A 57671-nucleotide genomic window follows, 5' to 3' on the forward strand; every position below is an offset into this window, starting at 1 on the left:
CGGCGTTCGCGGCCGTGTACGGGCGGCTCAACCGCAGGGCGGTCACAGTGCCTTGAGCCCGCTGATGACCTCCAGCAGCACCTTCGCGTCGGGTGCGGGTGGCGGGTGCTCGACCTGCACGAGCTGCACGAGCTGCTGCGCGTGCAGGTCTCCGACCAGGACCCTGACCACGCCGATGGGCAGGCCCAGCTCGGCCGCCACGTCCACGAGCCTGGTGGGCCTGGTGCACTTCTGCAGGATGATCAGATGTTCCGGGCCAAGCCCCATCGGCGGCGTCAGGCCACCGGCGGTGATGATGACGGCGATGAGGTCGATGGCCTCGCTCGCCGGCACCGTACGGCCCCTGGTCAGCAGGTAGGCGGGGACGATGGGGCCGGCGTCCTCGTCCAGCCAGCGCTCGGTCCTGTCCGGCAGGCGGTCGTCAGTCACTTCGCACCACCCGCATGGGTCGAGCGGGCTCCTGCACGCGGGTCTCCGGCTCTGGCTCGGTCACGTGCTCTTCCGGGATCAACACGATCGCGGTGGTCCCTCCATATGGTGAACCGCGCAGCGTCACGCGGATGTCATGCCTGGCGGCCAGGCGGGAGACGACGAAAAGGCCGAGCCGGTCGCTGTCGGCGAGGTCGAACTCGGGCGGGCTGGCCAGCCGCTCGTTGAGCCCTTCCATGTCCTCCGCGCTCATCCCCATCCCGCGGTCCTCGACCTCGAAGACGAAGCCGCGGGCCGCCGCCTCGCCGCGCACGATGACCGGGGTGTGCGCGGGGGAGTAGACGGTGGCGTTCTCGATGAGTTCGGCGATCAGGTGGATCACGTCGCCCACCACGGGGCCGGCCAGGCGCCGGGCGGGCATCGGCTCGACGGTGACCCGCTGGTAGTCCTCCACCTCGGCGGAGGCGCCGCGGGCCACGTCCAGCAGCGGCACCGGCCTGCTCCAGCCGCGGCCCGGGGTGGCGCCCGACAGGATGATCAGGCCCTCGGCGTGGCGGCGCATGCGGGTGGTCAGGTGGTCGAGCTTGAACAGGTCGTCCAGCGCGTCGGGGTCGGTGGCCCGGTGCTGCATGTCCTCCAGCTGGATGCGCTGGCGGTGCAGCAAGGTCTGGCTGCGCCTGGCCAGGTTGCGGAACACGTGCCCGACGCCCTCGCTGAGCTGCGCCTGGCCGACGGCGGCCTCGACGGCGGTCTGCTGGACGGTGGAGAACGCCTGGCCGACGTCGTCGATCTCGACCGTGGTGCTCGCCACCGACAGCTCCGGCACGTCGACCGGCTCGCCCTTGCGCAGCTTGGCCACGACGTGCGGCAGCCGTTCCTGGGCCACCTCCAGCGCGGCCATGCGCAGCGCGCCGAGCTCCTTCGACAGCCGGTTGCCCATGCGCAGTGAGAACCCGATGGACACGATCACCAGCCCCAGCGCCGTACCGGTCAGCAGCAGCGCCCTGGACAGCACCTCGTCGGCGATGGGCTCGACCCGCGCGCTGAGCACCGAGCCGGCCCGCATCTGCGCCTCCTGGAACGACTTGGCCAGCGCCTCCGTGGTGCCGAGCCAGCCGCGCGGCGCCTGCCCGGCGATGATCTGGTCCTCCATCATCCGCATCCGCTGGTAGGCGGGGGAGGTGATCAGCGCCACCTGGGGGTCGCGCAGGCCCGGGTCCAGCTCGCCGAGCGCCTGGTCGACCAGGAAGCGCCGGTTGCCGGCCAGCTGCGTGAACAGCCTGCGCTCCGCGAGCGTGGTCGCCCCGAACGCGACCGCCTGCTCCCTGGTGAGCAGCTCCTTGGCGTAGCCCATGTCGATGACCACGCGGGACTGCTCGTAGATCGGGATGTCGTCGACCATGGCGACGCGCTTGTGCAGGCCGAACAGGGTGTCGGCGATCGAGCTGTACGCCTCCACGGTGTGCAGGCGGTCGGACAGGCCGAGGTCGATCTCGCCTCTGATCGCGTCGAGCCTGTCGAGCTGCGTGTTCACCGCGTTCACCTGTGTGCGGATCTCTTCCGATTCGTCCTTGGATGTGCTGGAGAGCTGCCTGAACCTGTCCCTGGCGTCGTCGGTACGGGCGCGCTGCGTGGTTACGGCGGACTTTTCCGCCGCGTTACGCAGGAGCTTGGCCGAGACGAGACGTTCACGCTGTATCTCGCTGGTCAGTTTGTACGCGGGAATGCGGAGGTTCGTCCAGAGTGTCTTATATTGGCGTAGCTCCAAGCTCTCACTGGCGGTGACGGCGGTGATGACCCCCCACAGCACCACCATGGAGGTCAGCGGCACCAGCAGTAGCCCGATGATCTTCATGCGGATCGTTCGGCTACGGCCCATGGCACCTCACTCCGGTCGGTCCCCTGCTGGCAACCCCGGACGGGACAAGCCCCGAGGATAGCAATTCGATCACCAGAATGCCCAATTTTTCGGGACTTTTGGACACCTGGGCGCCGAGCTTAGCGATCTTGGAGTAGGTTTCCGGGGTACATCGCTGACAGAGGGAGTTGCGTTGCGCCGTCGTCTCGCAGCGGCCGCCGCGCTGACGCTCCTCGCGGCCTGCTCGACGCCACCGGAGCCGCCGCAGGCCCCGGCGGGGGTGTCCCCGTTCGTCTACGTCAAGAACCTCGACATCATCACCGAATGGGACCCCGGCAAGTCCTACTCCAACGAGATCGTCGCCTTCCAGAACGTCTACGAGACGCTCACCCTCTGGAACCCCGTCACCAAGAAGGCCAGCCCCCGTCTGGCCACCTCCTGGCGCTCCTCGTCCGACGGCCGGACCTGGACCTTCACCCTCCGCCCCGGCGTGACCTTCCACACCGGCAGGCCGGTGGACGCTGCGGCCGTCAAGGCGTCGATCGAGCGCACCATCAGGACCAGGACGGGCGCCTCCTACATCTGGGACGCCGTCTCCTCCATCAGGGCCGCCGACCCGAGCACGGTCACCTTCTCGCTGAAGTACCCCGTCCCGCTGGACCTGGTGGCCTCCGCCGGGTACGCGGCCTACATCTACGACACCAAGGCGGCGCCCGACCTCCCGAAGTTCTTCGCCTCCGGCATGGACGCCGGCTCCGGCCCCTACACGGTGACGAAATGGCAGAAGGGCAAGGAGGATGAGCTCACCCTCAGCGCGTACGACAAGTACTGGGGAGGCTGGGACCGGCCGCACTACAACACGGTGAAGTTCCGCGTCGTGCCCGACCCCGACCGGGCGTGGCGGCTGCTGCGGCGCGGCGAGGTGAGCTTCGTGCCGCGGCTCAACCCGCGGCTGTTCGCCGAGGCCTCGGCCGCGCCCGGCGTCCGCACGGCGGAGCGCCCGTCGTTCCAGACGGCGATGATGCTGTTCAACACGGCGAGCGGCCCGATGCGTGACGTGCGCGTGCGCCGCGCCGTCCAGAAGGCCGTCGACTACCGGGGCCTGATCAAGCTCATGAAGGGCGCCACCGCCCCCGCCAGCGGCGTCATCCCCGAAGGGCTGGTGGGCCACGTGGCGGGGCGCGTCCCGCGCCAGGACCTCGAGGCCGCGACGCAGCTGCTGAACAAGGCGGGATACGGCCCGGGAGGGCGGCCGCTGCGGCTGCGGCTCACCTACGGCGAGGGCGACACGGACTGGCACCTGCTCACCACCAAGCTCGCCAACGACCTCCAACCGCTCAACGTCACGATCGACGCCCAGGCGATGCCCTGGACCGCCCAGTGGGAGCTGGGCAAGAAACGCGGCCAGGACATCTTCGTCATGTACTGGTGGCCCGACTACGCCGACGGCTACTCCTGGTTCGGCAACGTCTTCCACAGCGCCGACCCGCCCCAGTTCAACCTCACCTACCTGCGCGACAACAACCTGGACGCGCTGCTCGACACCGTGCCCGAGCTGTCCGTGACCGACAAGCCGGCGGCGCAGCGGGCGTATGAGCAGGCCACCAGGCGGGTGCTCGACCAGCGGGCGGCCGCCGCGATCCCGTGGGTGGTCAACTCGCAGCGGGCCTACCAGGGCGGCATCCAGGGCTACGACGACAACCCGGCCTACCCGGACGTGGTCTTCGTCTACGACCTGCGACCATCGGGCTGACCCGTCAGCGAACGCCGCCCTTGACGTTGCGGCGTTACGGCGGCCGGCCCCGCACACCTCATGACCGTCTCCCTGGACAGAGCCCGGCCACGTGCGGTGGGTGGGCCGGCCGCCCGAAGCGTAAAAGATGGGGGTGGAGCGGAAAGAGGCGCGCGGACCTCGGCCGTAGGGTGGGAGGGTGCGGCTCGCAACGTGGAACGTCAATTCCGTCAAGGCCCGGCTGCCCCGCCTCCTCGGCTGGCTGGCCGAGGCGAAGCCCGACATCCTCTGCCTCCAGGAGACCAAGTGCCCGGCGGAGGCGTTCCCCACGGCGGAGGTGGCCGAGCTCGGCTACGCCGCCGCGGCGCACGGCGACGGGCGCTGGAACGGCGTCGCGCTGCTGTCCAGGGTCGGCCTCGACGACGTGACGCTCAGCTTCCCCGGCGAGCCCGGGTTCGGGGAGCTCGACGGGGTGGGCGCGGCCACGGCCGAGGCCCGCGCGATCGGGGCGACCTGTGCGGGAATGCGCGTGTGGTCCCTGTACGCGCCCAACGGCCGGGCCGTGGACTCGCCGCACTACGCGTACAAGCTCGACTGGTTCGCCGCCCTGCGTGACGCCCTGGCGGACGAGCTCGCCATGCCCCTGGTGGCGTGCGGCGACTACAACGTGGCCCCGACCGACGCCGACGTGTGGGACCCCGCGCTGTTCGCCGGCGCCACCCACGTCACCCCCGCCGAACGCCAGGCCCTGGCCGAACTGCGGGCCCTGGGCCTGCATGACGTGGTGCCGACGCCGATGAAGGGGTCGCACCCGTTCACGTACTGGGACTACCGGGCCGGGATGTTCCACCAGAACAAGGGCATGCGCATCGACCTGGTCTACGCGAGCGCCGACGTGGCCGGGCGGGTGCGCTCGGCGTACGTCGACCGGGAGGCGCGCAAGGGCAAGGGGCCGTCCGACCACGCGCCGATCGTCGTTGATCTCGAGCCATAAATGAAATCACAAAACGCGGCCGCGCGAGTATCCTGAGTTCTCATATCTCGGGGGTGTTAGTTTTCTTCAAGGCCCACAGGGGGGATCTCCGTGGCACCTGCGGACGGTCGTATCATCCTCTTCATCATCATCGCGCTCGCCGTGTTCGCACTCGGGCGCCGGTTCCAGCACATGATCATTATGCGCCAGGTCTGGAAGCAGAGCGCCAAGCAGGTCATGGCCAGGAAGGAAAGCGCCAACAACGCCGCGAAGTCGATGATCGGGATCACCCTGGTCGCGATATTCGTCATCTGGTTGGTGCTCAACCTCAACCGCGTCATGTAATTGCCGTGCAATTGCGCGGCGGTCCGCAATCTTACCGAATACCTATTTGTGGCGGTTTCACGTGGCTTTGTAGCGATTTCGCAGAGCCCAGGCCGTCACCACGGCCACACCGGCGGCGGCCAGACTCACCGCGCGGGTCAGGCGCACGGCCCGGCGGATGTCCTTGACCGCGGGCGCCGGCCCGTCGCCCATGGACGGGCGGTGCTCGGTCCTGCCCTGGTAGACGTTCGTGCCGCCCAGGGTCACGCCGAGCGCGCCGGCGAAGGCGGCCTCGCACCTGCCGGCGTTCGGGCTGGGGTGGCGGTGTCCGTCCCGCAGGAGCATCGCGAGCGCGCCGCCGGGGCTCGGGCCGGTCAGGACCGTCAGCAGCCCGGTCACCCTGGCCGGAACGTAGTTCGCCACGTCGTCCAGCCGCGCCGCCGCCCAGCCGAAGCGCTCGTAACGGGGCGAACGGTGACCGACCATGGCGTCCAGCGTGTTGATCGCCCGATACGCCAGCAGCCCCGGCACGCCCGCCACCGCGCCCCAGAGGAGCGGGGCGACGACCGCGTCGGAGGTGTTCTCGGCCAGCGACTCGACCGTGGCCCTGGCCAGCTCGTCGGGGCCGAGGCGCGAGGGGTCGCGTCCGCACAGGTGGGGGAGCCGGGCCCTGGCACGCGCCAGGTCGCCGCTTTCGAGGGCGTCGGCCACATACTCGCCCTCGCGGGCGAGCGTGGTGCCACCCAACACGGCCCAGGTGGCGACAGCCGTGACAGCCGTACGCGTGGCGGCCGCAGGAGCGACGGGCAGCCGTCGCAGAAGGAGCCCCACCCCGGCAGCACCCCCGACGCACACGGCGACATGCACCACTCCGCGTGCCTTGCTGTCCGCGTACATGGACTTCTCCACCCTCGCCGCGATCCGCCCGAAAACGGCGACGGGATGGGCGGGGCTCTGCGGGTCGCCGATCAACCGGTCGAGGGCCATCCCGAGGGCGAGCCCCAGCGGGTCACACCAGGTGGGCATGGAGCTCGTCTTCGTACGTGTCCAGCCAGGCAGCCGCCCGGCGGATGCGCTCGCCCGCGCCGCCCGCCCACATCTTCGCCCAGCCGCCGCCCGTGGAGGCGCGGGTGCGCATGACGTCGTAGGAGCGGTGGAAGCGCAGCCGGGCGAGGTCGAGCAGGCGGCGGCGGTCGCGGGGCGGGACGCCGTACGCGTCGCAGAACAGCCGCAGACGTTCGCCGACGTCGAGGTCGCGGAGGAGCGGGTGCCGGTCGACGGGGTCCGCGATGGGGGCCCAGTGGCGGAGCGTGGTGACGATGTCGAAGAGCCGGGTCGTGGGCCGGGCCAGATCGAAGTCGATGAGCGCGCGGGGGACGGCGGCGGGGCCGCCGTCACCGTCGTGCCGAAATATCACGTTATCTGGCGTTAAATCACAATGCCCAATGACTTCCGGCGCTTTGTCATCATTCGACCCGTACGCCCACCCCTCGAGCGTCAACGGGAACCCAGCGGTTGCATCGTGAAACTCCCGCACCAGCACCGCCAGCCCGGCCAACGCCTCATCCGTCACGCTCTCGAGCCGCACCCCGGTCGTGCCCGGCACGTACGTGAGGATCTCCCGCCCCAGCCCGTCCATCCCCACCACCCGCGGCGCCCCCTCGAACCCCACGGCTTCGAGGTGCCTGAGCAGGGCGTGCACGGCGGGCGTCGACGTACTGGCCGGTCTCCGTACGGTGTCACCGACCCGCACCACCCCGTCAGTCACGTCCCCGCCCTGCAGCGGAATTTCATGCAGGAGCGTCGCGACCATGGCACGAGAGCTTAAACCCTCCCGCCCCACGAGGAGGAGCAAGCCGAAGAAAGAGGTCAGACCGCCCCCCACAGACCCGCCGGACCACCCGGCCCGGACCCTGGCCACGACGGTCGTGGGGACGCCTGCCCCGGGGAGTGTGATCGGCCTGACAGACTGACACGAGGAAAACCTGTGCATGACAAGTCGCCGGATCATGCACAATAAGGCGGGAGCGCCCTTAGCTCAGCTGGATAGAGCATCGGACTTCTAATCCGACGGTCGCAGGTTCGAATCCTGCAGGGCGCGCTGTCGAGACCAGGCAATCCATGGGTTGACCTGGTCTTTTGCATGATCGCCCCGGTTGGCCCGTAGGCAGCGGGAGGCGGCCGGAAGCAGCCCTGTGCCACTGTTCACGGAACATACGCGGAATGCTGGCAGTCACGTTTTCCCAGGTCGGCGTGGGAGTTTCGAGGCCCGGAACGGCGAAAGGACCCCGAGGTGTCCCGGGGATCCTGCCGTAGCTCCTGTGTCACGCCGCGAGCGCTTCCAAGATGCGCTGGTTAGTGATCTCCTGTTGGCCGTCGATGCACTTGGCGTAGACGCGGAGCATCACGTCCACGGCGTGCCCCGCTCTCTCGGCCGCTTTCGGGGCGTGCATGCCCGCGTTGAGCCAGAGCGACACGGCCGCGTGTCGGAGGTCGTACGGCCGGCCCGCCAGGGGAGAGGGGACCTGGTCAGGCGTGAATGCGTACGTCCGAGCTTCCTGCCAGACCTTCGCGTACGCCGAGCCCGAGATCACACCACCAGTGCGCGTACGGAAGAGCCGGCCATCCTCGCCGACTCCGAACGCCGCAATGTGATCCCGGAGGATGGCCACCAGTTCGGGCGGGATGGGCACGGCGCGCGTGTGTTTGACGTCCCGATGCTTCAGCCCGCGCTCGTCGTGGGCCTGCCCCGAGTCGGTGAACCGCCTGTTGCTCTGTGGCCTGGTCTTCTCCAGCGTCAGAAAACCCCAGCCCTTCTCTGGGAGCTGGCAGTCCTTCTGCCGCAGTCCCGCCGCCTCTGCCGGGCGAAGACCTCCGAAGTACATGCTGGTCGCCATACATGGTCGGGGGCGATCGAAGGTCCAGGGCTTCGTCCCTCAGCCCCGGCCGACCGGTCAGCGTGGCTGATCACCGCCTGACACGAGCTAGTACGGGATCTGGTCCAGGGCGTCGCCATCCAGTACGACTGGTGGTTCCCCACTGGGGTCGTTCCTCGGGATGGCGGGATGGTCGAACCAGCTGTACCCGTTGACCCATCCGTCGAACCACTCGGCCAAGGACGGGGCGATGGTCACGATCCCGACCTCGGGCGACTGCTCTTCGGGAAAATCCCACGCGTCGCCATCCCAGAGACAGACGGGGTTCCCAGGTTGAGCGAGCGACATGTACCAGTACATTGAGCAACCAGCAGCCACAAGGGGGAATCCCAGTACGCTACTGAGTTCTGGACGTTCCTCATATCTTCCGAGCGCGTCCGGGCCCACCCCGTATGCCTGGTGCCCGCCGGGTGGAAGGCCCAAGAGCTCGTAGGAGGGGCCGAAACCGCCGTTGCTCACCTCGGTATAGACCCGCCGAAGGAGATCGGGTAACGCTTGGCCGATGCGTTGCTCACAGGCGCGCAAGTCCGCCTCTGATATCGGCGGGTACGGGGGTTCGTGTGGGACGTTTCTGAAGTACTTGACGGCTTCGGGAGCCCCGGACACCAAGCCGGCTTCCAGATGATCTGCAGGGTCCGCGCCCCAGTAGAGGCTGGCCACGCTGCCGTCTTCATTGGGTGGTTGCCGGTAATGGCAGATGCGGCTTGTGACGTCTTCGCCGTACTCACGTTTGAGCCACCACACGGGGACATAGACGGCGTCTTCTCGTCGGGCGGGGTCCCAGGCACGCCGACGAATGCGCTCGATCAGATCGTCATGTGACATGGGCGACAGAATGACATCCCCCGATGGCCATGGAAGACGCGAACAGAGAGATCCCAGAGCACGTGTGTGCAGAGTTTCTGCCGTCGTACCTACCAGTGGATTCGCAGGGATAAGGCAACCGACCCTTCGGAGCTACCTACGACGTTGGCGCCACTCGGTCGGCCACTGGCCGTGCTCCTTCAAGAGCCGTTTCGCAGTGTGCTGTGTGGCTTGAACTCTGGACCGCCCGACAGCGATTTCCCTGAGCAGCTCGGCGAAGAGCCCGACTTCATCAGCGATGATCCACGGCAGGGCCAGCGAGATCCAGTACTCGGACGGCCCCGCGAGCGCGCACTGGATAACCACCTGCAACACCTCAGCCAAGTCGGGATCACCAGGACCGAGCGCCTCCCGGGCTCGCCTCTCCACCTCCTCCCGAGGCCGCTCCAGCAGCGGCAAGAGCCATAACCGCGAGAAAGCTATGGGTTTGTCCACTCCGGTGTTTCGGGACTCGACGTTCCAGGTGGCCCCGTCGACGAGCACCAGCCACGGACCATCCGGCTTCACCGCCAGAACCCTGCGCACGGAACCGGTCTCCATGTCCACCAGCTTGGCACGCCACCTCGGCAAGATCCGGAACATGCACGGAATGATCAACAAAGGCGGAGCCGCTACTATACGAGTTTCGCAGCTCAGCGACCGAGCGGCGCACAATGAAGACGATCCACTTCTAATACCGCTGTGCGGCGGCGTAGCGGCCGGCGTCGTGGCTGGTCCGTCCGGCCAGTGCGGCGAGGTCGGCGGCAGCGGCGAAGACCCTGGCGCGGAGACCGGCGGGGACGCCGTCTTGGATACGGTGAGTCACATCACTGAGCTGGCCGATGATCGAGGTGCGGTACAGGGCGCCGCCGTGGGCGGATTCCAGGCGCGCGAAAGCTTCGGTGATCTCTTCGAGGGCAGCGACGGTGACGGTGTCGAACCCGGCTTGGCGGCGGCTCAGTGGGCAGGCTGTGGTGTCGAGCAGGTGCGCGGCGGCGGCGACCAGCGGGGTCCGACGATGAGTTCAAGGACTTCACGGCGATCGAGCAGCAGCAGGTCCATCTGAGTCCACCCGGCCAAAGTCTCAGCGGCCGGTTCCCGCAGGAGCGGTAGTTCGATCGTATCCAGCGGCAAGGGCTGCTCCCCGCTCATCCACCGCCGCACCCCGCGTGGTGTCGGGGTTGACCTGTGAGTGTCACCGTCCGGCCGGCGCGGAGGCGGTGGAAGCGCGATAGACCATGGACACGGGGAGCACGACATCCTCCGGCGTTGTGCTCCTCGACGCGATGCGATCGAGGAGGAGGCGGACGGCGGCCGCTCCGGTGTCGAAGAACGGCATGTGGACGGTCGTCAGCGGAGGGATGGTCCGGGCGGCGACCGGATGGTCGTCACAGCCGACGACCGAGCAGTCGTCGGGGACCTGACGCCCTCGCTCGTGCAGCGCGTTGAGCACGCCGACCGCCATGAGGTCGTTCTGCACGTAGATCGCGGTGATGTCGGAGGCTCGGTCGAGCAGCCGGTGGGTGGCGGCGTACCCGCCCTCGACCTCCCATTCGCCGTCCTCGACGAGGAGGGGATCGTGGGGCAGGCCGTGTTCGGCCAGTACCTGCCGGTAGACGGCGGTGCGCTGCTGCGCGCTGTGACGCTGCTGGAAGCCGGTCACCGTGGCTATCCGGCGATGGCCGAGCGAGAGCAGGTGGCGGACCGGGAGCGCCGCGGTGCCCTCGGACTCGGCGCCGACGATCGGGACGCCGCCGCCGGCGATGTCGTGCAGGCTGACGGAGGGAGGGCCGGTGCGCAGCAATCGCCCGACCTCCTCATCCTCCTCGGTCGCCGGGGCGTTCATGATGATCCCGTCGACCCGGCGCTCCATCAGCACGCGCAGATAGCGCACGCAGTCCGAGCCGTCCGGTTCGAGGCTGCTGAGGATCACGCTGAGGCCGTGCCGCCGTGCTTCGCGCTCGATGCCGACGAGGGACAGGGCCGGCGTCGTGTTGCTGAAGTCGACCGTGATCACTCCGAGGGTCAGCGAACTGCGTGACTGCAGGCTGCGGGCCAGCGCGTTGGGGACGTAGCCGATCTCCTCGGCTGCCTCGATGATGCGCTGCCGGGTGGCGGGGGAGACGGCCCCCTTGCCGTTGAGCACCTTGCTCACCGTCTGGAAGCTGACGTTGGCGCGCGCGGCGACGTCCCTGAGCGAGACACTGGCCACAGCGTAACCTCCGATAAGCGAACGTTCGCATCGGCTGGCGATGCCTCACTACCATACAGCGCTCCCGCCCCATCGCCAGGCGGAAACAGCTTCTCGATGCGCGGGGGTTGACGGAGCCGCGTGGGGTGGCACAGCATAGGCGAACGCTCGCCTTCGAGGCTGGAGCCCTTGCCCCAGGCTCGGAGTCCTGACATTCGCCCCCCATCTCAGGTCCCGCATCAGTCCCGGCGGGAAGGAGAGGACCCCCATGACGACGTTCGGCCGCCGGCGATTTCTCGGACTGTCCGGCGCCGCTCTCGCGGCCGCCCTCGGCGTCGCCGGGTGCACCCGTACCTCGCAGAAGGAGGCCGCCACGGCGGCCGGCGGCGACGTGATTCGCTGGTGGGATCACTTCCAGCCGCTGCAGCCGCTGAACGAGCGGATTTTCGCCGAGTACGGCAGGGCGCACCCCGGCGTCCGGGTGGAGCACGAGGTGTACAACCCGAACGAGATGGGCCAGGCACTGCAGCTGGCGTTCAAGAGCAACCAGATCGCCGATGTGCACTCGATCGCCGGCATGGGAACGTCCGAGGCGGCTCTGGTCGCGGACGGCTGGTTCTCGCCGCTGGCGGGACAGGATGCGATCCGTGCGAATCTCCCCGCCGACAGCCTGCTCGAAGGGCTGCACGTCTTCGACGGCAAGCTCCACACCTTCCCCCTCTTCAGCTCCCGGCAGTACGCCACGCTCAACTGGTTCAACCGCGAGCTGGTCGAGAAGGCCGGTGGCGATCCTGACAAGGGCCCGGCGACCTGGGACGCGTTCCGCTCCCTCGCCGCGCGGATCACCAAGGCGGGCGGCGGGCGGGCGTACGGCTGGATCCAGGGCCTGCAGTTCCACGAGCGGCTGCAGACCCACGTGACCGAGCTGGCGATGTCCGCCGGAGCTCCGCTCGCCATGGCCGGGGCGAGCGGGATGGGACTGGTGGACCCGAAGACCGGCGAGTACGCCTACGCGAGCGATCCGTTCGTCCACGCGTTGGAGTTCCTGCTGTCGCTGGTCCGTGACAAGGTCGTCTTCCCCGCCTCGACCTCGCTGGATGCCAGGACCGCCCGGGCCAGGTGGGCGACCGGGGTGGCGGGCATGTTCTTCGACGGGTCGTGGAACGTCGGCGTCGTCAACGGGCAGTTCAAGCAGTTCATCGACAAGGTCGGGGTCGGCTCCATCCCGTCACCTGAGGGCGAGCCGGTCCTCTACGGTGCTCCAGCCCCTGGGCAGCTGTTCGTGTCGAGCCAGTCCGAGCACGTGGAGGTGGCCTCGGACCTGCTCGCCCGGCTCACCAGCCCTGAATACCACAAGGGGCTCGCCACGTTCATGGATCAGGTGCCGCTCGACCTGGACGCCGTGGCGACGGCGGACGTGCACCCGACGTACAAGCGCGCGGTCGAGCTGTTCGGACAGACCGTACGGCTCGCGCCCAGCCCTGTCGCCCGCAACTCCGCCGTCGCGCAGGTGCTGAGCGAGATGAAGCAGCCGAGGCCCACGCTCGGCGAGATCACTCAGGGCATCCTCAGCGGTGAGGTCACCGATATTCGCAAAGCACTGCGCGAGCACACAGGAAAGCTCACCGCCGAGCGGGAACGGGCCACGCGGGTCGTGTCGGGCAAGGGCGTCAAGGTGAGCCTGGACGACTGGAAGTTCGCGAACTGGCAGCCGGGCGAGGACTACACAGCGAAGATGTACCAGGCGTCATGAACATCGTGACGCGAGAGGGCGCGGTGACGGTGAGCGGCCCGGCGGTCCCGGCCCGCCGCCGACGGCTCGCCACCAGGATCTGGTCGGAGCGGTGGGCCTACGTCTTCCTGCTGCCCACCCTGCTGTTGTTCGGCCTGTACACGGTCTGGCCGATCATCTCCAGCCTGTTCTACTCGATGCTCGACTGGAACGGGCTGGGCGCCGAGCGGTCGTTCGTCGGGCTGGCCAACTACCGTGAGGCGCTCGCCGACCCGCTGTTCTGGAAGTCGCTCGGGATCACCCTGGTGATCATCGCGGTGACCGTGCCCGTGCGGGTCGGGCTGGGCCTGCTGGTCGCGCTCGTCCTGAACAACCCGAGGCTGCCGCTCGCCAAGCTCTTCAGGACCGCGCTGTTCGTTCCCGTGGTGACGACGACGGCGATCATCGGCGTGGTCATGGGGTTCATCTTCGACCCCGCCGGCGGCCCGGTGAACCAGTTGCTGCTCGACCTCGGGATCGTCGACCAGCCGGTCGACTTCCTGGGGGACCCGGGATCCTCCTTGTGGACCGTGATGGGCGTGCACATGTGGAAGTGGCTCGGCATCACGCTCGTCTACTGGCTCGCCGCCCTGCAGACGATCCCGGCCACGGTGTACGAGGCCGCGAGGACGGACGGCGCGGGCGGCTGGGCGTCGCTGCGTTACGTGACGCTCCCGATGCTCAAGCCCTTTCTGCTCATCATCGTTCTCCTCACGGCCATCGAGACCATGCAGATCTTCGACCTGGTCCTGACGATGACCAACGGCGGGCCGTACTTCTCCACTCTCACCTCGGAGGTCTACATCTACCAGCAGGCCTTCGCCAGCTCCACGCCTCGGCTCGGGTACGGCGCGGCGCTCGGCGTGCTGTTCGGGCTCGTCACGCTCGCCTTCACCGCGATCCAGGCCATCGGCATCCGCTACGCCAACCGCGCCAGGAGCACGTCATGAGGGCCGCCGTCAATCGCCGCCGTCTGGGAATCTGGGCACAGGTCATCGTGCTCGCCGTCATCTGCCTGGTGTGGGTCTACCCGTTGTTGTGGATCGTCTCGGCCTCCCTGAAGGATTCGCTGGGCGTCTTCTCCGGAGGGCTCGGCCTCATCCCCGAGTCGACGCACTTCGAGAACTACGCGCGTGCCTGGGAGGACGCCCACTTCGGGCTGTACACCGTGAACAGCGTGGTCGTCACCGTGGGAACGGTGGTGCTGGTCGTCCTGCGCTGCGCCCTGGCCGGTTACGTCATCGCCCGCCGCGACTTCATCGGCAAGCGCGCGGTGGTCGCCGTGCTGGTCGCGACGCTGTTCGCACCGCACGGGCTCACCATCATCCCGGTGGTCGAGCTCAGCGACCTCATGGGACTGCTGAACTCGCGCACGGGCATCATCCTCGCCCTCGCGGGCAGCGGCCACGTCGCCGCCGTCCTGCTCTACGCCGGCTATTTCCGCCGCATCCCGCGTGAGCTCGAAGAAGCGGCGGTCATGGACGGGGCGGGCTTCCTGCGTACGTTCTTCCGGGTCATGTTGCCGCTCGCGGGCCCGGTCACCGCGACGGTGAGCGTCATGACCTTCCTGGCGGCCTGGAACAACTTCTTCCTGCCGCTGGTGTTCACCTTCAGCCGCCCCGACCTGCGCCCGCTCTCGGTGGGCATGCTCGCCTTCCGCGGCACCAATTCCACCGACTGGTCCGGCCTGGCCGCCGCGGGCACCATCTCCTTGATCCCCCTGCTCCTCGTGTTCCTCGTGCTCCAGCGCTACTTCGTCGAAGGTGTCGCAGGGGCCGTGAAGTCCTGACGCGCCCAACCTCGAATGAGAGAAATGAACCAACCGAACATCCTGCTCATCTGCACCGACCAGCAGCGCTTCAACGCGATGGGCGCCTACGGCAACGACGAGATCGACACGCCCAACCTCGACCGGCTGGCGAACCAAGGCGTGCTGTTCGAGAACTGTTACGTACAGAGCCCGGTCTGCGGCCCCTCCCGCGCCAGCCTCATGTCCGGCCGCTACGTCCACGCGCACGGCGCCTGGGCGAACGGCGTCGGGTTGCCCGCGCACGAGCACCTGTTCTCGCGTACCCTGGCCGACCACGGCTACGACTGCGGCCTGGTCGGGAAGTTCCACGCCGGCGGCGCGTGCTTCGGCGGCCGTCTCGAGCCGCGGCTGGACGACGGCTTCCGCGTGTTCCGATGGGCGCACGACCCTTACCCCGGGTCGTCCGAGAACGCCTACCACCGGTGGTTGCGGGCCGTACGGCCGGACCTGTACGAGGCCGCCGCGAAGGCCGGGACCGGGACCATATTCGACAGCCTTCCGACGGAGTTCCACTACAGCCGGTGGATCGGTGACGAGACCATCGACTACCTGCTGCGCTCACGCGACGCGGACAAGCCGTTCTTCTTCGTGGCCAACTTCTTCGACCCGCACCACGGGTTCGGCGCGCCCAAGGAGTACGTCGACCGTTACCGCGGCAAAACTCTGCGGCCACCGATCACCCGGCCCGACGAACTCGCCGGGAAGCCTCCCGTGCTGACCGAGGCCTCGCACCGCTCCTACGCCGGCCACGCCCGCGGCTACACGGAGTACACCGAATCCGAGCTCCACGACGTGAGAGTCAACTACTACGCCATGGTGAGTCTCGTCGACGACGAGGTCGGCCGGATCCTCGCCGCTCTCGACGAGGCGGGCCTGGCCGACGACACACTGGTCGTCTTCACCAGCGACCACGGCGAGATGCTCGGTGATCACCAGCTCATGCTGAAAGGCCCGATGATGTACGAGTGCGCCGTACGCGTGCCACTCGTCATGCGCTGGCCGGCCGGATTGCCCGCCGGGGAGCGCCGGGCCGAGCTGGTCCAGTGGATCGACCTGGCGACAACCTTCGTGGCGGCCGCCGGCGCGCCGCCGCTTCCCCGCGGGCAAGGGCTGAACCTTCTGCCGCTGGCCCGCGGCGATCAGGACGCGCCGATAAGGGACTGGGCGCTCTGCGAGTACCGCAACAGCGGCCACCCGTACAAGGAGCCCGTGCACACCACGATGCTGAGGCACGACCGCTGGAAGGTCGTCGTCTACCATGGCGCGCCGTCCACGACTCGAGCGCGCTCCGGCGAGCTGTACGACCTGGAGGCCGACCCGATCGAGCTGGACAACCTGTGGGACGACCCGGCCTATGCGAGGGTACGGCTCGAGCTGCAGGAACTGCTGCTCGACGTCCTGGTCGCCACCGAGGATCGCAGCCGGCCGCGGGAAGCGTACTGGTGAGGGCGCCCGGCTCGGCCGCGCCCCGCGCCCGCCTCGGCCTGCCCGCGGCCGACAGGGCCAGGGCGCGGGCCCAGCCGATCCGCGCCGCGGGGCCGGGGTTGCGGGCGGCGTACCGCGAGAGGTGGCCGAGCAGTCGTCGGACGACGGGCCGGTCCTGGGCGGTGCCGGCTGCGGCGCCCGCGCCGGCGGTGTCCCGGAGGAGCTCGCGCGGCGATGGCGAGCAGGCGCGGCTCCTGGATCGTGCGGCAGAAGGTCATACAGAAGAGACGGAGTGTCACGAGCCTCGATCATGCCCGACCCAGGCCACGGCTCCGCCCAGGAGGCCAAGACAAACCCGCAGCTCACGACCGTGAACGGGAGTATTGACGCCCTTCACCCTTTACGAGGCCCACTTCGATGAGTATCGCCCGCATCGCTCCCCGGGCCACGCAGCCCCGCTGCGAGCCCTTCCCGACCCGGTCGAGGACGATACCAAGGTCATTCGGCGTGACCGCCTCGGCGGGCTGATCCACGAATACGCGCAGGTCGCATAGGGCGGCCGAGACCTTGGCACCCACAGGATCCCAACGGGCGGGCAGTTGCGCCCGAGCATCGAAAGGCGAGATCATCACGCATGCTCGACCCCTTGCCCGAGGACGACGGAACTTCACCGACGGTCTCTACGCCGCATTTCGTGGGTCGTGATCGGGAGATGGCGGCGCTTCGGGTCGCCTTGGCCCGGCCACCGGCGATCGTGCTGGTGGAGGGCGAGGCGGGGATCGGGAAGAGCCGGCTGCTGCGAGAGTGGTTGGCCGCGCCGGACCAGCGCACTGCCTTGGTCTCGGTGTGCCCACCGCTTCGCGAGTCGCTGACGTTGGGGCCGATCGTCGACGCGTTCCGTGGGATCGACCGCCCGGTGTCGCGATTGCGGCTCACCGAGCTTGCGGGTGCGTTACGGCCCCTGTTCCCTGAATGGTCCTCGGACCTGCCGCCCGCATTGCAGCCTCTGGACGATGCGAAGGCGGCACGGCATCGCCTGTTCCGCGCCCTGGACGAGCTGCTGCGGGCTCTGCGTGTCGACGTTCTCGTGCTCGAGGACGCTCACTGGGCCGACGAGGTGACCTTGGAGTTCCTGCTGTTCGTCGCCTCCCGACAGCAATCGGACGGGCCAAGCCTCGTGATCTCCTATCGGCCGGAGGAGGTGGACGCCGGATCGCTGTTGCTGCGGCTGACGTCCCGGTTGCCTGCCGGCGTGACCCAGCTGAGGATCGCCCTGGCGCCGATGCGGCCCAACGACACGGCAGCGCTGGTGTCCTCGATGCTGGACGGCAAGCCGATGTCGCAGGAGTTCACCACGTTCATGCACGAGCGGACCGGTGGCGTTCCTCTGGTGCTGGAGGAGTCGGTCCGCCTCATGTGCGACCGTGCCGACCTCGTCTTCCGCGACGGACAGTGGGTCCGGCTGAAGCTGCGCAAGCTACAGGTGCCACCAACGGTGCGCGACTCCACCCGGGAGCGGGTGGGCCGTCTGTCGCCGACGGCGCAGCAGGTGTTGCGAGCCGCGGCCACGTTGGCTGAGCGGTCATCGGTGGCCACGATCGCGATGACCGCCGGCCTGTCACCAGCTGTGTGTCGAGGCGCTGTCGCGGAGGCGGCCGACGCCGGCGTCCTGGACGGAGACGACCGCGGCCAGTGGCGATTCCGGCATGTGCTGGCCGCCACGGCTGTCTACGAAGCGATCCCGTTGACCGACCGCAGACACTTCCACCTGCTGGCCGGCCGCGCCTTGGAGGACATCCATCCGCCGCCTGTCGCACGCCTTGCCCACCACTTCCGTGAGGCCGGCGAGACGCGGTCGTGGGCGCGGTACGCCGAGCAAGGTGCCGAGTTGGCCATGGCCTCGGGTGACCACACCAAGGCGGTCGACTTGCTGGTCGATCTGTTTTCGTGGTCCGAGCTGGCGCCGGCGGATCGGGCACGAGTCGCGCGCATCGCCGGAGTAGCCGCACTGGGCCGTCGTGAACCGGTCGACGAGGTCTACCACCGCGTGATCCGTACCTTGCGCTCGGTGCTGGAGACCCCCGGTCTCTCCGCCCGCCAGCAGGCGGAGATCCGCAACCCCCTGGGTCGGCTCCTGATCATCGGGGGTGAGGCGCAGGCCGCACTCAGCGAGCTCGAGCAAGCGGTGGCCAACCTCGACCATGACCCGGTCGAGGCGGCTCGGGCAATGACCTATCTAGGATGGGCCTATGCGGGACCGTGGCCGGCGTCGACCCATCGGCGCTGGCTGGATCGCGCCGCCGAGCTCACCGCCGAAGTCGATTCTCCCGCAGAGCGGCTGAACCTGGCCGGCAACCGAGCCGCTGCGTTGCTCATGCTCGGCGAAGAGGAGGCCTGGGACGTCGTCGCTGACCTGCCCATCGACGGCGCGGCCTCGGCGGAGCGTCTCGACGTGGCCCGCATCCACACAAATGTCGGGACCGGCGCACTGATCTGGGGTCGGTACGCCGACGCGGAAGAACACCTCGCCGTGGCCATGCGCCTTGCCGAGGCCGAGCAGGCGTCCCGGCTGCAACACAACGTCCGGCTCGAACAGGCCAACCTGGCGTGGTTCACCGGCCGCTGGGAGGGTCTCGCGGAGAGAAGCGCGGCACTCGCCGATGCCGACCGGGACCGGCCGGCGTACTACCTCGGCTGCATTCGCCTCGCGGCCCGGCTGGCAGCCGCAGCCGGACGGCGGCGCGCCGCGGGGGAGCAGTTCCGGCTGGTCCTTGAGGAGTCTGCCCGTCTCGGCGCAGCCGACGACACGATGGAGGCCGCCGCTGCGCTGGCCAGGCTGTGGCTGACGGACGGAAACAGCGGCCGGGCGCTGCAGATCACGAACGAGCCGATGGACACAGTCCGGAGAAAAGGCATCTGGGTCTGGGCGGCGGACCTCGTCCCCGCCCGGATCGAGGCGCACCTCGTCGCGGGCGACCTGAAGGCCGCGACACGTCTGGGCGACCAGTTCGCCAGAGGACTGCGTGGCCGCACAGCGCCCGCGCCTCGCGCCGCCCTCACCGTATGCCGTGCTCTGCTGGTCGCCGCAGCCGGAGACCACGCCCGCGCGGCGAAGGCGTACGACCGGGCGGCGCGTGCCTGGGACGCGTTGCCGCGCCCCTACGACGCCATGCTCGCCCGCGAGCGTCAAGCCGAGGCGCTCATGGCGCAAGGCCAGATCGAACAGGGCCTAGAGCTGCTGGCCGCACAGTACGAACAGCTGTTCAGGCTCGGAGCCCGCGGCGATGCGGACCGCGTCGCACAGCGGCTTCGCGAACACGGCGCCGAGGTTCCGCGATTGTGGCGCGGCGGTCGACGGGGGTACGGCGACCGGCTCTCACCTCGTGAGCTCGACGTGGTCCGACTGGTTGTCGCCGGCAAGACGAACCGGGAGATCAGCCGGATTCTGGCCAAGTCACCGGCCACGGTGGATCAACAGCTGCGTGCGGCGATGCGCAAGTTGAAGGTGAGTTCCCGGACCGCGCTCGCGGTCAAGGCGGTAGAGGCCGGAGTGTTCGCAGAAGAGGATTCCCTCGACGGCCTGTCGTGAAAATTGACGTATCCGCCGGATAGCGAAGGTTGCTCGTCACCCCGAGCATGGCTCCATGATCCATGGCCCTAGGGCAGTGCATGCCTGAGCGACCTATCGCGCGTGACGACTCCGTCATCGAGCACCAGCAACCACTTGAGCTGTCGCGCGAGCCGCGCGTCAGCACCCCCGACGGCCCTGAGGCCCCTGGTGCCCCCGACGCCCCCGACGCCCGGGATGCCGGCGATGACGGCGATGACGAGAGCCACGACCCCTACCAACCCCTGTAGGCCGGAGGACCCCCCACGTGAGACTGAAAGCCCTCGTCGTTTCGCTGGCCGTGGCGGTCGGCCTGAGCATGATCTCGCCACCACCGGCGTCGGCCGCTGAGCCGGATCCCGGTGCACCCGCCAACAAGATCGCGTCGGACCTGAAGGGCCGTTTCCGCACGGAGCCGGTCTCCGACTTCTGGATCACGTTCGACACCAAGGCCGACCTCGCGCCGGCGAAGAAGATCGCCGACTGGACCGCTCGCGGTCAGTTCGTCTACGACGCACTGAAGGCCGCGGCCAAGGCCTCCGCGGCGTCCGTCTCCGCCGAACTCGACGCGGCGGGCGTGAAGTACACGTCCTACCCGCTCGTCAACGCCGTGCTCGTCAAGGGCGGCACGCAGAAGCTCGCGCTCGACGTCGCCTCGGTCGGGCAGGTCGCCGAGATCCATGCGTCGCCGCAGGTCGCGCTGGTCGAGCCCGTGGACGAGAAGACGCCGGACGACCAGGCCGCCCGCCCCGCCGCCCCCGCGGACGCCGCCGAGGACGGCACCGTCTCGTGGGGTCTGGACGCCATTCACGCCCCCGAGGCCTGGGCCATGGGGGCCACCGGTGCGGGCATCACCGTGTCCAACCTCGACTCGGGCGTTCAATTCGACCACCCCGCCCTGATGCACCAGTACCGCGGCGCGAAGCCCGACGGCACCGTCGACCACAACTACAACTGGATGGCCACCCGGGGCACGTGCACCGGCGCACCGTGTGACGACAACGGACACGGCACGCACACCATGGGCACCATGGTCGGCGACGACGGCACCAACCACGTCGGCGTCGCCCCGGACGCGCAGTGGATCGCGACGAACGGCTGCTGCGACAGCACCGGCGTCGAGTCGTTGCTCAAGTCCGGCTGGTGGTTGCTCGCCCCGACCGACGTCCACGGGAACAACCCCGACCCGTCCAAGCGCCCCCATGTCATCAACAACTCGTGGGGCCAGAACGTCGAGCACAACTTCGACGACTTCTTCCAGGCCATCGACGAGGCCTGGAGCGCCGCGGGCATTTTCAGCGTCTGGTCATCGGGCAACACCTCGCCGTACGCGGCCTGCGACACCGTCTCCTCGCCCGGCTCCGCCGAGAGTGCCTACTCGGTCGGCGCCTACGCGTCGAACGGCACGCTCGCGTTGTTCTCCCGCAAGGGCGAGGGTGAAGGTGGCCGGATCAAGCCCGAGATCTCCGCGCCGGGCGTCGCCGTCCGCTCGTCCTACCCGAACGACAGTTACACCGAGATGTCCGGCACATCGATGGCGGCTCCCCACGTCGCCGGCGCCGTCGCCGGCCTGTGGAGCTACGACCCGACCCTCATCGGGCAGGTCGAGGAGACTCGCCGCCTGCTGGCCGAGTCGGCCGTCGACGTCGACGACACCGAGTGCGGCGGCACCGCCGACTTCAACAACAAGTACGGCGAAGGCCGGCTCGACCTCGTCCGCCTGCTCAAGCTCGCACCCCGGCAGGGCGGCACCCTCACCGGTGTCGTCACCGCCAACGGCGCTCCCGTCCCCGCCGTCGACGTGACGATCAGCGGACCGTTCAGCCGGTCCATCGGGACCGACAAGGACGGCCGGTTCACGATGAATCTCCCGGTCGGCGACTACCAGATCAGCACCAACGTCTTCGGGTACCTGACCGCGACCGCGAGCGCCACGATCGCCCTCGGCCAGGACACCTCGGTCGAGATCGCGCTCACCGCCGCCGCGCGCCACGACATCAGCGGCAGGGTCATCGACGACAAGAAGCAGCCCGTCCCGAACGCCGACGTCTCCGTCAAGGACACGCCGCTGGACGCCGTGCGCACGGACGCCAACGGCGCGTTCACGATCGCCGGTGTGCCGGAGGGCCAGTACGGGCTCGCCGTCACGCCCAACGCCTGCTTCTCGCCGACGCTTGTCCCGCTGACCGTCGGTGCCGAGAACGAGCCGCTGGAGATCCCGATCGGGCTCGTCGTCGACAAGGGCGGCTACAGCTGCGCTGTCTCTGAGGGGGAGTACCTGCGCGGCACCGACCCGGTCGCGTTCAAGAGCGGCGTGTGGGCGACGGTGAACCTGCCGTTCCCGATCGCGCTCTACAACGGCAGCCACGACACCCTCGGAATCAGCCTGCGCGGCGTGATCTCCCCGGACACCTCCACCGGACCCGGCACCGGCGGTGCGGGCGTCTTCCCGTTCTACGTCCCGTCCCCCGTCGAGTTCGCCTCCGGCGGGGGAGTCTTCACGACGGCCACCAAGGTCGACGGCGAGGACGCGTTCGTCATCGAGTTCCGCAACGCCAAGATCTGGGCCTACCCGATCCGGTCCGAGTACACGGAGCCGGTCAGCTTCTCGGCCACGCTCACCCGCTCGGGCAAGGTGATCTTCGGGTACGGCGACGGCATCGGGACCGACGACCCGGTGACCGGCGGCGCCCGCACCATCACCGGCATCCAGGGCTGGGCCGGTGTGGACGGCATCCGGTTCTCCGACAACGTCCCGGTGCTCCACGACGGGATGATCGTCACCTACGACCTTCCGGACTGGGGCTACCTCGACGCGACCGTCGTCGACAAGAACGACGGGCTGCCGGTGTCCGGGGCCAAGGTCTCGCTCACCGGCAAGAACGGCCTCGTCGAAAGCGTCACGACCAACGGGACGGGCGTCGTGCACCGCCAGCTGCCGGTCGGCGGCTACACGATGACCATCGAGGCGCCGAACTACGTGACGGGGTCGTACGACTTCACCCTCGACAAGCTCTTCGCGAAGGCGACGATCGACGCGCGCCTCACCACGGGCGTCGCCGGCCTGCAGGTGAGCGGCCTCGACGCCGTGATGGGAACCGACCAGAACGGTGCGGGCTCGCTGACGCTGACCAACACCGGTTCCGCCCCGCTCACGTACGACCTGGGCGAGGCCGCGCGCCACCCCGAGCTCGACGCCGCCGGCGCCACCACGCGCACCGGGACGGGTGCGGACAGCACGATCGACCTCACCGCGTGGAAGGCCGGTGCGAGCGGCATGAAGCCGTCGAACGTCGACGGCAAGGCTGCGACGGCGAGCGCCGCGGAAGCGAAGGCGGCCGGCAAGGTCGGCACGACCTCCGGCGGCGACGTCATCACCCGCATCGAGATCCCGGGCACGATCGCGGAGAAGGAACCCTCCGGCATCGGGTACGACGGCGACGTCTGGGTCCACGACTACAACGCGCGGACCAACACCGCCTACACCGTGACGGGCAAGCCGACCGGCAAGGTCTTCGACGCCTCGTGGAACCCCAAGTACCGGGCGTTCGACATGGCGCTCGACACCAAGACCGGTGACATGTGCCAGATGGAGGACAGCCCGGCCAGCTACATCCACTGCTTCGACCGGGAGACCGGCAAGGAAACCCGGCAGATCAAGGGTGACTGGTCCACGCTGCAGCTGACCGGACTCGCCTACAACCCCGCCGAGGACGTGTTCTACGTCGGCGGCCGGGCGAACGGCCTGATCGGAACCGTCGCCGGGACGTCGCACGACAATGCGGGTGCGCTGCTGTCCTTCTGCGCCCCGCCGCTGCCCGAGGTGATGGGCCTGGCCTACAACCAGGCCTCCGACACCATCTGGTACACCGACCTCACCTCGAACAGGCCCACCCGCCTGCTGCAGGTCGACCCCGACGACTGCTCGCTCGTCAACGCGTGGTGGTTCCCGGGCCAGAAGGCGGGCCAGGGTGGCGGCCTCGAGACCGACTCGACCGGGGCGCTGTGGGCGGCGGACCAGATCGCCGATGACGTCGTGCTGGTCGACGTCGAGGACGACCTGCTCACCGACCTGCCCTGGCTGTCGCTCTCCTCGACCGGCGGCACCCTCGCCCCGGGCGAGTCGACGACGGTCAAGGTCTCGATCTCCTCGAAGGACGCCGACCCGGGCACTCTCGGCGCGAACATCGTCGTGTTGTCCGACTCCGGACGGCAGCCCAAGACCTACGTCCCAGTGACGCTCACGACCACGAAGTACCAGGTCGGCGTCAATGCCGGCGGCCCCTCGTTCACCGACGCCTCCGGCTACACCTGGTCCGGCGACCAGGCGGCCGGTGACGGGGCGTGGGGCTACGCCGGGAAGGGCAAGACGATCTACGCGGGCGCCGCGATCGAGGGCACCGAGGACGACGCGCTGTTCCAGTCCCAGCGCACCACGCCGGGCAAGGACCTGGTCTACACGTTCCCCGACGCGCCGAAGGGCACGTACGCCATCGACCTCGGGTTCGCGGAGATCGAGCAGGTGAACCAGGGCAAGCGGGTGTTCGACGTCCTCGTCGACGACGAGCTGACGCAGTACGCCTACGACCCCGTGAAAGCCGTCGGCCCGAACACCGCCGACTGGCACACCGCCGTCGTGCAGCACGACGGCGGGCCGCTGACCGTGGAGCTGAGGGGCAGCAAGGGTCTGCGGGCCCCGAGCATCGCGGCGCTGCGCGCGACGCTCGATCCGCGCGGAGACAAGGCGGAGCCGGAGCCCCAGCCCGAGCAGCCGGAGCCGGGCCCCGTGCCCGTGTCCCCCGCCGGTCGCTCGTACTCGATGAAGGTGACCGACGGGCTCTACCGCCAGGGTACGAAGGAGTCCGGGTGGCACGGCGATGACGTCTGCGGCGTGCTGTGGTTCGACTCCAGCTTCCTGTTCCCGTTCTACGACACGGCCTGGGACGGCGTGTGTGTGACGACGAACGGCGCGCTGGTCTTCGACCGGGCCAGCTCCCTGGGGAACAACACGGCGCTGCCGTCGCCGTACGCGTTCGACGCGGTCTTTCCGTTCTGGGACGACCTGGTCGTCGACAACGAGGCGGGCATCTACTTCGGCACCACCGAGGTGGACGGCCTGGCCGCTGAGGTCATCGAGTGGCGCAACGCCACCTTCGACAGCGACAGGACGGCCCGGGTGAGCTTCTCGGTCACCCTGATCGCGGACGGCCGCATCCAGATCGGGTACGGCGACGGCATCGGCGGCGACAACCCCGTCACCCGCGGGTCGTCGGCAACGGTCGGCCTGGAGAGCCTGACGCGCAACCCCGCCAGCCAGTACTCCTTCAACCAGCCCATCCTGACGGCCGGTCTGGGGCTGGAGTACACCCTCCCGGCTGCGGGCACGATCGAGGGCACGGTCACCGACGCGAACGACGGCAAGCCGATCGCGGGCGCGATCGTCACGCTCAGGGGGCCGAGCGGTGACCGGGTCATCACCGCCGACGAGAAGGGCCGGTGGAAGGCCCAGGCACTGGTCGGCGAGAACACCGTGCAGGTCTGGGCACCGAACTACGTCACGGCCGGCCACCCCGTGACCATCGCCAAGAAGGATCAGGCCGAGGTGGTTGACGCGGCGTTGACCACGGGCGTCGCAACCGTCACGGGAGGTGACCTCGACTGGCTCCTCGGCCCGGACCAGAAGGCGACCGCCGACGTGACCGTGACCAACACCGGCTCCGCCCCGCTCGAGGTGCGGCTCAGCGAGCAGAAGCGCACCAGCGACGGCGGGCACGAGGCCGCCGACCTTCCGTGGCTGACCCTCACGGGCGCAGCCGCGGCCGGCACGGTCAAGCTCGCGGTAGGCGAGTCCACCACCGTCACGGCGACGGCCGACAACGCCGCCGTCGAGCCCGGCGTGCTCGTCGGGGACGTGCTCGTGGCGTCGAACGCCGGCAAGGGCGAAGCCCAGCTCAGGCCGGTCCGCCTGGCGACCTCGGCCTACTGGCAGGGCGTCGACGTGGGCGGGTCCGGGCACGTCGGTGCCGACGGCTTCGTCTGGTCGCCCGACCAGGAACTCGGCTCGCGGCCGTGGGGCTACGTCGGCGGCAGGGCGCGTGCCACCAAGGCCGACATCGGCGGCACGGAGGACGACGACCTGTTCCGCACCCAGCGGACCGGCGACACGTTCGCCTACGTGTTCAAGAACGCGCCCGCCGGGACGTACCGAATCGGCCTCGACTTTGCGGAGATCGAGAAGGTCAAGGCCGGCAAGCGTGCCTTCGATGTTCTGGTCGACGGCAAAGCCGTGCTCCACGACCACGACGTGCAGAAGAAGGTGGGTGCGCTGACCGCGGACGTGAACACGGTCACCGTCGAGCACGGCGGTGGCGATCTGAAGGTCGAGCTTCGCCGCGAGATCGGCGAGCGCGACCCGATCCTCAACGCCCTGAAGGTCCAGCAGGACCCGCGCCTATGAGATAGCCGACCAATCCGCCGGCAGTGGTCAGAGCCTCCTCGGAAAGGATCGCCGTGGAGCTCTGACCACGACTACCGAGTTTGCGGCTTCCGACCGTACTCGCGCACCTGGTGGGCCGTGCACGGGCGCGTGCGAGCTCCGGGCCTCAGATGAGGGAGGCGCATGCGGAATGATGATCGGCAGCGCAGGGTCCGGCTGCTGGTCCGGCCGGATACCGTCCTGCGCCGGCACCGTGATCTGATGAACGGCGTCACGCGCGCACCTGCCGGCCGAAGTGGCGAGGGCGCCTGAACGTACGCCGACGAGACCGGCTCGGCGGCGTCCTCCACGAGTACTCACATGCCGCTTGATCAGCATGGATGAAATGATCGGCAGGCGCACGGCCGACAGCCCTCGTCACCCCGTCAGGAGTTCTGGATGGGATCGGCCGGCGGGTTGCGGATGAGTTCGGCGCGTGAGCTGATGCCTAGCTTGGCGAAGATCTTGCGAAGGTGGTAGTCGACGGTGCGTGGGCTGAGGAAGAGCTTGGCCGCGACCTGGCGGTTGGTAGCGCCTTCGGCGACGGCGCGGGCGATCTGCCGCTCCTGCGGGGTAAGCGGTTCTGCGGCGACGCGGGTGCGGGGGGTGGTGCCGGCGGCCCGCAGCTCCTCGGCTGCGCGTCGGGCCCAGACGGGCAGGCCGAGGTGGGTGAAGGTGCGTTCGGCGGCGCGTAGATGTTCACGGGCCGGGACGCGCTGCCGCCTGCGCCGGAGGAACTCGCCGTAGAGAAGCTGGGTGCGGGCGTGGTCGAAGGGCCGCTCGGCTTCCGCGTGGAGCTGGAGCGCGCGGGGGAACTCGGTCTCCGCGCCCTGCTCGGTGCCCAGCAGCGCGCGGCAGCGGGCGGCCAGCGCGCCGGCTTCTGCAGTCCCTGCCGCGTCGGCCAGCTCGATGTAGGCCGCGGCCATGTCGCGGACGCGGTCTTCGTGGCCGGCGCGGACGGCGGCTTCGATGTGGTCGGGGGCCGCGGTCATGGCCAGTTCCGGGCGGCCGGGCTGCGGGGTGTGGCCCAGCAGGGTCTCAAAAGAGGTCAGGGCCTCGTTCAGGCGGCCGGCCGCGAGTTCCATCAGGCCGAGCGCGTACTGGACAACACCGGCCGGGCGCAGCAGCCGCCGGGGCAACGCCGCGGCGAGCACGCTGTCACCAAGTGCGCGCGCCCGGTCTTCGTCCCCGCGGAGCGCGGCCAGCGCGGTGAGGTAGGACAGATGCGAGCACGCGGTGTTGTCCCGGCCCGCGCGTTCGGCCAGGTGATGACCTTCGTCGGCGTGCTCCTGGGCGTGGGCGTACTGGGCGCGGCTGAGGTGGTCGGGCACCAGGACGTCCAGCGCGGTGGACAGCGTGCCGAGTTCGCCGCGAGCGCGGGCGAGGGTGGCCGCGCGGTGACGAAGCTGCCGTGCCAGCGCGGGCCGGTCGATGCCGAAGGCCATCCCGCCGGCGGCCATCAGCAGGTCGGGGTCGTCGAGTTCGAGGATTCCGGCCGCCGCGTCGGCCACCGTGTCCATGTGCTGCCGGCCGGCGATCCGTCCGCGGCGGAAGGCCACCCGCTGGGCCGTGGCCGGACGGGTGTCGTAGCGCTGGAGCGCGCCCCTCAGCGCGTCCAGCCTGGGCTCGGCCAGCGCCGGTAGCGCTGCCGCCAACGCGCTCACCTCGTCCACCGCGTCCTGTCGAGCGCAATGGAACGCGGCCTCCCGAGCCAGCAGCAGCATCCGCAACGCCACCGCCGGATGAGTGTTCAGCGCCTGGCGCGCGGGCGGAGTCAGGATGGCGAGAGCATCGGAGGGGACCCCAGACCGCAGTTCGATCTCACCGCGCAGTGCCTGGATCCGCAGCCACGGCAGCGTGTGTCGGCCCGTCGTGCCTTCCGCGCGGTCCAGCGCCCGTCGCGCCGCCTCGGCTCGGCCCACCCGCCATGCCGTTTCGGCCTCGGCGATCAGCTCCTCATCGGCGGAGTCCACCGATCCAGTATGCCGCCCGGGTACGCCGGACACCGGCGAGGGGACTGGTAAGTCACGCGATACCCATCGCGCTCGGCCGTTTCTAGCGTTACGCCATGACCGTGATGGACACACCCGTATTGATCGTCGGTGGCAGCCTTGTCGGCCTGTCCACCGCCCTGTTCCTGACCCACCAGGGCGTGCGATGCACCGTCGTGGAACGACAGCCGCACCGCTCCGTACAGTTCCGCTTCGGCGGCATCCACGCCCGCACCATGGAGCTGTACCGGTCGGTCGGCATCGAGGACGACATCCGCGCCGCCGGCACCGACAACGAACAGAGCGGGGGAGTCGCGCGCGTACGCAACCTCGCCGACCCTGAACCGCAATGGATGACGCTGCCATGGGACGGGGACGCGCCCCTGCTGAGCCCCACCAGCTTCTGCATGTGTCCCCAGGACCGATTGGAGCCGGTACTCGCCCGCCACGCCCGCCGGCGAGGAGCAGAGATCTGTTTCGACACCGAGTTGCGCTCCTTCCTGCAGGACGACGAGGGCGTCACCGCTGTGCTCGTCGATCGGGCGGACGGCACAGAGCGCACCATCCGCACGCAGTACCTGGTCGCGGCCGACGGCGTGCACGGGGAGATCCGCACGGAACTGGGCATCGACCGTCATGGCCTTGGCGTCCTGGAACACTGGATGAGCATCATCTTCCGCAGCGACCTCGCCTCTCAGCTGGCAGGCCGCGACTTCCGGACGGTCTTTCTCGCCGAGCCGAACGGGTCCCTCGTCCCGCGCGCTGACGGGGTCTGGCAGCTCGCCGTCACCTACCGGCCTGCCGGCGGTCAGCGCGCGCAGGATTTCGCCGTGGGGCACTTCACCGAGCAACGCTGCCTTGAGTTGATCCGCACCGCCACTGCGCGACCCGACCTGGAGGCCACGATCGTGGACGTGATGCCGTGGCAGGCGGCGTCGTACACCGCCGAGCGTTTCCGGCACGGCCGGGTCTTCCTGGTCGGCGACGCCGCCCACGTCATGCCGCCCACCGGCGCCTTCGGCGGCAACACCGGCATCCACGACGCACACAATCTCGCCTGGAAACTCGCCGCCGTGCTGAGCGGCGCCGCCGGGCCCGAACTGCTGGACACCTACCAGGCCGAGCGCAAGCCGGTAGTGGAACGCATCACGACCGAGGCGCTGCTACGGCTCGGCAGTTGGTTCCGCACCGATCGCCCGGGGATGCCCTCCGGAACACCGGTCAACGAGCACACCGTGATGTTCGGATATCAATACCGTCCCGGCGCGGGCACCTTCGTCGATCCTCGGAGTCGACCTGCACCGGTAGGGACACGGGCCCCTCACGTGCCGCTCGACCGGGACGGCAAGCAAGTGTCCACGCTGGACCTTCTCGGCAGCGGGTTCACCCTCTTCGCCGGCCCGGCCGGACGTCCGTGGTGCCAGGCCGCTCACCGCGTCGCCACCGCGGCCGGGATCCGGTTCGACTGCCACCGGCTCAGCGAGGGCGACAGCGAGTGCGCGACGGCGTTCGGCATCACACCTGACGGCGCGGTCCTGATACGTCCCGACGGATTCATCGCCTGGCGATCAACCAGCACGCCCGACGACACCGAGGCAACCCTGCACGAGGTGCTGTCCCGGCTGCTCCGCCGAGCGCCCCAGGGCGATTTCCTGACGGTCGGCGAACTACCAGCAATCTGCCACGAAAGAGGTCATGACCAATGACGATCCAGCTCAACCACACCATCGTCTACGCCCGCGACAAGCAGATTTCGGCGCAGTTTCTCGCCGACATCCTCGGCATCTCCGTCAGCCCGCCGGTCGCCCGGTTCCTGCCCGTCGCCCTCGACAACGGCGCCACGCTGGACTACATGAACGCCGCCGACATGGGCCTGACCGATCCGACCCCGCAGCACTACGCCTTCCTGGTCGCCGAGGACACCTTCGACGCCGCCTTGGCTCGCATCGTCGAAATGGGGATCGCCTACCACGCCGAACCCAACGGCGACCTGCCCGGCGAGATCTATCACAACCGTCGAGGCGGGCGTGGTGTCTACTTCCCCGACCCCGACGGCCACAACATGGAACTACTCACCCGGGATCTCAGCGGCCGCCAGGCCTGACAACGTTGTCGTGACGGTCCCCCGTCGCATCCCGATCCCCGGAGGCCGCGGCGCATCAGGTCATGGCGCCCCTACGCGGCTCGGCCCGCCGCTATGAGCGCCAGCAGGGGTGCTGTTGACCGCTTGACGGGGCGGCGGCACTGAGGACGGTGTTCAGGATCGTGTCGGCGTATGCGCGGCTGATCGGCCGCGCGGTGATCAGCAGCCGGTACCACAGTGGCGCGACGAGCAGGTCCTCGAGCAGCAGGGGGTCGAAGCCGATCAGTTGTCCATCGCGTTGCCCGGCGCGGATCCTTTCCTGGTTGCGACCGGACAGGGCGAGGTGAAGCTGCTGGTGGAGGATCGCGGCGAGTTCGGGGTCGTGCTGTGCCGCCCCGGCGACCCCCGCGACGAGGTCGCTCAAAACCGGGTCGAGGAACAGTTCGGTGATGCCGTACAGCCAGTTGCGCAGGTCGGCGATGAGGTCGCCGGTGTCGCCGACCTGGAAGTAGGGCTCACCGAAGCGTTCGGTCAACGCGTCAAGGAACAGCGTTCCCTTGGAGGACCACCAGCGATACAGCGTGGGTTTTCCGACGTGGGCGCGGCTGGCGATCGCCTCCATCGTCACCGCGTTGTAGCCGCGTTCCGCGCCGAGATCGACTGCTGCCTGGAGGATCGCCGCGCGTGAGCGCCGCCCCTCCCCGATCCTCTTGCCGCCGGTACGTCGGGCGTGGCCGCGGCGATCCGGCTCGCGGGCCACGGCGCAAGGGCGCGTGCGGCCGCAGGAGCCAGCTCGACCGCATCCTCATCATGAACGAACGCCACCTGCGCAAGGTCCTTGCCGAGTACGAGACCCGCTTCCATGGGCCTCGCCCCCACCGAGCTCTGAAGCGGGCCAGCCCCCTGCGGGCGCTAGGTCTCCTGCATGAGTACGCGCAGCTTGTATGAGGAGACACAAGCACGGTGCCGGCCTGGAGGCGTGTGGTCACGCTGATGACGTCCGTGGGGGCGGAGGCGTCTCGGTTGCCGGCCGCGTTGGCGGGGGCCGTGCTCCCGAGTCAGAGTGTCGAACGGGTCCTTGGCAGTAATGACGCGCGGTATGCCCGCGGTATGTTTCGCCTCGCTACGATCACGATGGTGAATCCACTGAAGATTCTCGAAGTCAGTCTTCTTGGTCCATTCCAGGTCACTGTGGATGGTGAGCCGATCCGTCTGGCAGGGCGGCGCCGGGTCGAGGTCCTCGCCAGGCTGGCGGTGAGCGTAGGCCAGGTGGTCGCCGCCGACCGCCTCCTGACGGACGTGTGGACGGAGGGCCGGACCGCCACGGCGGGCAAGCAGCTGCATATCGTGATCTCCAAGCTCCGCGAGTCGCTGGGGGAGCTGATTGTCACGAGGAGCCCCGGCTACCTGCTGGACCTCCCGCCCGACCGGGTCGACGCGAACCGCTTCTCGACCTTGGTACGGCGCGCACGGGCGGCCAGGCACGAGGGCGATCAGGCCCAGGCGGCGGCCCTGCACAGGCGGGCGCTGGAGCTGTGGCGCGGTGCGCCGCTGGACGGACTGGCCGCGCCGTGGGCGCGGGTTGAAGCGACGCGGCTGGAGGAGGTGAGGACGGTCGCCGTCGAGGAGTACGCCGAGGACCTGATGGCGCTCGGAGAGCATGCCGAAGCCGTCTCTGTGCTGACCGCCCACACCGTCGGCCACCCCCTGCGCGAGCACCCGAGGGCTCAGCTGATGATGGCGCTGACGCTCATGGGCCGTCCCGCCGAAGCTCTGGAGGTCTACGCCGACGTACGGCAGTCGCTGGTGACGCAGTTGGGTGTGGAGCCGGGAGCCGAACTGCGCCGTGTTCATCGCGCGGTGCTCAACCGGGAGGTGCGTACGCAGAAGCGCGCGAGTACGCCCGCGCGGGAGGCGCCCGCTCAGCTGCCCACCGACACCAGTGCCTTCACCGCCCGGCAAAGGGAGCTGGCCTGGCTTCGTGACCTGCTGATCTCCACCTCCAGCGGCGGCAGAAGGGCGGCGGTGGCCGCAGTCAACGGTCCGGGCGGGATCGGCAAGTCAGCGCTGGTCATCCACCTCGCGCACTCTGTGGCCGAGCACTTCGCCGACGGCGTGCTCTATCTCAACCTCCACGGCTCCACGCCCGGACTCGACCCCGTCACTCCGGCTGCGGCGCTCGCCCGGATGCTGCGGGCGCTGGGCGTGGACGGCGTCCCGAAATCACTCGACGAGGCCTCGAGCCTGTTCCGCACCTTCACCGCCGAACGCGACCTGCTGATCGTTCTGGACAACGCCGGCGACGTGCGGCAGGTGCGCCCGCTGCTGCCCTCAGGCCCGGGATGTTCGGTCCTGGTGACCAGCAGGAAGCCGCTGACCACGCTCGACGCGGAGCACCTGCACCTTGCCGGTCTGACCGAGGAGGAGGCGGTCGCCCTCCTGGCCCGGGTGGTGGGTCCCGAACGGACCGAGGCGGAGCCGGAGGCGGCCGCGCTGCTGGCCCGGCTGTGCGGGGGGTTGCCGCTCGCCGTACGGATCAGCGGAGCCCGGCTGGCGGCGCGCCCGGACTGGCGCATCGAGGACCTGGCAGGACGCCTGGCTGACGAGCGGCGCAGGCTGGACACGCTGGACTACGCCGACCTCGCGGTGCGCGCCAGCATCGCGGTGAGCCACCGGCAGTTGCAGGCTGAGCCGTCCGGCGAGGACGCCGCCTGGACGCTGCCCTTCCTCGGGCTGCTCGACCTGCCCGTGCTGACCCTGCCCGTGGCGGCCGAGCTCACCGGCTGGTCGCAAGACCGCACGGAGGCCGCGCTGGACCGCCTCATCGACTCCCGCCTGCTCAACGCCACCCATGATGCTTACCAGACGCACGACCTGACCCGCCTGTACGCCCGCGAGCAGGCGGGTCGGCTCCCCGAAAAGGTCACCGCGGCCGCGACGCGCCGGGTCATGCACCACTACCTCGCCACCCTGCAGCGCGCCTCGACGCTGATCGACCCGATGACGGCCGAGACCCTGTCCGACTACCCGCCCGAGCGCGACGGCGCGCCCCTGGACGACCCCCGCCAGGCCGCAGCATGGACGCTGGCCGAGCGCGACAACATCCTCGCCCTCGTACGGCAGGCGAACGAGGGCGGCGACCCGTGGACCAGCGCCGCCCTGGCGCTGAGCCTCAACCGCCCGTTCGACGCGATGGCCTGGCACCGCGAACTGAGCACCATCCACACGAAGGCGCTCGAGGTGGCGGCGCGCGGCGTCGATCACCTGGCGCTGGCTCGGCTGCGCAACGTGCTCGGCACCGCGTGCCGCGAACTCCGGCAGTTCGAGGAGGCGTTGGAGCACCTGTTGCAGGCCCGCGACCACCTCAGGCGAGCGGGATTGCCGGAGACCACCCTCGGCCTGCACGGCAACCTGGTGAGCTGTTACCGGCGGCTCGGCCGCCACGACCAAGCCTTGGCAAGCCTGGAGGAGGGCCTTGCCCTCGTCAGGACGCGGAACCTGCCCGCGCACGAGGCGCGCTACCTGGCCATGCGCGGCCAGATCTACTTCGACCTCCAGCGCTTCGAGGAATCGGTCGCCGCGCTGCAGGAGAGCCTGGCCCGCTGGGCCGAGATCGGTTCACCCTACGGAGAAGCCATCGCGATCATGAACTTGGCCGACGCCCATCTGGAGCTTAAGCAGTACGACCGGGCCAGGGAGGCATACAGCCGCGGCTACGACCTGTCGAAGATCGCGGGGCTGAGGCAGGGCGAGATCGCCGGGCTGTGGGGGATGGGCCGCGCCACCCGCCACCTCGGCGACCTTGAGGTCAGCATGGAGTACACGCGCCGGTCCCTGCTGCTCATGCGCGAACTCGACCTCATCACCCAGGAGGACGCCGACCAGCGCCTGGCCTCCCTGCACGAGGAACAGCCGATCCCGGACGTCTTCGTGACCTGAGGCCGGCCGGTCGGTTCGGAATCGAGATCCCGGGGGGTGCCGCACAACTCTTGACCATGGCTCGATGCCTCGCGCCATGGTCTTGTACACGCCGGTCAGCACGATGGCGTCGATCCCTGGTCCTGACCGAATCGACTCTCCGCATGGGGACGCGGCGCCGCGGGAATGGCACCTCCTGGCAGGGAGGGCGCCGAAGGGACGGCACACCTCCCGGCCGGACCTACTGCCCCCGGCGCGCCACCCGATGAGACAGGAGGCTCCTCCGTGAACCCCACCATGTCCGTGAGCGAAGCCGGGCGAACGTTTGCCAGGCCCGCCGCGTACACCGACGAGACCCGCCTGCACGAGGCACTCGCGTTGCTGCGCCGTGAATCTCCCGTCCACCGCGTGGAGGTTCCCGGATACACCCCGTTCTGGGCGGTCACCCGCCACGCCGACGTGCTGGAGATCGAGCGCGACCACACCCTCTGGCTCAGCGCCCCACGCCCCTTGCTGCGGACCGCGGACCTCGACGCCGCCCTCGAAACGCGCCGGGCGCGGGGGACCGCGCTCAGGAGCATCGTCCACATGGACGATCCGGAGCACCGTGTCCTGCGCGCCGTCGGGGCCGACTGGTTCCGCCCCAAGGCCATGCGCGTCCTGGAGGCGCGGGTCCGAGAGCTTGCCCGCCTGCAGGTGGACCGGATGGCAGAGTACGGCGGCGCGTGCGACTTCGCCCGCCAGGTCGCCGTGCATTATCCGCTCTACGTCATCCTCACCCTGCTGGGCCTGCCCGAGTCGGACTTCCCCCGCATGTTGCGGCTCACGCAGGAGCTGTTCGGCCAGCACGACGAGGAGACCGGACGCGGCGGCGGCCCGCAGGGCCACACCTCCGTGCTCGAGGACCTCTTCGCCTACTTCCACGAGCTGACGGCCCAGCGCAGGGCCAGGCCGACCGGCGACCTCGCCTCGGAGATCGCCAACGCCCGCATCGACGGCCGGCCGCTGGACGACAACACCGCCGCCTCCTACTACATCCTCATCGCCACGGCCGGGCACGACACCACCAGCTCCACCATCGCGGGCGGCCTGGAGGCGCTCATCCGGCACCCGGACCAGATGCGCCGGCTGCGGGACGACCCCGGCCTCCTGCCGACGGCCGCCGAGGAGATGATCCGATGGGTGAGCCCTGTGAAGGAGTTCATGCGCACCGCCTCCGCTGACACCCAGGTCAACGGCACGCCCATCAGGAAGGGCGAATCCGTGCTGCTGTCGTACCCGTCGGCCAACAGGGATGAGGAGGTCTTCGCCGACCCGTTCCGCTTCGACGTCGGCCGCGACCCCAACAGGCACCTGGCCTTCGGCTCCGGCGTCCACTACTGCCTGGGCGCGGCGCTCGCCCGCATGGAGATCCGCGCGCTCTTCGCCGAACTCCTCCCGAGGCTGGCGAGCGTCGAGCTCGACGGCGAGCCCGTGTGGACCGCCACCACATTCGTCGGCGGACTCAAACATCTCCCCATCCGCCACGTCATGAAGGACAGCTGAGCATGCCGACTTGGGGGAGACCGCCGACTCCTTCCGGCCCACCGAACGCCTCCGCGACTGAATGCTGGCTCACACCAAGCGCCGAGACCAGGCCCTCGTCCATCCAAGGGATCGGACTGTTCGCCATCGAACGGATCCGTCAGGACGAGGTCGTCATGCGGCTCGGCGGACAGCTGATCAACGATGAGACGTTGGGCTCTCTCGCACCGCCCTACAGCAGCCTGACGGTCGAGAAGGGTCTCCACCTGCTTCTCGACCCCGCTCATCCCGTGCGCTACGGCAATCATTCGTGCGAGCCCAACCTCTGGCACCGCGACGCGACCACCGTGATCGCACGCCGCGACATCAACCCCGGTGATGAACTCACCATCGACTACGCCACCCACACCGGTGTTGAAGCATGGTCGATGACCTGCCACTGCGGTAAGTCCCTCTGCCGCCGCACCGTGACCGGCAATGACTGGCGACTGCCTCGGCTTCAGGCCGCCTACGGGAACCATTGGACCCCGCCGCTACTCGACCGCATCGAAACCGCGGCCGGACATAGGCATGCAGACAGGTGGAATACCTGACGTCGCTACGGGGCCGGATGCTTGATCCGACTGCCAGCTCCTCAGCGAGATGATGACTTGCCCGAGGCCCATCAGGGAGCGGAAGGCCCGTCGTCACGCCCTACAAGGGCGGGAATGTCAGCAGGTCCCCAACCGCCTCGGCGCGGGCGAACTTGCGGACGGTGTGCCGGTCCAGGCGCGGCTTCTGTGCGATCGCCGAGATCGTCCAGCTCTTGGCGGCCGGTTCCTGCGCCGCGGCGTAGCGTGCACGGGCCGAAGTAGCCCGAACGGTGGATCCGCATGATGCGCGCGTTCGATTCTGGGCATAACGGATAAAATGGTATAGATCGCCGGAAGGCCTCCAGGCGGGCAGTCCGCGGAAGGCGATTTTCCGGTTGGTCGTCAGTCTGTGAGCATCAGTACCGCGGGGGCGAGATGACTGAGGCTTCCGGAGCGGCTGCGCGAGACGAGCGTATGGATGCGGCCTGTTGGATGGACGAGGCTGGGCTTCGTCGCCTGCTCGCCGGGCTTACCGCGGTTCGGGATGGCGACTTCGGCGCCCGGATTCCCGAGGACGGCGACAGACTGCTGGGCGAGATCGCCACGGTCTTCAATGGCATGCTGGACCAGCTGACGCGGGTCACCTCCGAGGTGACACGGGTGGCCCGGGAGGTGGGCAGCGACGGCAAGCTCGGCGGTCAGGCACAGGTGCCGGGTGTGTCGGGATCCTGGAAAGACCTGACCGAGTCAGTGAACGCCATGGCCGGTAACCTCACGGGCCAGGTTCGCAACATCGCCCAGGTCGCCACCGCCGTTGCCAGGGGTGACCTGTCGCAGAAGATCCGTGTGGATGCCCGCGGCGAGATCCTGGAGCTGAAGGAGACCATCAACACGATGGTCGACCAGCTGTCCGCCTTCGCCGCCGAGGTCACCCGAGTCGCCCGCGAGGTAGGCACTGAGGGCCGCTTGGGCGGTCAAGCCAACGTCAAAGATGTCTCGGGTACCTGGAGAGATCTGACGGAGTCGGTCAACGTCATGGCCGACAACCTCACCGCCCAGGTCCGCAGCATCGCCGAGGTCACTACGGCGGTCGCCAGGGGTGACCTGTCGCAGAAGATCCGTGTGGATGCCCGCGGCGAGATCCTGGAGCTGAAGGAGACCATCAACACGATGGTCGACCAGCTGTCCGCCTTCGCCGCCGAGGTCACCCGCGTGGCCCGGGAGGTAGGCACGGAGGGCAACCTCGGCGGCCAGGCGGCGGTCCGCGGCGTGTCGGGCACGTGGAAGGACCTCACTGACAACGTCAACGTCATGGCGTCCAACCTCACCAGCCAGGTCCGCTCCATCGCCCAGGTGGCCACCACTGTCGCCAGAGGTGACCTGTCTCAGAAGATCGTCGTCGAGGCCAAGGGCGAGGTCGCCGCTCTCGCGGGGGTCATCAACACGATGGTCGACACCCTGTCCGCATTCGCCGACGAGGTGACCAGGGTGGCCTGCGAGGTGGGCACGGACGGCATCCTCGGTGGCCAGGCCCGGGTGCCGCATGTGGCGGGCACCTGGAAGGACCTCACCACAAGCGTCAACTCGATGGCGAACAACCTCACCGGACAGGTCCGCAACATCGCCCAGGTCACCACCGCGGTCGCCCGAGGCGACCTCACCAAGAAGATCGACGTCGACGCGCGCGGCGAGATCCTCGAGCTCAAGACCACGATCAACACCATGGTCGAACAGCTGTCGGCCTTCGCCGCCGAGGTGACCCGCGTGGCTCGAGAGGTCGGCAGCGAGGGCAGGCTGGGCGGCCAGGCCGAGGTCGAGGGCGTCTCCGGCACCTGGAAGCGACTCACCGAGAATGTCAACGAGCTGGCCGGCAACCTCACTCGCCAGGTGCGGGCCATCGCCGAGGTCACCAGCGCCGTCACCTCCGGCGACCTCACCCGCTCGATCACCGTCGACGCCTCCGGGGAAGTGGCCGAGCTCAAGGACAACATCAACTCCATGGTGAAGTCGCTCAGGGAGAGCACCCGGGCCAACCAGGAGCAGGACTGGCTCAAGACCAACCTGGCCCGCATCTCCGGACTCATGCAGGGCCGCCGCGACCTCGCCACCGTCGCCAGACTCATCATGGACGAATTGGTGCCGCTGGTCTCCGCCCAGTACGGCGCCTTCTTCCTCGCTGAGGACACCCCCGAAGGCACCCGGCTCTGCCTGATCAGCTCCTATGGGCACCCTGAGCACTCCGATCGCCCTACCCGCTTCCGGCTCGGCCAGTCCCTGGTGGGCCAGGCCGCCCGCAGCCGCCGCACCATCGCCGTGGACGATATCCCTGCCGGGTACGTCACCATCTCTTCCGGCCTCGGCAGCGCCACACCGGCCAGCCTGATCGTGCTGCCCATCGTGGCCGAGGAACAGGTGCTCGGCGTCATCGAGCTGGCCTCGACCACCCCCTTCACCCAGGTCCACCGGGACTTCCTGGACCAGCTGATGGAGACCATCGGCGTCAGCGCCAACACGATCATCGCCAACGCCCGGACGGACGAACTGCTCTGGGAGTCCCAGCGCCTGGCGGGCGAACTGCAGGCCCGTTCAGGAGAGCTCCAGGTCCGTCAGGAGGAACTGCAGCGCTCCAACGCCGAACTGGAGGAGAAGGCCACACTCCTGGCCAGCCAGAACCGTGACATCGAGACCAAGAACCTGGAGATCGAACAGGGCCGCCAGGAACTGGAGGCCAGGGCCCGGCAGCTGACCCGTGCCGCGAAGTACAAGTCGGAGTTCCTGGCCAACATGAGCCACGAGTTGCGCACCCCGCTCAATTCCCTGCTCATCCTCGCCCAGCTCCTTGCCCAGAACCCCACCGGCAACCTCACTCCCAAGCAAGTGGAGTACGCCGAAGTCATCCATTCCGCCGGCGCCGACCTCCTTCAGCTGATCAATGACATCCTCGACCTTTCCAAGGTCGAGGCGGGGAAGATGGATATCAATCCCGAGCGCTTCCCGCTCCGCCATCTCCTGGACCACCTGGAGGCGGTCTTCCGTCCCCTGACTTCGCACAAGGGGTTGGAGTTCCGGGTCGTCATGGCACCGCGGGTCCCTTCCGAGCTGGTCACCGACGAGCCCCGGCTATGCCAGGTGCTCCGCAACCTGCTCTCCAACGCCGTGAAATTCACCGAGACAGGACATGTCGAGCTGCGGATCGAACCCGTTGACACGGCGGACGCTGCCCTACCCGACTCGGTCCGCCGCGGTGGCTCCGCCCTGGCCTTCCAGGTGAGCGACACCGGTATCGGCATTCCCGAACAGCACTTGGAAAGTATCTTCGGAGCCTTTCAGCAGGCCGATGGCACCACCAGCCGCAAATACGGAGGAACCGGCCTGGGCCTGTCCATCTGCCGTGAGATCTCCTACCTGCTCGGTGGCTCCATCCACGCTCGGAGCAGTCTCAATGAGGGCAGCTTCTTCACTCTGTACCTGCCGGTCGTACACCCGGCTGTCCAGGACACTGCCGCAGAACCGGGCGAGCCCGAGGTGCCGGTACGGGTCCCGACCGGCGCCGAGCCCTGCGACCAACTCGATGGCGAACCCGGCGACCACCGGCCCATCGGCGGAAACAACATCGCCATCGGCGACCACGGCGGCCGACCTCAACGGTCCTTGCTGGTCGTCGAGACCCGCTCGCGGGGGTTGCTGTCCCTACTCGCCGAAACGGCTGTCGCCGATCTCGCGGAGCCCGTCCATCCTGTGCGGGTGGAGACCGCAACCGATCCTGGGGAGGCAGCGGCCGCGCTGGCCGGCCGTAACTACCACGGCGTGATACTCGACATCGACCTGCCCGGCGACGGTGCGGCCGAGTTCCTGCATGTACTGGACGTCGGCCCGGCGCCACACAGGGTTCCCATCCTGGTCTACTGCGGACACCGGCAGGCTCCCGCCGAACAACACCGGCTTCGGGCCCGCGCAGGCAATCAACCGCTTGAAGTGTTGACCAGCCTGGATGAACTGCGCGAACGCATCGCATTTCACCTCACCGCCGAGCGCCCCGGCGAGGCGCCGCCCCCGACCCACGCCCGTGAAGGTGAGACGGAGCCGGTGCCCGAGGAGGCGGACCGGCTGACCGGCCGCGCCGCGCTGATCATTGACGACGACGCCCGCAACGTCTTCGCCCTCACCGGCATCCTTGAGATGCACGGCATGCGCGTCCTGCACGCGGAGAACGGCCGCGATGGGCTCCGAACGCTGGCCGAACACCCTGACATCGACCTGATCCTTATGGACGTGATGATGCCGGAGATGGATGGATATGCGGCAACTGCGGCAATCCGCGAGATACCTGGGTGCACCGACCTGCCGATCTTGGCCGTCACCGCCAAGGCCATGCCAGGAGACCGGGAGAAATGCCTGGCCGCCGGGGCCGATGACTACGTGACCAAGCCCGTCGATGCGGATGAACTGGTCAACCGTCTGCACCACTGGCTGAACCGATGATGTGCCGGACAGAGGTACCGGGTGAGCGAGTGCGCTCCCTCATGTACCCAGACCAAGGAGCGCTCCATGGTGGAGCATGGTGAGCCCGCCGAAGGACAGGATCCTGCCAGGCCCGCAGCACCCGTGGCAGGGCTTGCTGCGGCCGCGCCCCTTTCACAGCACGGCGAAGCCGGAGCGGCCGAGCTCGCGGCCACCGTCGAGCGGCTGAGTGCCGAGATCCGCACTCTGGGGCAGGACACCGAGCTGCGGGCTCTGGTGGAACTCGCCAAGGGCGTCCTGGTGGAGCGGCTGAACTGCGGTCCGGCCGAGGCCTCACGGCAATTGCAGCGACTTGCCGCCGAGTCCCATGTGGCGCTGCCCGAACTGGCGGCCGACATCGTCAACCAGGCGGCCGGCGACGCCATCACCCACGCGGTCGCGGAAGCCCGCGCAGCGGACACCGTGCCCCGCGCCGAGCAGGAGACCTCGGAGGCCGCGGCGCAGCCCGGAACATCGTCCCTGCGGCTACGCACCGCCGAGGCCGCCGTGTCGGCCGGCGACGACGCCCAAACGCTCGCCGGAGCCGTCCTCGACCACGGGCTGAGCCCGCTGGGGGCCACCGCCGCCGCAGTCTGGGCGCCCGCTCCCGACGGGTCTCTCACCCTGGCGGGTGAGGCGGGTTTCGGCCCCGCCGAAGCGGCCCGCTGGCGGTATGTTCCACCGGGAGTCGGCGCTCCCGCCCAGCGGGCTGTGGCTGAGGACCGCACACTGTGGGTCTCCGAGACCAGCGACGCACCAGCGCCGACCATCGGTCGCGGCCTCGGCGGCACGATAGCGGTCCTGCCCGCCCATGTGGGTGGCCGACGCGTGGGCGCCCTGGAGATCCGCTGGCCCGGTCCCGGCCCCGGCATCCCGCCCACGCCTGCCCTGCTTCGGCAGCTCGAAGCCCTGGCTCAGCTGTGCGCGCTCTCCCTCTCCAGCCGCGGCACCGAACCCGACGCTCCACCCGGTGGACCCGCCGTCTGGCTCACCGGCCTGGTCGACGGGCTGCTGGACTCCGGCGCCCTGCTCCGGCCACTACGCAACCGCGACGGCCGGATAACCGACTTCCTGATCGAGCACACCAATGAACGATTCACCGACCCTGTCGGCCGACCTCGGGGATCCCTGACCGGCCTGCCGCTACTGGAGGCCTATCCGCTGTTCGCCCTGGAGGGAGGGCTGTTCGAGCAGATCAAGCGGGTACACGCCACGGGGATCTCGCTGCGGAACGAGAAGATGGCACTCAGGTTTCCCGCCGAACCGACGCCAAAGGCCGTGCTGGCGGCCGTCGGGCTGGGCCGCTTCGGCGACACGGTCCTGCTCACCTGGCGGTTCCAGGAAGGCGACACCAGACTGGCCGACCTGCTCCAACACGTCCAGCGGCTCAGCCTCATCGGTGGCTTCGAGGAGAACCTGACCACCAGCGAGATCGTCTGGACCGATCAGCTCCGCGCGCTGCGCGGCCTGCCAGTGGGCGCGGAACCGATTCCGCTGCATCACCTCGGCAGACACGTGCACCCCGACGACACCCGCGCCGTGGGCTGCTTCCTGCGCACCGTACTGCACAACCAGGAGGAGAGCGCGGTCACCTTCCGTCTGCCGCGCCCCGACGGGGTGGTCCGCCACCTGCGACTGGTTGCCGAGCCCGTCTGCGACGCCTCCGGACATCTGGTCGCGGTGCGCGGCGCCTACCAGGACATCTCCCCCCATCGCTGGACCGAGGTCGCGCTGGCCGCGACCCGGGACCGGCTGGTGGGGGCCGAGCAGGAGGCAGCTGAGCGCCACCGCCTCGCACGACAGCTACAACGGGCGATCATGCCTGCGGCCGACCAGCCAGTGCACACGGCAGGACTACGGGTCGCCGTACGCTACTGCCCGGCAGATGAGGACCAGCGGGTCGGCGGGGATTGGTACGACGCGGTGCTGCTGCCCGGTGACCGGGTGCTGCTCACCGTCGGCGACGTCGCCGGGCACGGCGTCAGCGCCGCCACCGGGATGGTGGTCCTGCGGAACGCCCTGCGCGGCCTGGCCGTCACCGGCGCGGGGCCGAGCCGGCTGCTCTCCTGGCTGAACCGCCTCGCCCAAGGCCTCACCGAGCCTGTCACTGCGACAGTCGTGTGCGGCCTTTTCGATCCGGCCACCCGCACCCTGCTCTGGGCCCGTGCGGGACACCTGCCACCGGTGCTGGTTCGCCAAGGGACGGCCAAGCTGCTGCCGCTGCCGGAAGGGCTGATGCTTGGCGTGGTCGACAACGCCTCCTATGAGGAGTCCCGGCTCGAAATGGAGCCACAGGACACCCTGCTGATGTACACCGACGGCCTGATCGAGTGCCGCGACAGCGACGTCCGGCACGCCCTCGGCCACCTCCTCACCGCCGCCGGCCGTCAGGTCGACGACCTCGACAGCTATCTGGGCCATCTGCTCTCCCAAGACATCGCCGATACCGACGACGACGTCTGCCTGATCGGGGTCCAGGCAAGCTGACCGACGCCGGGATCCAGGCCTCGGCGCGGACCACTCCACCGGCTCCTGCCTCGGGTCGTGACCGTGGTTCGCGCACTCGCCTCACCGTGCGAGCCCGCGTCCGGCGACCACCGCGAACGGCTGCTCGCCCGTCGCGCCCAGCTCGAAGGCCAACGGGAGTACGACCGGGCACAACTCGAGGTCGCGTAGGCCGCGGGCTGGATCGAGTGGGGACCGGGCAACGTGCACGTCGGCGACCTGGTCGAGTACCGGGTGCGCGGCCGGAAGAGGGTAGTGCTGAAGGTCAACAGGAAGACCGTTGCCGTCCGGTCGGACTACTCGCGGCCGGACAAGGTCGAGGTTCTCCGAGATCCTTTCGGTGCAGTGCCCGCACGAGGACACGATTCTCCCGACAGCCAAGCCCGCGTCCGCAATCCGCGCGACGCCCTCGCCCCCGAATCCGTCGCCCGCACCGCGCACGATCGAGATCACCAAGGCGGACGTCGACGAGTTCGCGGCGAAGATCCAGGTGGCAGCGGTGGAAGCTGGAGCCCTCAGCGGGGAACGGTGCGCCGGCCAAGGACGCCGCGGCCGATGGCTTTCGACGATGGGCATGTTCGAGCAGCGTCTTGACGGCCGGCCGTGGAGCCGTCTAGACGTGCGCCAGGAGGATTTCGGCGCCGCCTAAAGATCCGGTGAGAAATGCGCCCTACTCGCCACGTGCCATCCGCTGATTGACCTGTGCCGCGACCCGGTTGGCGCGCCAACAGATCAACAGGAGCCCGCCGATGAGCAACGCCGCCTGGGACACGGGGATCGTGACCAGGAGAACCTCGCGCAGGTCGAATGCGATCTCGCCGGCAATGGAGACGACGAGAACCGCCACCATGACCCCGGCCAGACGCCGCATGGGGCGTCTCATCGAGGTGTGCGCGGCATTCCATGCCTCGCGGGAGGCGAGCGTTTGGCGGGTACGCAGGCCGGAGAGCTGGTTTCGGGTGTCCACCTTGCCTGATTCGTCATGGAACGGGATCAGTAGCACGGCGAGCGCCGGCAGAGTAAGCAGCGACGTGACGAGCAGGGGGCCCATATTTTGTGATCTTAACCTGCGGCATGGCGCGATGGCGGCCGAGCTGGGCGACGCGATGGCGCGCGGCCAGAATCACCGGTCGCTGGAACTGCTGGTCAAGGGCACGTGCGCTGACGTCCGGCAGCGGTGACGCCCGGAGGCCGGGCGTCACCGCTGCGATCCGGCCGCTACTGCGGGCCTGGCTGAATCTCCCGGCCGCCGCCGAAAGCCTTTACGCCGCAGTCGTCCTGGATCTTCGAGATGTCGACGTCAGGCCCGGAGACGCTCGCGTACCGCCAGCCGAGCTTGGCGGGACCGCTGACCTTGACGAGGTGGACGTCGAAGCCGTGGTCCTGCAGGCACTTGGCCTCGATCCGGACGCTCCTGGCGTAGTTCGGGTTCTTGGCGGGGTCGAGCTCGGGCGGCAGCAGCGGGCGCAGGTGCTCGCAGGCGGCCCGCGCGGACTTCTCCGCCGCCTTGGTCCAGGTTCCCTTGCTCGGCATGCCGTGCTCCCTCAGGCAGCCGGCGTACGCGGCGCGGAACTTCCGCACCTCGGCCGGCGTACTGTCCAGGCGCAGCTGCGGGCGGCCGGACCTCGCCGAGCGAGTCTTGACCGGTGCCGCGGCCGGTCGGTCGGCTGACACGTTGCCGGGCGCGGCGGGTGCGGGAGTGCGGGGGCCGCTCGCCGCCTCGCCGTCCTCGCCGACCCCGAACGATGCGATGCGATCACGGAGGATGGCCAGCAGTTCGGGCGGTATGGGAACAGTGCGTGCCTGCTTCAGGCCTCGTTCATCGTGGGCCCGCCCGGAGCCGGTGAACCGCTTGTTGCTCTGGGGCCTGGTCTTCTCCAGCGTCAGCAGGCCCCAGCTTTCGAGAAGTGGCAGCCTTTCCGGCGCAGTCCGGCCGCTTCTGCCAGGTGTAGGCCGCCGAAGTACATGAAGGCGAACATCGCGGCCAGCATCGGCCCGCGTGATCGTCCCACGTATGTCACTGCGGTGAGCAGTTCACGGGCCTGCTGCGGATTGACCATCGAGCGCCGGTGGCCTCGCCACTCACCTTGGCCTTGCGGAACCTGACCTTGTGAAGAGGATTTGCCGAAAGCTCTTCCAGCTCAACGGCGTATTCAAGGCGACGGCGCGCCGCACCGTCGCAAAAAGTCGCTCCGCCCACCTGCCCTGATCTGTACACCGCCCCTACCGATGCTTCGCATTGGCGCCGAGTCGCGTCTGGTGGATGGTGATTCAGCTGGGACCCAGTGTTCTGCCGCTCGAAGCGTAGGATCGAAAGCATGCTTTTGCCGGAACATCCGAATGCGACTGCCACAGCCCGGCGTGCCAACTTATGCAGGGCCGCAAGCGTAGTGCTGATGCTGATTCCCTTCACGTTGTCCTGCACTATCCAGGATGCCAGTCCACATCTCCCCGGGCGTCCACAGGTGTCACCTGAAGTGCCCGAAATCGGGTTGGCGGCGAACATATGGCGTGATGCCGTCGTCACGGTGCCTGCGAAGGTCAAGGGCAAGCCACCCGTTAAGCCGGCGGCCATGTTGAGCGAGGACGAGGCTCTGATGGTCACCTCGACAGAAATGCGGCCCACTTTTTACTCCTACGACCTTCGTACTGGCGGGGTTCGCGCCCTCGGCACCGCGCCGAAGTGGGCAGAGTGCAGTTTGTGTTTCGAGGTCATGAGCGTGGCCACGAGTGAGACAAGGATCGTGTGGACAGCAGGGGTCTATCGCTCGGAACCGTGGAACGCGGGCAAACGGCACGTGGAACTGTGGACGATGCATCGGTCGGGCGGCGAAATGAGATTGGTGACCTGGTTGACCGGGCATGGCGAGGTGCCGTTTAAGGACAAGTTGTCGATTGTCGGTGATGACGCCGTTTGGCACGGAGATCGGCAGGCCTATCGCGTGCCGTTGGGTCGAGGGCCCGCTCAGCGGCTCCCGTCGGCCGTGCAGACGGTGCCGGCGGCTCTGCGTGAATTGGACGGAACGCAGTGTGGGCGCGAGTGGTGTGTCGGCATGCCGCCAAATCGTGTACATGAACTGACCAGACTCGTGGTGCTGCGAAAGGACGGGACGGAACGTCGAGAAGTCGTGGCATCGTACGGAGGGCCCCTGATGAACGATCGGTTCGGTCTTTTCGGGGGGCCGTACGTGAATGACAACAAGGAGATGAACTACACGCCGAAGCATCCCGGGCCACAGCCGGTTCTATACGACCGGTGCACGGAGAAATCGGGGAGGATCGGCGGGCTGCTGGAGGACAGCGCCGCTTACGACGTGTTCACGGGCGGCGAGCGTGCGGCCAACCCAGAGGAACCGCTCCTATACTGGACCTCTTCTGACCGTAAGTCCTGGAAAGTGCTGGATTTGTCGCGCATTCCCGACTCTCCATGTGCGTAAAGCACAGGAGTTGCCATGAATCACTTTCCGTGCGATAGGACGGAAGGTTCGGCACAGCCGGAATGCTCTTCACTAGTTTTTGTAACATGCTGCTCTGAAAGCGCCGTCGGCAGTGCCGCACTCACGATCGCCTCCATGTGGTCGGTCGCCGTAGATAGCTGGGGGCGATCGACGGGTCGGGAGTTCGTACCTCAGTCCGGACCCACCGGACACCCTGGTCATGTCCCACGCCCCTGACGCGGCGGGATGGCGGGAAGATCCCAGGCGGTGGAGAGCCCGGCGTGAAGTCGCAGCGACGTTGCCTCGCGTGAACAATCGGACCGGTGGCTGCTGGTCGAACGTCGTGCAGATCGCACGCACCCGCGAGCAGGTGCTGATGTACGGCCTGCCGACGGCACCGGGCAAGGCTGGCGATCCACGTTGGCCAGCATTCGCGGCCCGCCATGGTCTGGTCCGGCCGCGCCGGCACGGTGGGTAGTGGAAGCGCTCGACCTCGCTGAACTGCACCATCTCATTGAGGTCCCGATCTACCGTTGGATTGACTCTCAGGCGTGGCAGCGGTCCGTGGACGACGAATAGTGAGACACCGCCCGTCTGCGTCGATTCGTGCGGAGTGTCAACGACGGTCGAAATCATCTGATCCCCTGGCGACGCTCGAGTTCTAGTACCTGTCACAACCCGCCTGATCATGGAATGCCTGTTGATGGCGAGGGGAGGGCCCATGCGCAGGTTGGACGTGGAGTCGGAGTATTGGCGACTGGTGCTGTCCGGCGTGAGAACGGTGGGGCTTGTCGCGCCCTCGGGATCGGGCGCAAGAGCGGCTACCGGTGGCGGGCGGAGAACAGCGGGGCTTCCGCCGGCACGGATGGCTGAGAGCGCCCGGTCGAGCCGTTTCTCATCGCTGCTGGAGTGGCAGCGGATCGCGACCTTGCGGGCACAGGGCCTGGGAGTACATGCGATCGCTGACCGCCTTGGACACTCCCCATCGACCATCAGCCGTGAGTTGCGGCGCAACACGCTTTCGCACGATTGAGGCGTGTACGGCGGTGATCTCGCTCATGCGCGAGCGCGGCAACGGGCGCGGCGGCCGCGTCAGGGACGCCTGCTGGCAGACGCACAACTCCGCGCGGGGGTGCAGGCCAAGCTGGAGCCCCGAGCAGATCGCCGCTTACTTGCGTGCGTGGCCGAGCCGGCCGAGCTGGCGTGTCTGCCACGAGACGATCTACCAGGCGCTCTATAACGGCGGCAAGGGCGGTCTGAGCCGCAGCCTCACCCGTCGGCTACTCACCGGCCGGCCGCTGCGCCGCCGCCGACCCGACCAGCGTCAGCCGCGGCGGCTGGTCGGACATCACCCATGAGAGGGGGACGGTCGAGGAGAACATCATCGAAGGCGGCGCCGGAATCACCTGCGCAGTGGTCAAGGCCTCGGCCGCGTGCTCCATCGTCGACTTCGAGCTCGAAATACACGATTACCATCGCACCCGGACCATTGTGACCAGCTATCACAAGAAAGTTTCCGTTCACCGCTGGCCGGCCGGCGGTAAGACCATCATGACGCGGGTCATCGACTCGGGCTGGCGGCAGACAGGGCGGAGGGTCTCCTTCTCCTACTCGGTCTGGATCCGGCCTGCCGGGCCGTACCAAAGGAGCTGGGCGACGGTCTGCGGGACAGCGCTCCGCCTATGGGGGCGCCGTCCGCGCTGGCCTTCTGATGGAGCGAGGTTGAGTCATGGATCGTAGGGAGATCGCGCGGTTGAGAGCGCGGCGGGCGGTACAGCGCGCACGCCGACACAAGCGATACGTGAACCAGGCCTTAAGGAAGGCCACGGTGATCGCCGCCGCCGCCGGCATCGTCATCCTGGTAGTGGCGGCGATTGTGCTCGAGGCGACGCGAAGCTGACGCGTCCCCGCCACCTCATCCGGCCTCCACCAGCCTCGATGTGTCCCTGCCGAGGTGGACATGACCACCCCGCCCAGTTCCCGCTCGGCTCGTGACTCCTTCAACAAGCCCGCGGCCACGGCCTCACCAGCTCGGCCTGCCCGAGATGCTGGGATATTTTCTCAGGAACAACGCGGTACGACGGCACCCACCGCTCCGTCGTCGATTTCATCCGCGACATCTGAATACCGGTGAGCACCGCCTTGATGCCGGCCTCAGCGAGGACCTCGTCCATGAGGGCCGGGAACTGCGCGCCTGCCGAAGATTATATTCACCCAGGTCACGGCCATATGGGGCCTTTGCGTGGCGGCCCGAGCTCCGGCCACCCCGAAGACGGAACGCGCGCGGCAGATCGCCCTGCCATGCCGGACCGCTGGATTACGGGCCGCCTCGATCAGAGAGGCCGGGGACGTGAAGTCGGCCTGGTCACGTGTGCGGCCGGGGTTCGTGCTCACGTCGTCCGCGGTGACGTGCCTTACCTCGGCGACCACGATGAGAAGCACGGGCGTACCGTCCGCGGGCTATGAAGAAGACTTCGTGGGCGCAGAGGTGCTGCAGCCCTTCCGGGCATGGGCTGGTGTTGTTCGCTTTGTTCGCCGGGATGGCCGAGTCCGAGCGCGCGTGCATCCGCGAGAAGTCGCCGGAAGCCAGGCGCGGCGCAGGCGGTCACGGTGTGCGGAACCCCCGGAAGGTCACGTGCTTGCGGGTTTCGAAGCCGAGCCGCTCGTAGAGGGAGATTGCGTCGGCGTTGGCCTCGGCCACGTGCAGGAAGGGACGTTCGTTACGAGCGGCGATACGTGCGACGAGCGCAGTGATCAGGCGGGCGGCATGGCCTCGCCCGCGTGCCTCGGGAGCGGTGCAGACGGCGCTGATCTCGGTCCATCCCGGTGGCCGGAGTCGTTCGCCGGCCATCGCCACCAGCGTGCCGTTGTCGTGGATGCCGAGATAGGTGCCGAGTTCGTGGGTACGCGGCCAGAACGGTCCCGGCTGGACCCGCGCGACGAGGTCGAGCATCTCGGGCACACTGTCCGCGCCCAGTTCGACCACACCGGTCACGGTCCCGCCATGTGGGTGATCGGGTCGGCCGCCGCCGTGCCAGATCATCTGACGGCCTTCGAGGACGAAGACCGGTTGCCAGTCCGACGGCGGTGTGGCTGGGCAGCTGAACATGTCGGCGAACTCGCCTCGCCCTAGCAACTGGGCGAGGTCGGCCCACTCCTGCGGGCCCGGGTCGGCGCTTACCGCGGAGAAGGTCGCCACTTCCGGCAGGTAGGTGGCAGCCCGTCCAAGCCGGCGGGCGAGGTGTGCGTGGTGACCTCGCAGTGATTCGCCCACCGGGTCGTCGAGTGCGGCGGCCTGGCCGTCGCGGTTCACCATCGTGCTGTGCCTCCCGTGTCGTGTGGATTGACGGTGGCCATTGTCCTGCATGAGCAGTCGCGCGAGGCCGGCACGCCGCATGGTCGTCGCCGCGTTCGCCTGGCCCGCTGTCTCACCACCTCTCACAACTCGCCAGTTCCGCGAGATGGCTCGGCAACCGCGTGCCGGCAGCGCCCGTACCGCCCACCTGCGGCAGGCGCCCAGCTTCGACAGACACGCGTCGCTACGCTTTGGTTCGATCAAGTGGAGGAAGGGCGGCCTTGACCGAAACCTGTACGTTCTGTGGCATCGTTGCTGGGGAGATCCCTGCGGAGATCGTCTATTCCGACGAGAATGTGGTGGCCTTCCTTGACATCTCGCAGGCGACTCGCGGTCACACCCTGGTCGTCCCCCGCGAGCACTGTCGCGATCTGACCGACATCGGCCCGGACCGCGCGGGCCTGCTGATGCGGGGTGCTGTGCACACCGCCGCCCTGCTGCGGCGCGCGCTGGAACCGGGCGGGATGAACATCTGGCACGCCACCGGCCCTACGGCCTGGCAGACCGTGTTCCACTTCCACCTTCACCTGCTTCCCCGCTACACCCCCGAGGACCTCAGGCAGGCATGGACGCATCGCGAACTGCCGCTGTCGTCGCTGTCGCCACTGGCCGATCACATCAGAACCGCCGCGGTGTCCTGAAGCGACGTGATTCCGGCGTAGGGGATGACAGTTGGAACCAGCGACGACCTCGATCCGAGCACGCACCTCGCTCCGCGAAGATCATTGAGTTGCGTACGGGTTGGAGCACGTGCCGAGCACTGCGACCGTCATCCATGGATTGCGTCAGCGTGGCTGGAGTGCGGGGATCCATGCCGTGGAATCGCGGAGCAATGATCAAATTGGGATGTCCGCCTGCTCGTGCGCCCCGTCACGCGACGTCAGCACCCGGCACCGCCAGGCGCGCAAAGTGCGTGGAGGCAGCACGAACCATCATCAAACGACACTTAACGATCTTGTGCTCGCCCGCACCAACCCTGCACATGCCATGATCCATTCACCGCCTCGGACTCCTGTGGAAGAGCAGCGGCCCCGCCTCGCCGCGAGCGGGCCTGGTCTTCCTTGCCGAAGACCAGGGCGGCGGTCTTCTCGGCGGCGGCCGTGGCCGCCTGTGGGTAGACGGAGGTGTAGGTGTCGGTGGTGAAGGCGCTGGAGGTGTGTCCCAGGGTCTCCTGCACGACCTTCATCTCCACCCCGGCCACCAGCATCAGCGAGGCCGCCCCGTGTCGCAAGTCGTGGAGTCGGATGGGCGGCAGGCCGGCCAGGTAGGCCAGCCAGAGAAACTGGTCGGAGACATGCTGCGGGTGAAGGCGGCTGCCCTCGGGCTGGGTGAAGACAAACCCGCTGTCGGTCCGCACCTCGCCCATGGTCAGCCGTTCCTGGATTTGCTGCTGCCGGTGGGTGCGCAGCATCCGGGCCGGCCGACTCCCGTCTCCGACGAATACGTACTGGAGGACGTCGGCAACCAGGGCCGGCCCGGTGGAAACGGCGACTTCCGGTGGTGTTTCAGGTGTTCAGTGTTGTGGGACCTTGGCGGTCCTGGCCTGTACAGCCCAACTATTGCCCGCGTGATCCTCCGAGCCCTTGTCACGTCTGTGATCTAGGTGGGGCAGGCTAAGCCGGTGATCGAAGAGTCGGGAGAAATGGTGGGATGGCGCGTCGCTGTCGTGGCTGTTGTGGCCCTGGCCGCAGTTCCCCTGATTACAGCGGCGGCCCCGATCGGCGTTTCTTGCCTGATGTCGGCGTCGTATACGGACAAGCTGATCGACGCCTGGATCGCTGAGAATGCACCCGCGACGGTGCAGCAGCCCGTTCCTGAGATCACCGAAACGTTCTCTCCCTACATGGACGTAAAGGTGATGGAGGGGCCGCCTCCGATGGGGGAGGAGAGCGTCACGACAGAAGAGTTGGCGCTCTACGTGGTGGCACTGAAGGGGTGCAACAGCGACACGTGATCAGGAGCTTTCTGCCCGGGAGGCAATCGTGAGCGGCAGGTTCGCGGACGCGGACCTTAGCCTCGATCTTTCTCGATCGAGCAATTATCGAAACCTGTGGATCTGCCGGGAAGGGTGTACCTTCCCGGATCATCCGATGATGGTTTCGAGATGAGGCCGACGTTGGCGCGTCGGTCGGGAAGGCACACCCGTGCCGCTTACCGTAGTGCCCGAGTTGCCCGCTGACGACCACGACAGCTCGGCCGCCCCCGCCTCGCCCTCGTTGATCGACCAGATCGTCCGTGAGGGTGCCCGTAAGATGCTCGCCGCGGCCTTGCAGGCCGAGGTCGACGCCTACATCGCCGCCTTCGCCGATGCGCGCGACGAGCATGGCCGCCGCCTGGTCGTGCGCAACGGCTCCCACTAGCCGCGTGAGATCCTCACCGTGGCCGGCGCGATCGAGGTGAAGGCTCCGCGCGTCAACGACAAGCGCATTGACGAGGCCACCGGCGAGCGCCGGCGGTTCTCCTCGGCGATCCTGCCCGCCTGGGCCCGCAAGACCCCCTCGATCAGCGAGGTGCTGCCGCTGCTGTATCTGCACGGCTTGTCTTCCGGCGACTTCGTCCCGGCGCTGGGCCAGTTTCTCGGCTCGACCTCGGGCCTGTCCGCCTCGGTCATCACCAAGCTGACCGAGACCTGGAAGGGCGAGCAGCGCGCTTTCGCCGCCCGTGACCTGTCCGGCGTGGACTACGTCTACCTGTGGGTGGACGGCATCCACGTCAACATCCGGCTGGAGGAGCACAAGCTGTGCCTGCTGGTGATGATCGGCGTGCGCGCGGACGGCCGCAAGGAACTCGTCGCGCTCACCGACGGCTATCGCGAGTCCACCGAGTCATGGGCTGACTTGCTGCGTGACTGCAAGCGACGCGGCATGAGGGCACCGGTGCTGGCCATCGGGGACGGCGCGCTCGGCTTTTGGTCGGCGCTGCGGGAGGTGTTTCCGCAGGCTAAGGAGCAGCGGTGCTGGTTTCACAAGATCGCGAATGTTTTGGGGGCGCTACCGAAGTCAGCCCACCCGGCCGCCAAGAAGCACCTGGCCGAGATCTGGAACGCCGAAGACAAGACCCACGCCCAGACCGCGGTCAAGGACTTCCAAGCCGCCTACGGGGCCAAGTATCCCAAGACCGTTGCCAAGGTGGTCGACGACCTCGACGAACTGCTCGCCTTCTACGACTTCCCGGCCGAGCACTGGGTGCACCTGCGCACGACCAACCCGATCGAATCGACCCTCGCCACGGTCCGGCATCGGACCAAGGTCACCAAAGGGCCGGGTTCCCGCGCTGCCGGGCTGGCCATGGCCTTCAAGCTGATCGAATCCGCCCAAGCCCGCTGGCGCGCGGTCAACGCACCCCACCTGGTCGCCCTCGTCCGCGCCGGAGCGGTCTTCACCAACGGGAAACCCCTCGAACGCCCCGACGACCTGGCCGCCTGACCCACCCCACCCCGCCAACAGGAGCACACGGTGAACAGCACCATCGACAAGATCGCCTGGATCCACCTGGACAACGGCAAGATCCTCAGCACCCGGTCACGAGGCAAGAACGCCTACTACATCCCCGGCGGCAAACGCGAACCCGGCGAAACCGACCTCGATACCCTCATCCGCGAGGTCGACGAGGAACTCTCCATCACCATCATCCCCGCCACCGCCACCCACGTGGGCACCTACCAGGCCCAGGCACACGGCCACGCCGAGGGCATCACCGTGCAGATGACCTGCTACACCGCCGACCATCACGGAGTACCGACGCCCAGCAGCGAGATCGAAGAAATCACCTGGCTGAGCTACGCCGACCGCGACCGCGTGTCCCCAGTCGACCAGCTCATCTTCGATCACCTACACCGAACCGGACAACTTCACTGACTCAGCAACACCCAAACCGATCCACAGGTATTGACTATTGCTCCCAGCCCCAGCGTGGGGGCGCCATGGCACAGATCGTGCAGCCGGAGCGGAGGCGGCCACCAGTCGGTGTAACCGGCCGGTGAGATGGTCCAGCCGCAGCGGCGCACCCTCCGCGGTGGTGAACACGTACCCCGAGTCCTGCCAACCTGCCCCCCGCCGTCGCGCTCAGGTCCTCCTGCCGCTCGCGGTGCCGTATCAGCACCCGCACAGTCTCCGCGTCCAGGGCCACCACCCGGCAGTCGGCGGCGCTCTCTGGCGGGCCGATCACAACCTGGCCGTTGGCGTGCACCCGTTGCCGCGGCGGATGTGTGTGGCGTAGCGCTGCCGGGTCGACGGCCGCTGGGCGCCCTACTCCGGCTGCCAGGCCATTCGCGCTCCTCGACGGGAACGCCCATCCTTCCCGTCCGCACCAGCGGTCCGCAGGCTTTCTGTCACCCGCATAACCGCCCAGCACCTGGAAAGCGGGCAGATGTCCCTCGAGGAAGGCTTCCTGGCCGCAGGACGCGGTCACCCTTCTCTGCGCTGAGGCTGCGCAGACGATTCCGAACTTCCTGCCATTCCTAGATTGCGATGGGCAGAGTTTCGATCCAGCAGTCGGCGACGTGGGGTGCGAGCACGGCTATTGCCTCTTCGGCGTCCTCGTGAGTCAGGAACACTCCGGAGCCGGAGATATCAGGCCCATCGCGGAACTCGACACGGGTCATGACGACGTAGACGTCGCGATACTCTTCCCGGCGGACTCGCTGGTGACCTTCACTACTACGGAGGGCGCCGATCAGATCGGCGGCCGGGGCGATGGTGAAGCCCGCATCGGCACCGGAGAGCGGCGTGGGCGGCCACCGTACATCACCGGCAGAAACGTTGGCGAAGAAGCTTCGACGAGTGGGGGACAGGATGTCTTCGTGCCAACCGACCGCCATGCTGATGACGTAGTCAGTCTCCCCTTGGCTCTCCAGCAGGAAGACCCGATCACTGGGACTGAAATCGACGCTGGGGTAAAGGGCTCTGATGCGTTCGGCTTCATCGGCGGGTGCGTTTCTGATGAGCAGGCCGTGATAACAGTCCCTGATCTTCATGATCGCCGCGGGCTTGAAGAGCACCTCGATGGTGGTTTCCGGACGGCCGCCGGAGCAGTCAGTGCTTCCAAGACTGCGGAACAGTGCTTGGCCATGGGTCACGGTGTAGGCCCAAAGCGCGAATCTCCGCTCGCTGCGAAAGATCTCCTTGCCCGGCAGAAGGTGCTGGTCTGTGTTGAACCAGGCCCTGTTCGTCATGCGGATGAGGGTCGCGTTTCAAAGGATCGGCGGTCAACCGGCTGGCGGCCCGGACGATCGGTGGCGGAGGTCCACGGCGAGCAGCGCCATGGCGGTGGCCTGTGAGTACAGCCCGCCAGGATCGAGTGGACTGAGGCTCTCCGTACTGACGATCGATATCGCGGCCGAGTTCAGGAGAGCGCCTCAACACCCATTCCCATGCTCAGCATTCACCGAGCACTGCATGCGCTTGGCCTCGGCCAGCCGTTCTCACGTGTTGCCTTCGATCTGCCACAGACCGGGGACCTGGGCCAGGTCCAGGGCAGCGGACGCAAGCACGTTCATGCTGGCAGGGCGTGCTGTAGGGGCGGTTGCAGGTGCCGGAGCGCTTCATTCTGCCCTTGCTCATGTTCGCCCCCTCCCTGTGACTGGCCAGCGGCTCACGCTTCAAGGCAGGAGCGTCACGCCCTTCGTGGTCGCAGTCAAACGCACCTTATTGATCTTGCGGTCCGCGGACGCCACTTCCCGTGCGGACGGGCTGCCGCCGCCGAGCACCGCGGCGGGGCAGGCCGTCCAGCGAGAGTCCGTCCAAGGGCAGGGAGCCGCTACCCGGCGGCTGCCCGGCTGAGGCCGGCCCGGGCACGTACCGCGGCCGCCAGCTCGCTTTCACCGGTGAGGACGGTGTTGCCTTCGTACGTGACGCCGGCCGGTGGTGCGTCGGCGCCGATCGGAGCGGCGTCCCAGAAATTGCCCCGGTAGACGACGTTGTCGAGCGGCGGCGACACGTGCAGGACGGCCGTGCTGTCGGCACGGACGACCACGTTCTCCTCGATCGTGAGCCATGCCGCGCCGTAGTCGGTGTACAGGCCGAAGTTGTACGGCGTGCGGGTGTCCTCGATGACGTTGCCGCTGACGACGGCGCCCGAGTCGTGGGACTCGCCCTGCGCGCCGGACAGGTAGATGCCTCCGCCGTCGGCCAGCACCTGCATCGTGTCCGTGGTGCGATTGCGGAGGATCCGGGTGCCCCGGCCGGGGCCGGCGACGATGCCGCAGTGCGGAACGTCGGAGACGTGGTTGTGCGCGACGGTGCACCCGGTCGTGCCGGTCAGCGCGATGCCGGGTGAGCCGGAGAACTCCAGGCCGACGTGGTGGATCCAGTTGTCCTCCACGGAGGTGGAACTGCTGCCGTCGACCACGAGGGCGCCGGCCGAGAGCGTGTCGAAGTCGCATCCGCGTACGGTGATGTCCGTGCCGCCGTGCACACCGAGGCCGGTGGCGCCGAGCCGGGTGAAGCGGCAGCCCTCGACCCGCACGCCGGAGGCGTCCGTCAGTGTCACGCATGCGGGGATCGTGGCGGACTCCCCGGGTACGGTGACCGAGCCGACGTCCTCGCCGAGTGAGACCGTGTGGATCGGGCCGCCGGTGTAGAAGCCGCTCCCGTGGTAGTGCAGGAACCCCTCGGGACTGCTCGGACGGAGCCAGGTGGCGTCGGCGAACGTCAGCCCCTTGAACGTCACACTGCTCACGCCGGTGGCGCGGAGCAGCGTCTCCAGTACGGGTGCGACCACCCGCGTGCGTTCCGGGTGCTCGCCGGGGCGGGGGAGGTAGCGCAGGACGTGGTGACCGGGCCGTGAACGGTCCAGGACGAACGTGCCGGGCTCGGTGAGGAAGGCGGCGTCGTTCTCGACCCGGGTCGGCAGGCCGAGCCCTCGTGAGGTCTGCCCTTCCCAGGTGGAGTTGTACAGGTCGAGAGCGCGGCCGAAGGCGGGCTGCGCCATGGTGATCACGGTGCCCTGTTCCCCGGCGGACACCGCGGCGACGCCGCAGCGGGCCTCCGTCCACGGGTAGACGCCCCGATGGACGAACTCCACATCGCCGGGGCTCCGCCAGGCCAGCGGCGCCGTGCTGTCGGTGGTGTAGCCGGTCTCGGTCATGGTGACCTGGCCGGGAAGGCCGTCGATGCCCGCCCGATCGGCCCGGCGGCCGTCCACGGACAGCTGGCGGGTGTCCAGGTCACCCACCTCGGCCAGCCACGCGCCGTCCTGTTCCTGCCAGCCGGTGATGAGGCGGCCGCCGCTGACGACGACCTCTTCCTGCTCGGTGGTGCCGTACCCGTGGGCCTGGTAGACGACGTGGTGACCGTCGCGGCCCGAGTCGGCCTCGGTGAGCTCGAAGGGTTCGGTGAGCAGGTGCCGCCCAGCCCTGAGCTGGACGACGATCTCGCCGGTGAGGGTGCGGGCCGCGTCGCGGGCACGGCTGA

43 protein-coding genes, 1 tRNA gene and 2 pseudogenes (1 of these 46 running past the window's edge) are annotated in these 57671 nt (G+C 68.5%); 28 read left to right on the top strand and 18 right to left on the bottom strand.

Annotation, left to right across the window (positions count from 1 at the left end; all coding sequences use genetic code 11):
* Positions 1–42 precede the first annotated feature (42 nt).
* On the bottom strand, positions 43–429 hold the full coding sequence (locus tag FH608_RS38515) for a DUF742 domain-containing protein (protein ID WP_226900272.1): 387 nt from the start codon (positions 427–429) through the stop codon (positions 43–45).
* Positions 422–2308, bottom strand: a complete 1887-nt coding sequence (locus tag FH608_RS38520) for a sensor histidine kinase (RefSeq protein WP_226900273.1) — start codon at positions 2306–2308, stop codon at positions 422–424. The genes FH608_RS38515 and FH608_RS38520 overlap by 8 nt, the downstream gene beginning before the upstream one ends.
* A 172-nt stretch (positions 2309–2480) precedes the next feature.
* Between FH608_RS38520 and FH608_RS38525 the strand changes: the two genes are divergently transcribed.
* The 3 genes from FH608_RS38525 to FH608_RS38540 all read left to right on the top strand — a co-directional run bounded on the left by FH608_RS38525 (position 2481) and on the right by FH608_RS38540 (position 5337).
* Positions 2481–4040, top strand: coding sequence for an ABC transporter substrate-binding protein (locus tag FH608_RS38525; RefSeq protein WP_139635348.1), 1560 nt, complete (start codon positions 2481–2483; stop codon positions 4038–4040).
* Between the two features lie 178 nt (positions 4041–4218).
* Positions 4219–5013: an exodeoxyribonuclease III gene (locus FH608_RS38535; protein ID WP_139635350.1), complete on the top strand. Its 795-nt coding sequence runs from the start codon at positions 4219–4221 to the stop codon at positions 5011–5013.
* Between the two features lie 90 nt (positions 5014–5103).
* Complete coding sequence (locus FH608_RS38540; protein ID WP_139635351.1) at positions 5104–5337, top strand: hypothetical protein; 234 nt, start codon at positions 5104–5106, stop codon at positions 5335–5337.
* Between the two features lie 57 nt (positions 5338–5394).
* Here FH608_RS38540 and FH608_RS38545 read toward each other — a convergent pair whose 3' ends face one another.
* Positions 5395–6342, bottom strand: a complete 948-nt coding sequence (locus FH608_RS38545) for a cobalamin biosynthesis protein (protein WP_139635352.1) — start codon at positions 6340–6342, stop codon at positions 5395–5397.
* Positions 6326–7129, bottom strand: a complete 804-nt coding sequence (locus FH608_RS38550) for a phosphotransferase (protein ID WP_139635353.1) — start codon at positions 7127–7129, stop codon at positions 6326–6328. The genes FH608_RS38545 and FH608_RS38550 overlap by 17 nt, the downstream gene beginning before the upstream one ends.
* A 214-nt stretch (positions 7130–7343) precedes the next feature.
* On the opposite strand from FH608_RS38550, the gene FH608_RS38555 reads away from it, so the two are divergent.
* Positions 7344–7417: transfer RNA gene (locus FH608_RS38555), tRNA-Arg, on the top strand.
* A 223-nt stretch (positions 7418–7640) separates the two neighbouring features.
* On the opposite strand, the gene FH608_RS38560 is transcribed toward FH608_RS38555, so the two are convergent.
* From FH608_RS38560 to FH608_RS38570, 3 genes are all read right to left on the bottom strand, one after another.
* Positions 7641–8201: a tyrosine-type recombinase/integrase gene (locus FH608_RS38560; protein WP_394367727.1), complete on the bottom strand. Its 561-nt coding sequence runs from the start codon at positions 8199–8201 to the stop codon at positions 7641–7643.
* A 99-nt stretch (positions 8202–8300) separates the two neighbouring features.
* Positions 8301–9077 (bottom strand): SMI1/KNR4 family protein, encoded by a 777-nt coding sequence (locus FH608_RS38565; RefSeq protein WP_139635354.1) that lies wholly within the window; start codon positions 9075–9077, stop codon positions 8301–8303.
* A gap of 132 nt (positions 9078–9209) precedes the next feature.
* Complete coding sequence (locus FH608_RS38570; RefSeq protein ID WP_139635355.1) at positions 9210–9698, bottom strand: hypothetical protein; 489 nt, start codon at positions 9696–9698, stop codon at positions 9210–9212.
* Between FH608_RS38570 and FH608_RS38575 the strand changes: the two genes are divergently transcribed.
* Positions 9697–10161, top strand: coding sequence for a hypothetical protein (locus tag FH608_RS38575; RefSeq protein WP_139635356.1), 465 nt, complete (start codon positions 9697–9699; stop codon positions 10159–10161). The two genes, FH608_RS38570 and FH608_RS38575, sit on opposite strands and share 2 nt — an antisense overlap.
* A gap of 129 nt (positions 10162–10290) precedes the next feature.
* Here FH608_RS38575 and FH608_RS38580 read toward each other — a convergent pair whose 3' ends face one another.
* Positions 10291–11307 (bottom strand): LacI family DNA-binding transcriptional regulator, encoded by a 1017-nt coding sequence (locus FH608_RS38580; RefSeq protein WP_139635357.1) that lies wholly within the window; start codon positions 11305–11307, stop codon positions 10291–10293.
* 247 nt (positions 11308–11554) lie between these two features.
* Between FH608_RS38580 and FH608_RS38585 the strand changes: the two genes are divergently transcribed.
* From FH608_RS38585 to FH608_RS38615, 7 genes are all read left to right on the top strand, one after another.
* Positions 11555–13039, top strand: coding sequence for an ABC transporter substrate-binding protein (locus tag FH608_RS38585; protein ID WP_139635358.1), 1485 nt, complete (start codon positions 11555–11557; stop codon positions 13037–13039).
* Positions 13036–14007 (top strand): carbohydrate ABC transporter permease, encoded by a 972-nt coding sequence (locus tag FH608_RS38590; RefSeq protein ID WP_139635359.1) that lies wholly within the window; start codon positions 13036–13038, stop codon positions 14005–14007. Before FH608_RS38585 ends, FH608_RS38590 begins: the two co-directional genes overlap by 4 nt.
* Complete coding sequence (locus tag FH608_RS38595; RefSeq protein ID WP_139635360.1) at positions 14004–14846, top strand: carbohydrate ABC transporter permease; 843 nt, start codon at positions 14004–14006, stop codon at positions 14844–14846. Before FH608_RS38590 ends, FH608_RS38595 begins: the two co-directional genes overlap by 4 nt.
* A gap of 24 nt (positions 14847–14870) precedes the next feature.
* Entirely contained in the window at positions 14871–16313 is a 1443-nt protein-coding gene (locus tag FH608_RS38600; protein ID WP_139635361.1) for a sulfatase family protein, read from the top strand.
* Between the two features lie 613 nt (positions 16314–16926).
* On the top strand, positions 16927–19881 hold the full coding sequence (locus FH608_RS38605) for an ATP-binding protein (RefSeq protein WP_139635362.1): 2955 nt from the start codon (positions 16927–16929) through the stop codon (positions 19879–19881).
* An 80-nt stretch (positions 19882–19961) separates the two neighbouring features.
* On the top strand, positions 19962–20150 hold the full coding sequence (locus FH608_RS38610) for a hypothetical protein (RefSeq protein ID WP_139635363.1): 189 nt from the start codon (positions 19962–19964) through the stop codon (positions 20148–20150).
* Between the two features lie 17 nt (positions 20151–20167).
* Positions 20168–26356, top strand: a complete 6189-nt coding sequence (locus tag FH608_RS38615) for a S8 family serine peptidase (protein WP_139635364.1) — start codon at positions 20168–20170, stop codon at positions 26354–26356.
* A gap of 404 nt (positions 26357–26760) precedes the next feature.
* Here FH608_RS38615 and FH608_RS38620 read toward each other — a convergent pair whose 3' ends face one another.
* On the bottom strand, positions 26761–28347 hold the full coding sequence (locus tag FH608_RS38620) for a LuxR family transcriptional regulator (RefSeq protein WP_139635365.1): 1587 nt from the start codon (positions 28345–28347) through the stop codon (positions 26761–26763).
* 95 nt (positions 28348–28442) lie between these two features.
* Here FH608_RS38620 and FH608_RS38625 point away from each other — a divergent pair, with 95 nt between their 5' ends.
* Together FH608_RS38625 and FH608_RS38630 are read left to right on the top strand one after the other, a co-directional pair.
* Positions 28443–30071 carry an FAD-dependent monooxygenase gene (locus tag FH608_RS38625; RefSeq protein WP_139635366.1) on the top strand — a complete coding sequence of 543 codons (1629 nt, stop codon included), beginning with the start codon at positions 28443–28445 and terminating at the stop codon, positions 30069–30071.
* Positions 30068–30469 carry a VOC family protein gene (locus FH608_RS38630; protein ID WP_139635367.1) on the top strand — a complete coding sequence of 134 codons (402 nt, stop codon included), beginning with the start codon at positions 30068–30070 and terminating at the stop codon, positions 30467–30469. The genes FH608_RS38625 and FH608_RS38630 overlap by 4 nt, the downstream gene beginning before the upstream one ends.
* A 91-nt stretch (positions 30470–30560) precedes the next feature.
* Here FH608_RS38630 and FH608_RS38635 read toward each other — a convergent pair whose 3' ends face one another.
* A complete protein-coding gene (locus FH608_RS38635) occupies positions 30561–31208 on the bottom strand; it encodes a TetR/AcrR family transcriptional regulator (protein WP_226900274.1) in 648 nt (215 codons plus the stop codon).
* 431 nt (positions 31209–31639) lie between these two features.
* Here FH608_RS38635 and FH608_RS38640 point away from each other — a divergent pair, with 431 nt between their 5' ends.
* From FH608_RS38640 to FH608_RS38665, 7 genes are all read left to right on the top strand, one after another.
* Entirely contained in the window at positions 31640–34387 is a 2748-nt protein-coding gene (locus FH608_RS38640; protein WP_193318863.1) for an AfsR/SARP family transcriptional regulator, read from the top strand.
* A gap of 264 nt (positions 34388–34651) precedes the next feature.
* Positions 34652–35911, top strand: coding sequence for a cytochrome P450 (locus tag FH608_RS38645; protein WP_226900275.1), 1260 nt, complete (start codon positions 34652–34654; stop codon positions 35909–35911).
* Positions 35912–35913: 2 nt separating this feature from the next.
* Complete coding sequence (locus FH608_RS38650; RefSeq protein WP_139635369.1) at positions 35914–36483, top strand: SET domain-containing protein; 570 nt, start codon at positions 35914–35916, stop codon at positions 36481–36483.
* A 471-nt stretch (positions 36484–36954) separates the two neighbouring features.
* Positions 36955–40944 (top strand): HAMP domain-containing protein, encoded by a 3990-nt coding sequence (locus tag FH608_RS38655; RefSeq protein ID WP_317135603.1) that lies wholly within the window; start codon positions 36955–36957, stop codon positions 40942–40944.
* Between the two features lie 66 nt (positions 40945–41010).
* Entirely contained in the window at positions 41011–43449 is a 2439-nt protein-coding gene (locus FH608_RS38660; protein ID WP_139635371.1) for a SpoIIE family protein phosphatase, read from the top strand.
* 57 nt (positions 43450–43506) lie between these two features.
* A complete protein-coding gene (locus FH608_RS53970; protein ID WP_263008697.1) occupies positions 43507–43638 on the top strand; it encodes a hypothetical protein in 132 nt (43 codons plus the stop codon).
* Positions 43639–43807: 169 nt separating this feature from the next.
* On the top strand, positions 43808–44116 hold the full coding sequence (locus FH608_RS38665) for a hypothetical protein (RefSeq protein ID WP_139635372.1): 309 nt from the start codon (positions 43808–43810) through the stop codon (positions 44114–44116).
* Positions 44117–44137: 21 nt separating this feature from the next.
* Here FH608_RS38665 and FH608_RS38670 read toward each other — a convergent pair whose 3' ends face one another.
* Both FH608_RS38670 and FH608_RS51895 read right to left on the bottom strand, forming a co-directional pair.
* Positions 44138–44518 (bottom strand): SdpI family protein, encoded by a 381-nt coding sequence (locus FH608_RS38670; RefSeq protein WP_139635373.1) that lies wholly within the window; start codon positions 44516–44518, stop codon positions 44138–44140.
* A 167-nt stretch (positions 44519–44685) separates the two neighbouring features.
* A complete protein-coding gene (locus FH608_RS51895) occupies positions 44686–45000 on the bottom strand; it encodes a hypothetical protein (protein WP_193318882.1) in 315 nt (104 codons plus the stop codon).
* Between the two features lie 863 nt (positions 45001–45863).
* Between FH608_RS51895 and FH608_RS38680 the strand changes: the two genes are divergently transcribed.
* The gene (locus FH608_RS38680; RefSeq protein WP_139635374.1) at positions 45864–46904 is read left to right on the top strand and encodes a TolB-like translocation protein; all 1041 of its coding nucleotides are present in this window, start codon (positions 45864–45866) and stop codon (positions 46902–46904) included.
* A gap of 688 nt (positions 46905–47592) precedes the next feature.
* Positions 47593–48259 (top strand): annotated as a pseudogene (locus FH608_RS54755) (transposase); the annotation flags it as partial.
* On the opposite strand, the gene FH608_RS51900 reads toward FH608_RS54755, so the two are convergent.
* Positions 48185–48346, bottom strand: a complete 162-nt coding sequence (locus FH608_RS51900) for a hypothetical protein (protein WP_193318883.1) — start codon at positions 48344–48346, stop codon at positions 48185–48187. The pseudogene FH608_RS54755 and the gene FH608_RS51900 sit on opposite strands and share 75 nt — an antisense overlap.
* Before the next feature lie 287 nt (positions 48347–48633).
* Here FH608_RS51900 and FH608_RS53245 point away from each other — a divergent pair, with 287 nt between their 5' ends.
* Positions 48634–48804, top strand: coding sequence for a hypothetical protein (locus FH608_RS53245; RefSeq protein ID WP_226900277.1), 171 nt, complete (start codon positions 48634–48636; stop codon positions 48802–48804).
* 100 nt (positions 48805–48904) lie between these two features.
* Here FH608_RS53245 and FH608_RS51905 read toward each other — a convergent pair whose 3' ends face one another.
* Together FH608_RS51905 and FH608_RS38695 are read right to left on the bottom strand one after the other, a co-directional pair.
* The gene (locus tag FH608_RS51905) at positions 48905–49078 is read right to left on the bottom strand and encodes a hypothetical protein (protein WP_193318865.1); all 174 of its coding nucleotides are present in this window, start codon (positions 49076–49078) and stop codon (positions 48905–48907) included.
* A 431-nt stretch (positions 49079–49509) separates the two neighbouring features.
* A complete protein-coding gene (locus FH608_RS38695) occupies positions 49510–50220 on the bottom strand; it encodes a GNAT family N-acetyltransferase (protein WP_139635376.1) in 711 nt (236 codons plus the stop codon).
* 260 nt (positions 50221–50480) lie between these two features.
* Here FH608_RS38695 and FH608_RS38700 point away from each other — a divergent pair, with 260 nt between their 5' ends.
* Entirely contained in the window at positions 50481–50900 is a 420-nt protein-coding gene (locus FH608_RS38700; RefSeq protein ID WP_139635377.1) for an HIT family protein, read from the top strand.
* Positions 50901–51205: 305 nt separating this feature from the next.
* Here the strand turns inward: FH608_RS38700 and FH608_RS38705 are convergent, their stop codons facing one another.
* On the bottom strand, positions 51206–51670 hold the full coding sequence (locus FH608_RS38705) for a site-specific integrase (RefSeq protein ID WP_139635378.1): 465 nt from the start codon (positions 51668–51670) through the stop codon (positions 51206–51208).
* A gap of 210 nt (positions 51671–51880) precedes the next feature.
* Here FH608_RS38705 and FH608_RS38710 point away from each other — a divergent pair, with 210 nt between their 5' ends.
* From FH608_RS38710 to FH608_RS38720, 3 genes and pseudogenes are all read left to right on the top strand, one after another.
* Complete coding sequence (locus FH608_RS38710; RefSeq protein ID WP_139635379.1) at positions 51881–52213, top strand: hypothetical protein; 333 nt, start codon at positions 51881–51883, stop codon at positions 52211–52213.
* Positions 52214–52418: 205 nt separating this feature from the next.
* Positions 52419–53684: pseudogene (locus tag FH608_RS38715) on the top strand (IS256 family transposase).
* A gap of 30 nt (positions 53685–53714) precedes the next feature.
* A complete protein-coding gene (locus FH608_RS38720; RefSeq protein ID WP_139635380.1) occupies positions 53715–54116 on the top strand; it encodes an NUDIX hydrolase in 402 nt (133 codons plus the stop codon).
* A 602-nt stretch (positions 54117–54718) separates the two neighbouring features.
* Here FH608_RS38720 and FH608_RS38725 read toward each other — a convergent pair.
* Together FH608_RS38725 and FH608_RS38730 are read right to left on the bottom strand one after the other, a co-directional pair.
* Positions 54719–55432 (bottom strand): hypothetical protein, encoded by a 714-nt coding sequence (locus FH608_RS38725; protein ID WP_139635381.1) that lies wholly within the window; start codon positions 55430–55432, stop codon positions 54719–54721.
* Between the two features lie 584 nt (positions 55433–56016).
* Positions 56017–57671, bottom strand: partial view of a right-handed parallel beta-helix repeat-containing protein gene (locus FH608_RS38730; protein WP_139635382.1) — the 3' portion only. 73 nt of this gene lie beyond the right edge of the window; the window shows 1655 of its 1728 coding nt (coding positions 74–1728); the start codon falls outside the window, past its right edge — the gene reads right to left on this strand; it ends in the stop codon at positions 56017–56019.

It is taken from the genome of Nonomuraea phyllanthi, assembly GCF_006334985.2.
GTDB classification, from domain to species: Bacteria; Actinomycetota; Actinomycetes; order Streptosporangiales; family Streptosporangiaceae; genus Nonomuraea; species Nonomuraea phyllanthi.

Bases quoted from the DNA above. Each gene is read 5' to 3' on its own strand.
- FH608_RS38520 (WP_226900273.1), bottom strand. From the start codon at position 2,308: ATGGGCCGTAGCCGAACGATCCGCATGAAGATCATCGGGCTACTGCTG.
- FH608_RS38545 (WP_139635352.1), bottom strand. From the start codon at position 6,342: ATGCCCACCTGGTGTGACCCGCTGGGGCTCGCCCTCGGGATGGCCCTC.
- FH608_RS38550 (WP_139635353.1), bottom strand. From the start codon at position 7,129: ATGGTCGCGACGCTCCTGCATGAAATTCCGCTGCAGGGCGGGGACGTG.
- FH608_RS38560 (WP_394367727.1), bottom strand. From the start codon at position 8,201: ATGTACTTCGGAGGTCTTCGCCCGGCAGAGGCGGCGGGACTGCGGCAG.
- FH608_RS38565 (WP_139635354.1), bottom strand. From the start codon at position 9,077: ATGTCACATGACGATCTGATCGAGCGCATTCGTCGGCGTGCCTGGGAC.
- FH608_RS38575 (WP_139635356.1), top strand. From the start codon at position 9,697: ATGCACGGAATGATCAACAAAGGCGGAGCCGCTACTATACGAGTTTCG.
- FH608_RS38570 (WP_139635355.1), bottom strand. From the start codon at position 9,698: ATGTTCCGGATCTTGCCGAGGTGGCGTGCCAAGCTGGTGGACATGGAG.
- FH608_RS38585 (WP_139635358.1), top strand. From the start codon at position 11,555: ATGACGACGTTCGGCCGCCGGCGATTTCTCGGACTGTCCGGCGCCGCT.
- FH608_RS38590 (WP_139635359.1), top strand. From the start codon at position 13,036: ATGAACATCGTGACGCGAGAGGGCGCGGTGACGGTGAGCGGCCCGGCG.
- FH608_RS38595 (WP_139635360.1), top strand. From the start codon at position 14,004: ATGAGGGCCGCCGTCAATCGCCGCCGTCTGGGAATCTGGGCACAGGTC.
- FH608_RS38600 (WP_139635361.1), top strand. From the start codon at position 14,871: ATGAACCAACCGAACATCCTGCTCATCTGCACCGACCAGCAGCGCTTC.
- FH608_RS38605 (WP_139635362.1), top strand. From the start codon at position 16,927: ATGCTCGACCCCTTGCCCGAGGACGACGGAACTTCACCGACGGTCTCT.
- FH608_RS38610 (WP_139635363.1), top strand. From the start codon at position 19,962: ATGCCTGAGCGACCTATCGCGCGTGACGACTCCGTCATCGAGCACCAG.
- FH608_RS38625 (WP_139635366.1), top strand. From the start codon at position 28,443: ATGACCGTGATGGACACACCCGTATTGATCGTCGGTGGCAGCCTTGTC.
- FH608_RS38630 (WP_139635367.1), top strand. From the start codon at position 30,068: ATGACGATCCAGCTCAACCACACCATCGTCTACGCCCGCGACAAGCAG.
- FH608_RS38650 (WP_139635369.1), top strand. From the start codon at position 35,914: ATGCCGACTTGGGGGAGACCGCCGACTCCTTCCGGCCCACCGAACGCC.
- FH608_RS38655 (WP_317135603.1), top strand. From the start codon at position 36,955: ATGGACGAGGCTGGGCTTCGTCGCCTGCTCGCCGGGCTTACCGCGGTT.
- FH608_RS38660 (WP_139635371.1), top strand. From the start codon at position 41,011: ATGGTGGAGCATGGTGAGCCCGCCGAAGGACAGGATCCTGCCAGGCCC.
- FH608_RS38670 (WP_139635373.1), bottom strand. From the start codon at position 44,518: ATGGGCCCCCTGCTCGTCACGTCGCTGCTTACTCTGCCGGCGCTCGCC.
- FH608_RS51895 (WP_193318882.1), bottom strand. From the start codon at position 45,000: ATGCCGAGCAAGGGAACCTGGACCAAGGCGGCGGAGAAGTCCGCGCGG.
- FH608_RS38680 (WP_139635374.1), top strand. From the start codon at position 45,864: ATGCTGATTCCCTTCACGTTGTCCTGCACTATCCAGGATGCCAGTCCA.
- FH608_RS51900 (WP_193318883.1), bottom strand. From the start codon at position 48,346: ATGGAGCACGCGGCCGAGGCCTTGACCACTGCGCAGGTGATTCCGGCG.
- FH608_RS53245 (WP_226900277.1), top strand. From the start codon at position 48,634: ATGGATCGTAGGGAGATCGCGCGGTTGAGAGCGCGGCGGGCGGTACAG.
- FH608_RS51905 (WP_193318865.1), bottom strand. From the start codon at position 49,078: ATGGACGAGGTCCTCGCTGAGGCCGGCATCAAGGCGGTGCTCACCGGT.
- FH608_RS38695 (WP_139635376.1), bottom strand. From the start codon at position 50,220: ATGGTGAACCGCGACGGCCAGGCCGCCGCACTCGACGACCCGGTGGGC.
- FH608_RS38705 (WP_139635378.1), bottom strand. From the start codon at position 51,670: ATGCTGCGCACCCACCGGCAGCAGCAAATCCAGGAACGGCTGACCATG.
- FH608_RS38725 (WP_139635381.1), bottom strand. From the start codon at position 55,432: ATGACGAACAGGGCCTGGTTCAACACAGACCAGCACCTTCTGCCGGGC.